52 protein-coding genes, 4 tRNA genes and 2 pseudogenes (1 of these 58 running past the window's edge) are annotated in these 56,013 nt (G+C 67.4%); 31 read left to right on the forward strand and 27 right to left on the reverse strand.

Annotated elements, in window-relative coordinates; genetic code table 11:
- Positions 1-100, reverse strand: partial view of an ABC transporter ATP-binding protein gene (locus BKK81_RS11380; RefSeq protein WP_071012911.1) — the 5' portion only. It extends 599 nt beyond the left edge of the window; 100 of the gene's 699 nt are visible here — the first part of the coding sequence; the start codon lies at positions 98-100; its stop codon lies beyond the left edge, outside the window.
- Between BKK81_RS11380 and BKK81_RS11385 the strand changes: the two genes are divergently transcribed.
- On the forward strand, positions 99-779 hold the full coding sequence (locus BKK81_RS11385) for an arylesterase (RefSeq protein ID WP_071012913.1): 681 nt from the start codon (positions 99-101) through the stop codon (positions 777-779). The genes BKK81_RS11380 and BKK81_RS11385 overlap by 2 nt on opposite strands.
- Before the next feature lie 188 nt (positions 780-967).
- Here BKK81_RS11385 and BKK81_RS11390 read toward each other — a convergent pair whose 3' ends face one another.
- From BKK81_RS11390 to mnmC, 10 genes and pseudogenes are all read right to left on the reverse strand, one after another.
- Positions 968-2,905, reverse strand: a complete 1,938-nt coding sequence (locus tag BKK81_RS11390) for a SurA N-terminal domain-containing protein (RefSeq protein ID WP_071012915.1) — start codon at positions 2,903-2,905, stop codon at positions 968-970.
- A 183-nt stretch (positions 2,906-3,088) separates the two neighbouring features.
- Positions 3,089-3,354, reverse strand: a pseudogene (locus BKK81_RS34235) (DMT family transporter).
- A 9-nt stretch (positions 3,355-3,363) separates the two neighbouring features.
- Positions 3,364-3,440, reverse strand: a tRNA-Asp gene (locus BKK81_RS11395).
- Positions 3,441-3,577: 137 nt separating this feature from the next.
- Positions 3,578-3,653, reverse strand: a tRNA-Ala gene (locus BKK81_RS11400).
- A 44-nt stretch (positions 3,654-3,697) separates the two neighbouring features.
- A tRNA-Val gene (locus BKK81_RS11405) sits at positions 3,698-3,773 on the reverse strand.
- 201 nt (positions 3,774-3,974) lie between these two features.
- Positions 3,975-6,386, reverse strand: a complete 2,412-nt coding sequence (lon, locus tag BKK81_RS11410) for an endopeptidase La (RefSeq protein ID WP_071016380.1) — start codon at positions 6,384-6,386, stop codon at positions 3,975-3,977.
- Between the two features lie 254 nt (positions 6,387-6,640).
- Positions 6,641-7,915: an ATP-dependent Clp protease ATP-binding subunit ClpX gene (gene clpX, locus BKK81_RS11415; RefSeq protein WP_071012917.1), complete on the reverse strand. Its 1,275-nt coding sequence runs from the start codon at positions 7,913-7,915 to the stop codon at positions 6,641-6,643.
- 229 nt (positions 7,916-8,144) lie between these two features.
- The gene (gene clpP, locus BKK81_RS11420) at positions 8,145-8,795 is read right to left on the reverse strand and encodes an ATP-dependent Clp endopeptidase proteolytic subunit ClpP (RefSeq protein ID WP_071012918.1); all 651 of its coding nucleotides are present in this window, start codon (positions 8,793-8,795) and stop codon (positions 8,145-8,147) included.
- A gap of 100 nt (positions 8,796-8,895) precedes the next feature.
- Positions 8,896-10,248, reverse strand: coding sequence for a trigger factor (tig, locus tag BKK81_RS11425; protein ID WP_071012920.1), 1,353 nt, complete (start codon positions 10,246-10,248; stop codon positions 8,896-8,898).
- 207 nt (positions 10,249-10,455) lie between these two features.
- Positions 10,456-12,453 carry a bifunctional tRNA (5-methylaminomethyl-2-thiouridine)(34)-methyltransferase MnmD/FAD-dependent 5-carboxymethylaminomethyl-2-thiouridine(34) oxidoreductase MnmC gene (gene mnmC, locus BKK81_RS11430; protein ID WP_071012921.1) on the reverse strand — a complete coding sequence of 666 codons (1,998 nt, stop codon included), beginning with the start codon at positions 12,451-12,453 and terminating at the stop codon, positions 10,456-10,458.
- Positions 12,454-12,646: 193 nt separating this feature from the next.
- On the opposite strand from mnmC, the gene BKK81_RS11435 reads away from it, so the two are divergent.
- Complete coding sequence (locus BKK81_RS11435) at positions 12,647-13,504, forward strand: 23S rRNA (adenine(2030)-N(6))-methyltransferase RlmJ (protein WP_071012923.1); 858 nt, start codon at positions 12,647-12,649, stop codon at positions 13,502-13,504.
- Positions 13,505-13,602: 98 nt separating this feature from the next.
- On the opposite strand, the gene BKK81_RS11440 is transcribed toward BKK81_RS11435, so the two are convergent.
- The gene (locus BKK81_RS11440) at positions 13,603-13,968 is read right to left on the reverse strand and encodes a VanZ family protein (RefSeq protein ID WP_071012924.1); all 366 of its coding nucleotides are present in this window, start codon (positions 13,966-13,968) and stop codon (positions 13,603-13,605) included.
- Positions 13,969-14,204: 236 nt separating this feature from the next.
- Here BKK81_RS11440 and BKK81_RS11445 point away from each other — a divergent pair, with 236 nt between their 5' ends.
- The 5 genes from BKK81_RS11445 to BKK81_RS11465 all read left to right on the forward strand — a co-directional run bounded on the left by BKK81_RS11445 (position 14,205) and on the right by BKK81_RS11465 (position 17,533).
- On the forward strand, positions 14,205-14,468 hold the full coding sequence (locus BKK81_RS11445) for a hypothetical protein (protein WP_071012926.1): 264 nt from the start codon (positions 14,205-14,207) through the stop codon (positions 14,466-14,468).
- Between the two features lie 2 nt (positions 14,469-14,470).
- Entirely contained in the window at positions 14,471-14,731 is a 261-nt protein-coding gene (locus tag BKK81_RS11450; protein WP_071012928.1) for a hypothetical protein, read from the forward strand.
- A gap of 287 nt (positions 14,732-15,018) precedes the next feature.
- On the forward strand, positions 15,019-15,546 hold the full coding sequence (locus tag BKK81_RS11455) for a metal-dependent hydrolase (protein ID WP_071016382.1): 528 nt from the start codon (positions 15,019-15,021) through the stop codon (positions 15,544-15,546).
- Between the two features lie 787 nt (positions 15,547-16,333).
- Positions 16,334-17,173 carry a hypothetical protein gene (locus BKK81_RS11460; protein ID WP_156811233.1) on the forward strand — a complete coding sequence of 280 codons (840 nt, stop codon included), beginning with the start codon at positions 16,334-16,336 and terminating at the stop codon, positions 17,171-17,173.
- A gap of 168 nt (positions 17,174-17,341) precedes the next feature.
- Positions 17,342-17,533 carry a hypothetical protein gene (locus BKK81_RS11465; RefSeq protein WP_071012931.1) on the forward strand — a complete coding sequence of 64 codons (192 nt, stop codon included), beginning with the start codon at positions 17,342-17,344 and terminating at the stop codon, positions 17,531-17,533.
- 120 nt (positions 17,534-17,653) lie between these two features.
- Here the strand turns inward: BKK81_RS11465 and BKK81_RS11470 are convergent, their stop codons facing one another.
- Complete coding sequence (locus BKK81_RS11470; RefSeq protein WP_071012933.1) at positions 17,654-17,950, reverse strand: hypothetical protein; 297 nt, start codon at positions 17,948-17,950, stop codon at positions 17,654-17,656.
- Positions 17,951-18,290: 340 nt separating this feature from the next.
- On the opposite strand from BKK81_RS11470, the gene chrA reads away from it, so the two are divergent.
- From chrA to BKK81_RS11485, 5 genes are all read left to right on the forward strand, one after another.
- Entirely contained in the window at positions 18,291-19,532 is a 1,242-nt protein-coding gene (gene chrA, locus BKK81_RS11475) for a chromate efflux transporter (protein ID WP_071012934.1), read from the forward strand.
- A 111-nt stretch (positions 19,533-19,643) separates the two neighbouring features.
- Entirely contained in the window at positions 19,644-20,264 is a 621-nt protein-coding gene (locus BKK81_RS11480) for a class I SAM-dependent methyltransferase (RefSeq protein WP_071016384.1), read from the forward strand.
- A 188-nt stretch (positions 20,265-20,452) separates the two neighbouring features.
- On the forward strand, positions 20,453-20,620 hold the full coding sequence (locus BKK81_RS35360) for a hypothetical protein (protein WP_156811235.1): 168 nt from the start codon (positions 20,453-20,455) through the stop codon (positions 20,618-20,620).
- A 784-nt stretch (positions 20,621-21,404) separates the two neighbouring features.
- A complete protein-coding gene (locus BKK81_RS35365; protein ID WP_156811237.1) occupies positions 21,405-21,578 on the forward strand; it encodes a hypothetical protein in 174 nt (57 codons plus the stop codon).
- A gap of 487 nt (positions 21,579-22,065) precedes the next feature.
- A complete protein-coding gene (locus BKK81_RS11485) occupies positions 22,066-23,163 on the forward strand; it encodes a hypothetical protein (protein ID WP_071012936.1) in 1,098 nt (365 codons plus the stop codon).
- Positions 23,164-23,271: 108 nt separating this feature from the next.
- On the opposite strand, the gene BKK81_RS11490 is transcribed toward BKK81_RS11485, so the two are convergent.
- The 4 genes from BKK81_RS11490 to BKK81_RS37005 form a co-directional block, all read right to left on the reverse strand.
- Positions 23,272-23,544, reverse strand: a complete 273-nt coding sequence (locus BKK81_RS11490) for a hypothetical protein (protein WP_071012938.1) — start codon at positions 23,542-23,544, stop codon at positions 23,272-23,274.
- Between the two features lie 56 nt (positions 23,545-23,600).
- Positions 23,601-23,855, reverse strand: a complete 255-nt coding sequence (locus BKK81_RS11495) for a DUF1488 family protein (protein WP_071012940.1) — start codon at positions 23,853-23,855, stop codon at positions 23,601-23,603.
- A 429-nt stretch (positions 23,856-24,284) separates the two neighbouring features.
- Positions 24,285-24,503 carry a hypothetical protein gene (locus BKK81_RS37000; protein ID WP_156811240.1) on the reverse strand — a complete coding sequence of 73 codons (219 nt, stop codon included), beginning with the start codon at positions 24,501-24,503 and terminating at the stop codon, positions 24,285-24,287.
- Between the two features lie 159 nt (positions 24,504-24,662).
- Positions 24,663-24,866, reverse strand: a complete 204-nt coding sequence (locus BKK81_RS37005; RefSeq protein ID WP_071012944.1) for a hypothetical protein — start codon at positions 24,864-24,866, stop codon at positions 24,663-24,665.
- Positions 24,867-25,112: 246 nt separating this feature from the next.
- On the opposite strand from BKK81_RS37005, the gene BKK81_RS36005 reads away from it, so the two are divergent.
- The 5 genes from BKK81_RS36005 to BKK81_RS11520 all read left to right on the forward strand — a co-directional run bounded on the left by BKK81_RS36005 (position 25,113) and on the right by BKK81_RS11520 (position 30,459).
- Positions 25,113-25,265 (forward strand): hypothetical protein, encoded by a 153-nt coding sequence (locus BKK81_RS36005; protein ID WP_167366674.1) that lies wholly within the window; start codon positions 25,113-25,115, stop codon positions 25,263-25,265.
- Between the two features lie 12 nt (positions 25,266-25,277).
- On the forward strand, positions 25,278-25,490 hold the full coding sequence (locus BKK81_RS36390; protein ID WP_071012946.1) for a GDCCVxC domain-containing (seleno)protein: 213 nt from the start codon (positions 25,278-25,280) through the stop codon (positions 25,488-25,490).
- 217 nt (positions 25,491-25,707) lie between these two features.
- A complete protein-coding gene (locus tag BKK81_RS35375; protein ID WP_156811242.1) occupies positions 25,708-26,001 on the forward strand; it encodes a hypothetical protein in 294 nt (97 codons plus the stop codon).
- Positions 26,002-26,759: 758 nt separating this feature from the next.
- Positions 26,760-27,074, forward strand: coding sequence for a hypothetical protein (locus BKK81_RS11515; RefSeq protein WP_071012947.1), 315 nt, complete (start codon positions 26,760-26,762; stop codon positions 27,072-27,074).
- A gap of 427 nt (positions 27,075-27,501) precedes the next feature.
- Complete coding sequence (locus BKK81_RS11520; protein ID WP_071016385.1) at positions 27,502-30,459, forward strand: CheR family methyltransferase; 2,958 nt, start codon at positions 27,502-27,504, stop codon at positions 30,457-30,459.
- A 211-nt stretch (positions 30,460-30,670) separates the two neighbouring features.
- Here the strand turns inward: BKK81_RS11520 and BKK81_RS11525 are convergent.
- Positions 30,671-30,757: transfer RNA gene (locus BKK81_RS11525), tRNA-Leu, on the reverse strand.
- A gap of 254 nt (positions 30,758-31,011) precedes the next feature.
- Positions 31,012-31,167 (reverse strand): annotated as a pseudogene (locus BKK81_RS37010) (DUF2848 family protein); the annotation flags it as partial.
- Positions 31,168-31,472: 305 nt separating this feature from the next.
- Between BKK81_RS37010 and BKK81_RS11535 the strand changes: the two are divergent.
- Positions 31,473-32,300, forward strand: a complete 828-nt coding sequence (locus tag BKK81_RS11535) for an IclR family transcriptional regulator (RefSeq protein WP_071012951.1) — start codon at positions 31,473-31,475, stop codon at positions 32,298-32,300.
- 96 nt (positions 32,301-32,396) lie between these two features.
- Here BKK81_RS11535 and BKK81_RS11540 read toward each other — a convergent pair whose 3' ends face one another.
- A complete protein-coding gene (locus BKK81_RS11540; protein ID WP_071012953.1) occupies positions 32,397-33,644 on the reverse strand; it encodes a Zn-dependent hydrolase in 1,248 nt (415 codons plus the stop codon).
- Between the two features lie 162 nt (positions 33,645-33,806).
- Here BKK81_RS11540 and BKK81_RS11545 point away from each other — a divergent pair, with 162 nt between their 5' ends.
- The 6 genes from BKK81_RS11545 (at position 33,807) to BKK81_RS11570 (ending at position 40,975) form a co-directional block, all read left to right on the forward strand.
- A complete protein-coding gene (locus BKK81_RS11545) occupies positions 33,807-35,483 on the forward strand; it encodes an ABC transporter substrate-binding protein (RefSeq protein ID WP_071012955.1) in 1,677 nt (558 codons plus the stop codon).
- Positions 35,484-35,576: 93 nt separating this feature from the next.
- On the forward strand, positions 35,577-36,527 hold the full coding sequence (locus tag BKK81_RS11550; protein ID WP_071012957.1) for an ABC transporter permease: 951 nt from the start codon (positions 35,577-35,579) through the stop codon (positions 36,525-36,527).
- 127 nt (positions 36,528-36,654) lie between these two features.
- Positions 36,655-37,542 (forward strand): ABC transporter permease, encoded by an 888-nt coding sequence (locus tag BKK81_RS11555; RefSeq protein ID WP_071012959.1) that lies wholly within the window; start codon positions 36,655-36,657, stop codon positions 37,540-37,542.
- Positions 37,543-37,545: 3 nt separating this feature from the next.
- Positions 37,546-38,652, forward strand: a complete 1,107-nt coding sequence (locus BKK81_RS11560; RefSeq protein ID WP_071012961.1) for an ABC transporter ATP-binding protein — start codon at positions 37,546-37,548, stop codon at positions 38,650-38,652.
- A gap of 9 nt (positions 38,653-38,661) precedes the next feature.
- Positions 38,662-39,696: an ABC transporter ATP-binding protein gene (locus BKK81_RS11565; protein WP_071012963.1), complete on the forward strand. Its 1,035-nt coding sequence runs from the start codon at positions 38,662-38,664 to the stop codon at positions 39,694-39,696.
- 85 nt (positions 39,697-39,781) lie between these two features.
- On the forward strand, positions 39,782-40,975 hold the full coding sequence (locus BKK81_RS11570; RefSeq protein ID WP_071016387.1) for an amidase: 1,194 nt from the start codon (positions 39,782-39,784) through the stop codon (positions 40,973-40,975).
- Positions 40,976-41,020: 45 nt separating this feature from the next.
- Here BKK81_RS11570 and BKK81_RS36835 read toward each other — a convergent pair whose 3' ends face one another.
- Together BKK81_RS36835 and BKK81_RS11580 are read right to left on the reverse strand one after the other, a co-directional pair.
- On the reverse strand, positions 41,021-41,440 hold the full coding sequence (locus tag BKK81_RS36835) for a rubredoxin (RefSeq protein ID WP_083384073.1): 420 nt from the start codon (positions 41,438-41,440) through the stop codon (positions 41,021-41,023).
- A 107-nt stretch (positions 41,441-41,547) separates the two neighbouring features.
- Positions 41,548-41,847, reverse strand: coding sequence for a hypothetical protein (locus BKK81_RS11580; RefSeq protein ID WP_071012964.1), 300 nt, complete (start codon positions 41,845-41,847; stop codon positions 41,548-41,550).
- Positions 41,848-41,991: 144 nt separating this feature from the next.
- Between BKK81_RS11580 and BKK81_RS11585 the strand changes: the two genes are divergently transcribed.
- From BKK81_RS11585 to BKK81_RS11595, 3 genes are all read left to right on the forward strand, one after another.
- Entirely contained in the window at positions 41,992-42,885 is an 894-nt protein-coding gene (locus tag BKK81_RS11585; protein ID WP_071012966.1) for a LysR family transcriptional regulator, read from the forward strand.
- A 282-nt stretch (positions 42,886-43,167) separates the two neighbouring features.
- Positions 43,168-43,533, forward strand: coding sequence for a GIY-YIG nuclease family protein (locus BKK81_RS11590; RefSeq protein ID WP_071012968.1), 366 nt, complete (start codon positions 43,168-43,170; stop codon positions 43,531-43,533).
- A complete protein-coding gene (locus BKK81_RS11595; protein ID WP_156811244.1) occupies positions 43,530-43,985 on the forward strand; it encodes a MarR family transcriptional regulator in 456 nt (151 codons plus the stop codon). The genes BKK81_RS11590 and BKK81_RS11595 overlap by 4 nt, the downstream gene beginning before the upstream one ends.
- Positions 43,986-44,004: 19 nt before the next feature.
- Here the strand turns inward: BKK81_RS11595 and BKK81_RS11600 are convergent, their stop codons facing one another.
- The gene (locus BKK81_RS11600; RefSeq protein ID WP_071012970.1) at positions 44,005-45,303 is read right to left on the reverse strand and encodes an adenylosuccinate synthase; all 1,299 of its coding nucleotides are present in this window, start codon (positions 45,301-45,303) and stop codon (positions 44,005-44,007) included.
- A gap of 158 nt (positions 45,304-45,461) precedes the next feature.
- On the opposite strand from BKK81_RS11600, the gene gcvA reads away from it, so the two are divergent.
- Positions 45,462-46,373: a transcriptional regulator GcvA gene (gcvA, locus tag BKK81_RS11605; protein ID WP_071012971.1), complete on the forward strand. Its 912-nt coding sequence runs from the start codon at positions 45,462-45,464 to the stop codon at positions 46,371-46,373.
- A 33-nt stretch (positions 46,374-46,406) separates the two neighbouring features.
- Here the strand turns inward: gcvA and BKK81_RS11610 are convergent, their stop codons facing one another.
- Positions 46,407-47,093 carry a TetR/AcrR family transcriptional regulator gene (locus tag BKK81_RS11610; protein ID WP_083384075.1) on the reverse strand — a complete coding sequence of 229 codons (687 nt, stop codon included), beginning with the start codon at positions 47,091-47,093 and terminating at the stop codon, positions 46,407-46,409.
- Between the two features lie 157 nt (positions 47,094-47,250).
- Here BKK81_RS11610 and BKK81_RS11615 point away from each other — a divergent pair, with 157 nt between their 5' ends.
- Positions 47,251-48,186 (forward strand): TauD/TfdA dioxygenase family protein, encoded by a 936-nt coding sequence (locus BKK81_RS11615; protein ID WP_083384076.1) that lies wholly within the window; start codon positions 47,251-47,253, stop codon positions 48,184-48,186.
- Positions 48,187-48,286: 100 nt separating this feature from the next.
- On the opposite strand, the gene BKK81_RS11620 is transcribed toward BKK81_RS11615, so the two are convergent.
- Complete coding sequence (locus tag BKK81_RS11620; RefSeq protein ID WP_071012975.1) at positions 48,287-51,475, reverse strand: efflux RND transporter permease subunit; 3,189 nt, start codon at positions 51,473-51,475, stop codon at positions 48,287-48,289.
- 10 nt (positions 51,476-51,485) lie between these two features.
- Positions 51,486-52,763, reverse strand: a complete 1,278-nt coding sequence (locus BKK81_RS11625) for an efflux RND transporter periplasmic adaptor subunit (protein ID WP_071012976.1) — start codon at positions 52,761-52,763, stop codon at positions 51,486-51,488.
- A gap of 376 nt (positions 52,764-53,139) precedes the next feature.
- On the opposite strand from BKK81_RS11625, the gene hpnD reads away from it, so the two are divergent.
- Positions 53,140-53,976, forward strand: coding sequence for a presqualene diphosphate synthase HpnD (hpnD, locus tag BKK81_RS11630; RefSeq protein ID WP_071012977.1), 837 nt, complete (start codon positions 53,140-53,142; stop codon positions 53,974-53,976).
- A gap of 221 nt (positions 53,977-54,197) precedes the next feature.
- On the forward strand, positions 54,198-55,481 hold the full coding sequence (locus BKK81_RS11635; RefSeq protein WP_071012979.1) for a Zn-dependent hydrolase: 1,284 nt from the start codon (positions 54,198-54,200) through the stop codon (positions 55,479-55,481).
- A 36-nt stretch (positions 55,482-55,517) separates the two neighbouring features.
- Here BKK81_RS11635 and BKK81_RS11640 read toward each other — a convergent pair whose 3' ends face one another.
- Positions 55,518-55,790 (reverse strand): hypothetical protein, encoded by a 273-nt coding sequence (locus tag BKK81_RS11640; protein ID WP_231907911.1) that lies wholly within the window; start codon positions 55,788-55,790, stop codon positions 55,518-55,520.
- Between the last annotated feature and the right edge of the window lie 223 nt (positions 55,791-56,013).

The raw sequence follows: 56,013 nt of genomic DNA on the forward strand, positions 1-56,013 counted from the left end.
GCGTGACGGAAAACGACACGTCATGCAGAATCGTCAGAGAACCCGTGGCATCGGCCACGGTCTTTCCAAGCGAAGCCACGGCAAGGATAGGTGAGGACATGGGCAACTCGATCTGGAGACAACTGCGCAGGATCGCGCTGGTGGCCGGCCTGGGGCTGGTATCGCTGGCCGCCTCCGTCAGCACGGCGGTGGCCGCGCCATCCTTGCTGGTGCTGGGGGACAGCCTGTCGGCCGAATACGGTATCGCGCGCGGCACCGGCTGGGTCAAGCTGCTGGAAGACCGGCTGCGGGCGCAACGGCTCGATTATAGCGTCGTCAATGCGAGCGTCAGCGGCGAGACCACGGTAGGCGGCAAGACGCGCCTGCCCGCCCTGCTGGCCCGCGAGCGGCCGGCCGTGGTGGTGGTCGAACTCGGCGCCAACGATGCGCTGCGGGGACTGCCCCTGCAGAACACCGAGGCCAACCTGCGCAGCATCGTGGACAGCGCCCGCCAGGCCGGCGCCAGCGTGCTGCTGGTCGGCATGCGCGTCCCGCCCAACTACGGCCAGGACTACGCCGAGCGCTTCCACGCGGTCTATACGCGGCTGGCCGAGGAAACCCGCGTGCCGCTGGTGCCGTTCTTCCTGGAGAAAATCGTGGATCGCCCGGACTGGTTCCAGCGGGACCGCCTGCACCCGACCGCTGCCGCGCAGGCCGCCCTGCTGGACACCGTCTGGCCGCAGCTGGCACCGCTGCTGCAGCCTGGCGCCCGCCCGCAGAAGACCTCGGCGCGCCGGTAAAGGGTAAGCCGTCGGGGCCGCCGCCGGTCGCTAGCCGACGGACCGCGCATGGGAAGGCCGCACCACCGCCACCGCCGCCTCCCCGAAAAAGACAATCCCCCGCGGGCACCAGGCCGGCGGGGGATTGTCCTTTGGCGATCCGCTAGCGCGGACGCGAGACGCGGCAGCCTGCCGCCAGATGCACCGGATCAGTTGCCGGCGCCCTGCTCCTGCGTGCCGGCCGAATGCAGCACCTTGACCTTCGAACGTGCCTTCAGCGCTTCATAGTAGGCGCCCAGCTCGGCCTGGCCGGCCACTTGCGCGATCTGCTGCGCTGCCGCCTGCAATTGCGCGGGATCGGGCTTGGCAGGCTGGCTGACCTTGGCGACACGGTAGACGGCATAGCCTTGCGGACCCAGGTCCACGCCGGCGAAGGCGGGCAACTTGGACGTATCGACGCGCATCACGGCTTCGAGCGCCTTGGGCGACAGGCCTTCTGCCTTGGTACGCGAAACCGTGGCGAGCGCACCGAAGCCTTCAGCGCTGCCGCTCTTACGCAGTTCGGCCAGGCGGGCCTCGCCGTCCTTGCGGGCCAGCTCGGCGGCCTGCTGCGCGATGTAGTCCTCGCGCACCTTGGCCTGCACGTCGTCGAACTTGCGCACCGAGGCCGCCTGGTAGTCGACGATGCGTGCCGACACCAGCGTGTTCGGACCGACCTGCACCGCCTCGGTATTGCGCTTGTTCTTGATCGCGTCGTCGTTGAACAGCGCCTTGAGCAGCTTGTCGTTGTTCAGCGGGTTGCTCGCACCCAGCGCCGGGTTCGGCTGGCGCGTCACGTTGTCGGCGCTCTGCACGGTCAGGTGGAACTTGTCGGCGGCCGGCTTGAGGCTGTCGGACTGCTCATAGACCATGTTGCCGAACGCATCGGCCATCTCGGCGTACTTCTTCGCGGCCAGCTGCTTGCGCAGTTCCGCTTCCAGCTCCGGCTTGACGACATCCAGCGGCTTGGTCTCGGCCGGCTTGATGCCGGTCAGCTTGACGATGTGGTAGCCATAGTCGGTCTCGACCACGTCGCTGATGTCGCCGTCCTTGGCCAGCGCGTACATGGCGTCCTCGAACGGCTTGACCATGGTGCCGCGGCCGACGAAGCCCAGGTCGCCGCCCTTGGCCGCCGAACCCGGATCCTGCGATTCCTTGCGCGCCACGTCGGCGAAGGTATCCGGATGCTTACGCAGTTCGGCCAGCAGCTTCTCCGCCTTTTCCTTCGCTGCCTGGCGCTGGGCCGCCGGGGCATCTTTCGCCGCGGCGATCAGGATGTGGCTGGCACGGCGCTGCTCATCGGTGCGGAAGCGCGCGAGATTGCTCTGGTAGTACGAGTTGAGCTCGTCCGGCGACACCTGCTGCGCAGCGGCCAAGGCATCGGCGGACAGCGCCAGGTACTGCACCTTGGCATGCTCGGGAACCGAGTAGTCGCCCTGGTGGGCTTCGTAGTATGTCTTCAGCGCCGCATCGTCGACCTTGACCTTGGCGGTGTAGTCGGACGGCTTCAGCAACAGCGCCTGCACGTCACGCTGCTGGTCGCGGATGGCCAGCAGGCGTTCCAGCAGGGACTTCGGCATGAAGGCCGTACCACTGACCGCGCCGCTGAGTTGCTGCGTGGCAAGCTCGAAGCGCATGCGCGCGTCGAACTGGTCGGGCGTCATGCCCTGGGCAGCGAGCAGCTGCAGGTAGGCCTTGTCGTCGATCGAGCCATCGGCCTTCTTCGGCAACTGGGCGATGGCGGGAATGCTGCTGATCGTCTCGACCAGCCGGGCATTGGAAACCGTCAGGTTCTCGCGTGCCACCTCGTCGGAGACCACACGCTGCAGCACCAGCTGGTCCAGCACCTGCTTGCGCGCCTCGGGACCTTCGAACATACGCGCGTCGTAGCTGGCGCCCAGCGCTTCCCGCATGCGCTCGCTCTGATCGCGCACGGCGTTGTCGAGCTCCTGCACGCTGATGGTGCGGCCGTCCACCTTGGCCGCGTCGTGCGAGCTGTCCATGAAGCGCGAATAGCTCTCCACGCCGAAGAAGACGAACGACGGGAAGATGATCACCAGCAGCAGCAGCAGCATCAAGCGCCGGTTATTGCGTACGAAATCAAGCATGCTCACTCGGAAATGGGGTTGGCTCGAGAGTCAAGAGAGACAAACCTCGGGATTCTAGCAGGAGTGGCAATCCCTCAAGCCATTCGGACGTCACGGGTACATCACACACACGCGCGCACACACGAACACGCAGGCGGTGCTGCCGCCGGGACTGTAGCGGGCGCGCAGCCCCGGCGCCGCCACTCAGGCCGCCGCGGCCGCCACCTTCAGGCCGACGATGCCTGTCACGATCAGCACGACGCAGGCCAGCCTGGCAAGGCTGGCGGACTCGCCGAACCGAGGATGCCGAACGCCACCGTGCCGACCGTGCCGACCGTGCCGATGCCCGTCCAGATCGCATAGGCGCTGCCGAGCGGCAAGGACCGCGATGGCATCATTTCTAGACTGGTACGGGCCGCGTCCGGCCCGTACAAAAGAAAATCCCCCGAGGACTTGCGCCCTCGGGGGATTCCGGAATCTGGCGGAGCGGACGGGACTCGAACCCGCGACCCCCGGCGTGACAGGCCGGTATTCTAACCGACTGAACTACCGCTCCGCGTCGGTGCAGCTTTCATCCTCGCGGATCAAGCACTGCAAGACTTGATGCCCTCGGGCGTTTCCCTTTCCGGCCTGCCATCGCGAAACCGTCGGGCTTCTCGATTCACGCCAGGGTCACCCCTCGAACAGAAAACCTGGTGGAGATAAGCGGGATCGAACCGCTGACCTCTTGCATGCCATGCAAGCGCTCTCCCAGCTGAGCTATACCCCCATGTGGCCATTTAGGTCAAGTTGCCTTGCACAACGAGGAAACGGTGGTGGGTGCTGAGGGGCTCGAACCCCCGACCTACGCCTTGTAAGGGCGCCGCTCTACCAGCTGAGCTAAGCACCCGTTCGCCTCGTTGCAGGCATCTGGACCTGCTGGATTCGCCGCGCACGTTTCGGAGCACTTACCGCTGTTTGCGTTGCGAGGGCGCGATTGTAATACAGGTTTTTCGGCTTTGCCAAGCCCCCGAAGAAAAAACGCCGCGGGATGTCCCGCGGCGTCTTGCCGGCTGCCTGTGCGCCTGCGCAGCGGCGCAGGCGTCACGCCTCAATGATGGATCATCTCCACCTTGGCGGCGGCCTTGTCGGCCACCTCGGCAGGCTTGGCCTCTTCTTCCGGCAGCGGCTCCGGCTTGCGCTCCAGCGCCAGTTCCAGCACCTTGTCGATCCAGCGCACCGGAACGATCTCGATGCTGTTCTTAACGTTGTCCGGAATGTCCGCCAGATCCTTGACGTTCTCTTCCGGGATCAGCACCAGCTTGATGCCGCCGCGATGCGCCGCGAGCAGCTTCTCCTTCAGGCCGCCGATCGGCAGCACCTCGCCGCGCAGCGTGATCTCGCCGGTCATGGCCACATCCGCGCGCACCGGGATGCCGGTCAGCACCGACACCAGGGCCGTGGTCATGGCACCGCCCGCCGACGGACCGTCCTTGGGCGTGGCGCCTTCGGGCACGTGGATGTGGATGTCGCGCTTCTCGAACATCTCATCCGCGATGCCCAGCCGGCGTGCGCGCGAACGCACCACCGAACGGGCCGCCTCGACCGACTCCTTCATCACGTCGCCCAGCGAACCGGTGCGGGTGATGTTGCCCTTGCCCGGCATGATGGCGGCTTCGATGGTCAGCAGATCGCCACCCACCTCGGTCCACGCCAGGCCGGTCACCTGGCCTACCTGGTTTTCCTTGCCGGCCAGGCCGAAGTCGTACTTGCGCACGCCGAGGAACTTGTCGAGGTTGGCCGCTTCCACGGTCACCGTGCCCGACTCCTTCTTCAGCAGCAGCAGCTTGACCACCTTGCGCGCGATCTTGGAGATCTCGCGCTCCAGCGAGCGCACACCGGCCTCGCGCGTGTAATAGCGGATGATGTCGCGGATCGCATCTTCGGCGACAGCGATCTCGCCCACCTTCAGGCCGTTGTTCTTGATCTGCTTGGGCAGCAGGTAGCGCTGGGCGATATTGACCTTCTCGTCCTCGGTGTAGCCCGACAGGCGGATCACCTCCATGCGGTCCAGCAGCGGCGGCGGGATGTTCAGCGAGTTGGACGTCGCCACGAACATCACGTCGGACAGGTCGAAATCGACCTCCACGTAGTGGTCCTGGAAGGTGTGGTTCTGTTCGGGATCCAGCACCTCGAGCAGCGCCGACGACGGATCGCCGCGGAAATCCATGCCCATCTTGTCGATCTCGTCGAGCAGGAAGAGCGGATTGCGCACGCCGACCTTGGAAAGGCTCTGCAGGATCTTGCCCGGCATGGAACCGATATAGGTACGGCGGTGACCGCGAATCTCGGCCTCGTCACGCACGCCACCCAGCGCCATGCGCACGAACTTGCGGTTCGTGGCACGCGCCACCGACTGCCCGAGCGAGGTCTTGCCGACACCGGGGGGGCCGACCAGGCACAGGATGGGCGCCTTCACCTTGTCCACGCGCTGTTGCACCGCGAGGTACTCGAGAATGCGTTCCTTGACCTTCTCCAGGCCATAGTGGTCTTCGTCGAGCACGCGCTCGGCATTGGCGAGGTCGTTGTTGACCTTGCTCTTCTTGCGCCACGGCAGGTTGACCAGCGTGTCGATGTAGTTGCGCACGACGGTGGCCTCGGCCGACATCGGCGACATCAGCTTGAGCTTCTTGAACTCCGCGTCGGCCTTCTTCTTGGCTTCCTTCGGCATGCGCGCCGCCTTGATGCGCTTGTCGAGCTCTTCCAGGTCGGCGCCTTCCTCGCCCTCGCCCAGTTCCTTCTGGATAGCCTTGACCTGCTCGTTCAGGTAGTACTCGCGCTGGCTCTTCTCCATCTGGCGCTTGACGCGGCCACGGATGCGCTTCTCGACCTGAAGGATGTCGATCTCGCCCTCGAGCTGCGACAGCAGGCTTTCCAGGCGCTCGGTCACATTGACCATCTCCAGGATCTTCTGCTTCTGCTCGAGCTTGATCGGCAGGTGGGCCGCGATGGTGTCGGCCAGGCGGCCCGGCTCGTCGATGCCGGACAGCGAGGTCAGGATCTCGGGCGGGATCTTCTTGTTCAGCTTCACATACTGGTCGAACTGCGACACGATCGCGCGGCGCAGGGCCTCGGTCTCGGCGCTCTCGACGGGCGCGGGCGGCACGGGCACGGCCTCGCACATGAAGTGCGATTCGTCCTCGCTCACCTCGCGGATATTTGCGCGCTGCGTGCCTTCGACCAGCACTTTCACCGTGCCGTCGGGCAGCTTCAGCATCTGCAGGATGTTGGCGATGCAGCCGACCTCGTACAGGTCGTCCGCGGTCGGCTCGTCCTTCGCCGCCGTCTTCTGGGCCACGAGCATGATGCTCTTGCCCGACTCCATCGCAGTCTCAAGCGCCTTGATGGACTTCGGGCGTCCCACGAACAGCGGGATCACCATGTGCGGAAACACCACCACGTCGCGCAGCGGCAACAGTGGCAGGCGAATCGGCTCAGCCGGGAGGAGTTGTGTTCCGGACATCATTATCCCCAGTCAGTCATTTAAGGCGTAAATTGGGCCGCATGAATCGATTACAAGATGGCAGGCCATCGATTCCGCATCCATTCCGATACTGCACGCAAATGCTTCTCCACGCACTTGCAAGCCCCCCTTTGAAACAGCATACCCGCGTTTTCTCCCAGACGTGGACGGAAATGAAGAAAAAAAGCCGCTCGCTTCTCGCGAACGGCCTTTCGGGGCGCTAGCCGGCAAATCCGCTGCCGGCCGTCGCAACATCAGTTGGAACCGGCCACCTTGGGCTGCTCCTCGTACATCAGCAGCGGCGGTGCATCGCCGGTGATCGTGTTCTCGTCGATCACCACCTTCTGCACACCCTTGTAGTTGGGCAGGTCGTACATCACATCCATCAGCGATTGCTCGAGGATGGAGCGCAGACCGCGCGCGCCGGTCTTGCGGCGGATGGCCTTGCGCGCGATCGCCGTCAGCGCCGCCGGGCGGATTTCCAGCTCGACGCCTTCCATCGCCAGCAGCTTCTGGTATTGCTTGACCAGCGCGTTCTTCGGCTCGATCAGGATCTGCACCAGCGCCGCTTCATCCAGCTTGGCCAGCGTCGCCACCACCGGCAGACGGCCGATCAGTTCGGGGATCAGGCCGAACTTGATCAGGTCTTCCGGCTCGACCTGGGGCAGCACCTCGGAGGCCTCGCGCTCTTCCTTGCTCTGCACCTGGGCACCGAAGCCGATGCCGGTCTTGTCGGAGCGCTGCATGATGACCTTCTCGAGGCCGTCGAAGGCACCGCCGCAGATGAACAGGATGTTGGTCGTGTCGACCTGCAGGAAGTCCTGGTTCGGATGCTTGCGCCCGCCCTGCGGCGGCACCGAAGCCATGGTGCCCTCGACCAGCTTCAGCAGCGCCTGCTGCACGCCTTCGCCCGATACGTCACGGGTGATGGAGGGGTTGTCGGACTTGCGCGAGATCTTGTCGATCTCATCGATGTAGACGATGCCGCGCTGCGCCTTCTCGACCTCGTAGTTGCAGTTCTGCAGCAGCTTCTGGATGATGTTCTCGACATCCTCGCCCACGTAGCCGGCTTCCGTCAGCGTAGTGGCATCGGCGATCACGAAGGGCACGTTGAGCAGCCGCGCCAGCGTCTGCGCCAGCAGCGTCTTGCCCGAGCCGGTCGGCCCGATCAGCAGGATGTTGCTCTTGGAAAGTTCGACGTCGTCCTTCTTGCCGAGGTGCTTGAGACGCTTGTAGTGGTTGTACACCGCCACTGCCAGAATCTTCTTCGCCGGCTCCTGGCCGATCACGTACTGGTCCAGGCTTTCGCGGATCTCGTGCGGCGTGGGCAGATCGGAGCGCGTGGCCGCGGCGGCGTCCTTCTCGGATGCCGTCGCCTCGTCACGGATGATCTCGTTGCACAGGTCGATGCATTCGTCGCAGATGAACACCGACGGGCCCGCGATCAGCTTCTTGACCTCGTGCTGGCTCTTGCCGCAGAACGAGCAATACAGAAGCTTCTCGCTGGATGAACCTTTTTTATCCGCCATAGGAATCAGTCACATTAGCAGTGTGCGCGCCACGGCAGCGGGCCGCCGCGGAGAAAACGCTTCAAACGCATCATACGCCAAAAAGTCAGGCACTACCGGAGGATCCCCCACCGTGTGGGGCGAACACAAAAAACGAGGCACGAGGCCTCGTTCCGGTGCAGCCTTCGTCATTTCGGAGCCAAGCCTACCCGGCGGCGCCCATCGATGTGAGCGCGCCGAGCCTGCCCCGTCAGCCGCGGCGGGTGATGACCTTGTCGATCAGCCCGTAGTCCATGGCCTGTTCGCCGCTCATGAAGTTGTCGCGATCGGTATCGCGCGCAATCTTCTCGATCGGCTGGCCGGTCACTTCCGACAGGATGCTGTTCAGGCGCTCGCGCAGATACAGGATCTCGCGCGCCTGGATCTCGATGTCCGAAGCCTGGCCACGCGCGCCACCCAGCGGCTGGTGAATCATGATGCGCGAGTTCGGCAGCGCGGAACGCTTGCCCTTGGCGCCTGCCGCCAGCAGGAAGGCGCCCATGCTCGCGGCCATGCCCATGCACAGCGTCGCCACATCTGGCTTGACGAACTGCATGGTGTCGTAGATCGCCAGCCCGGCCGACACCGATCCGCCAGGCGAGTTGATGTACAGCGAGATGTCCTTGTCCGGATTCTCGCTCTCCAGGAACAGCAATTGCGCCACGACCAGGTTGGCGGTCTGGTCATTGACTTCGCCGACCATGAACACGAGCCGCTCCTTCAGCAGGCGCGAGTAGATGTCGTAGGCGCGCTCGCCGCGGCCGGACTGCTCCACCACCATCGGCACCAGCCCCAGCCCCTGGGTTTCCAGGGCAGAAGCCTGCGTGGTGGCGAGCCGGTCAAGCAAATCATTGCGGGTCATGCAAGTTCTCCTGGTATTCGGTGATGGCCAGGCAGCGCAGGCTGCCTGGCGGCACCGGCCGCGCGGCACACTCGGCGCCGCCGGCCGGCTTGCGCCGGACTCAGGCCTGTTGCGGGCCGCCCTGGGCGGTCAGCTCTTCGAAGCTCACCTGCTTGTCGGTGACCTTGGCCTTGTCGCACACAAAATTTACCACGTTGTTTTCGAGCACGTAGGCTTCCATCTCGGCCAGGCGCTGCTGGTCACCGTAGTACCAGCGCATCACTTCCTTCGGATCCTCGTAGCTCTTGGCGAAGTCTTCGATTTCTGCCTTGACCTGCTCGGGCTTGGCTTCCAGGCCATTGGCCTTGACGATCTCGGCCAGGATCAGGCCCAGCTTCACGCGGCGCTCGGCCTGCTGCGCGAACATCTCGGCCGGGATCGGCATGGCCTTGGCGTTGGGCATGCCACGCTGCTCCAGGTCGCGGCGGGCCATCTCGACCAGGCGCTCCTGGTCCTGCTCGATCAGGGCCTTGGGCACGTCCAGCTCGCTGACCTTGATCAGTGCTTCCATGACCTGGTCCTTCAGCATCGAGTGGGTACGACGCTTGACTTCACGCTCGAGGTTCTCGCGGATGTCCGAACGCATCTTGTCCAGGCTGCCGTCGGCGATACCCAGCGACTTGGCGAAGGCTTCGTCGACTTCCGGCAGGTGCGCCCACTCGATCTTCTTCATCGAGATGGTGAACTCGGCGGTCTTGCCCGCCACTTCCTTGCCGTGGTAGTCGGCCGGGAAGGCCAGCGGGAAGACCTTGCTCTCGCCGACCTTCAGGCCCAGGGCGGCCTGCTCGAACTCGGGCAGCATGCGGCCTTCGCCCAGCACGAACACGAAGTCTTCGGCCTTGCCGCCGGCGAACTCTTCGCCTTCGATCTTGCCGACGAAGTCGACCGTCACGCGGTCGCCGCTCTTGGCTTCCACGCTGCCGCCGTCACCGTGCTCGCCGGCCTCGCCGCGCACGTGGTAGTGCACGCGCTGCTTGCGCAGGATGTCGACGGTCTTGTCGATCTCGGCTTCGCTCACTTCGGTGGTGGTGCGGGTGACTTCGGCGCTCGACAGGTCGCCCAGCGTGACTTCGGGGTACACCTCGAAGGTCGCGTCGAACGCCACCTGGTCATCAGCCACGCCCTCGGTCTTGACCTCGAACTTCGGTTGGCCCGCGACCTTGACGTCCTGTTCCTTGGTGATGTCGAAGAACTTGCGCGCAGCCTTGTCGAAGCGCACTTCGAATTCGACTTGCTGGCCGTACTGCTTCTCGACCATCTTCATCGGCACCTTGCCCGGGCGGAAGCCGGACATCTTCACCGTCTTCGACAGGCGAACCAGACGCTCCTGCTTTTCCTTCTCGACTTCGGCCTTGGGAATGGCCAGGGTCACCTTGCGGTCCAGTTTGCCGAGGTTTTCAATGACATTCGACATGGTCGTCAATCCAATCCAGTGATGTGTTTGTTCGTCAGCCAATCCGATTGCGCGCCAGTCCGTGCGGCGCACCGGCAGGAAGCGTCAGCCACGGCGCACCGGCACGCCAGATCACTCTGGTACCGGCAGGCACTCGCGAACTGCAAACTCTCCGCGCAAACGGAAAACGACCATTATCGCACGGTTTTGATTCGCTTCCGGCAGTTTTTACCCTGATTGCCGCCCACCGGCTTCCAGGTGTCCGTGACGCAGTGCCCGGAGCAGCAGCCGCGCCGGATCCAGCGCGTCCGCCAGGTCGCTTTCCAGCGGCAAGGGCTCGCCCTCGATCTGGCTGGCCAGCAATTCGGCCCCCAGGGCGGCCCAGGTCAGCCCGCGCGAAGCGTAGGCCAGCGCCGCGTACAGCCCCGGCAGGCGGGGCAGATCACGCAGGTGCGCGCCGCGCAGGGCCTGCGCGTGCCGCGCCGCCTCAGCCTCGTCGGCCACTGCGCCGACAAAAGGCAGGCGATTGTGCGACACCGTGCGCACGCCGACGTAGCCGCGCAAGCTGGCCGGATCCAGCGCGCGCGCGGCATCGGCCGTGGCCGGCAACAGCGCCGCCAGCCGCGCCAGGTTGGCCGCGTGGATTTCCGGCCGTTCGAAGCGCGGCCCGGCATCGTCTTCATAGCTCGAACCGACGCGCGCGCAAGCGTCCGCCCCCTGCGGCAGCAGGTAGCCGGCGCCGGTGACCACGCAGTCCGGCCAGCGCCCCAGCGCGGCCACCGCCTCGGGTGGCAAGGTGGTCAACTGGCCACGCACCCGGCGCAAGGGCAGGAATTGCAGCGGCAGCAAGCGCTCCGCCTGGTGCGCATTGGCCATGACCAGCACCGGCGCCTCGGCCAGCACTTCGCCGGCGGTGCCGGTCGCCTGCCAGCCGTGCGCTGTGCGGGCCAGCGCGGCCACGGTGCAGCCGAAGCGGGCCTGCACCGCCGCGCCGGCCCGTGCCAGCTGGGCGCGGCAGATGTCCGGCGGCGCCACCCAGCCGCCCTGGCCGAACCACAGGCCGCCGCGCGCAACGGCCGCGCCGTGGCTGGCGGCCGCCTCCTCCGGCGCCATCCAGCGCACGTATTCGGGCGGGAAACCCAGCGCCTGCAGCGCGCCGTGCAGCATGGCCGCCTCGGCTTCGTCCGCCCCGGTCTGCAGCACACCGCAGGCGTGCCAGCCGACCGGGTAACCGGCCTCGGCCAGCGCCTGCCAGGCCCGCAGGGCATACAGGTTGCCCGCCCGCGACAGACGCGAAAGCAGGCTGTCATCGGCGGACAGGTGCGCATGCATAGCCGCGGCGTGATGCGCCGAGGTCTCCTGTGCCGGCCCGGGATGGGCATCGAACAAGGAGATGCGCCAGCCGCGCGACGCCAGGCGCTCGCTCACTGCGCAGCCGGCCAGCCCGGCGCCGATCACGATGGCATGGCGCTCCGGCCATTGCGCCGGCATGACCGGCGGCCGTCGGCGGTTGCGCCATTCGGTGCGCATGCTGGCAACCGTCATGTCGCGCTTGCCGGCGAAACCCGGCGCCTTGGCCACGTCGAACCCCGCCGCCTGCAGGCCGCGCCGGACGAAACCCGCCGCGGTGTAGGTGGCCAGCGTGGCGCCGGGCCGCGCCAGGCGGCCCAGTCCCTTCATCACTTCCGGGGCCCACATGTCGGCGTTGCGCGCCGGCGAGAAACCATCGAGATAGAAGGCGTCGGCGCCCAATGCGAGCTTCGGCAACAAGGTTTCCACGTCGCCCAGCGCCAGTGTCAGCACCACCGCGCCGTCCTCGAACGCGAGCCGGTGCAGGCCCGGCAGCGCCAGCGGCCAGGCAGCCTGCAGCTGCACCGCCAGCGGCTGCAGCGCCGCCTCCAGGCCGGCATGCAACTCGCGCAGGCCAGCCTGCGTGAACGGATGCTTCTCGATGGAGACGAAATGCAGGCGCGCACAGCGCGCCGGATCGTCCCGCCAGGCCTGCCAGGTAGCGAGGAAGTTGAGGCCCTGCCCGAAGCCGGTCTCGACGATCACGAACTGCTCGCGCGCGCCCCAGGCCTGCGGCAGCCGGTTGCCGCCGAGAAAGACATGGCGCGCCTGCGCCAGGCCGCCCTGGCTGCTGTGATAGACGTCCGCGTAGCGTGGGGAATATGGCGTGCCGTCAGGCGAAAGGATGGGTTCGGCAGGTTCGAGTGCTCGTGGCATGGAGCGCGGGGACAGGGTCCGGCCTGGGGCCGGTGGTGCACGGAAGGAGCGTAAGGACTGCGAAGCGGGACAGCGCAAGGTGGACCCGAGGTGGGCCCGAGGTGGACTTCGGGCATACCTGGGGCGGGCCGGATGGTAGCATAGCGCCCTTCCCAGGCATTTCACCGCGCCGGCCGTGCAGGCGCCCCACCCCATGCTCAGCTATCGACACGCCTTCCACGCCGGCAATCATGCCGACGTCCTCAAGCACGCCACCGTGGTGCAGTTGCTCGACCACCTGACGCAAAAGGACAAGGCGTTCTGGTACATCGACACCCATGCCGGCGCCGGGCTCTACGCACTCGACCACGCCTACGCCCAGAAGCGGGCCGAGTACGCCACCGGCATCGCCCCCATCTGGGAAGCCGCCGCCGGCGGTACCGCCTTGCCCGCCCTGCTGGACGACTACCTCGAACAGGTGCGCGCGCTGAACCCGGACGGCACGCTGCGCCACTACCCCGGTTCGCCGTGGCTGGCCTGGCAGATGCTGCGCGAGCAGGACCGCCTGCGCCTGTTCGAACTGCACAGCACCGAGATCCAGGTCCTGCGCGACAATTTCCGCGGCGCCGGGCGCCGGGTCATGCTCTACGACGGTGACGGCTTCGGCGGCATCAAGGCCATCCTGCCGCCGCCGCCGCGCCGCGCGCTGGTGCTGATCGACCCTTCCTACGAGGACAAGCAGGATTACGCCCGCACCGTCCAGACCCTCAAGGACGGCATCGAGCGCTTCGCCACCGGGGTCTATGCCATCTGGTACCCGCAGGTGCAGCGCCGCGAATCGCTGCAACTGCCCGTCCAGCTCAAGCAGTTGCCGCTCAAGAGCTGGCTGCACGTCACGCTGACGGTCAAGCACCCGGTCGAGGGCGGCCTCGGGCTGCACGGCAGCGGTATGTTCATCGTCAATCCGCCATGGCGCCTCGAAGCCACGCTGCGCGAGGCGATGCCGATGCTGTCCGGCCTGCTCGCGCAGGACGACGGCGCCGGCTTCCTGATCGAATCGCACGAAGCCTGAGCCCGGCCGGCGGGGGCACAGCGCAGGCGCGGCCCTCGCTCAGCTCCCTCCGCGCGCCGCCAGGCGCCGACGGAGCAGCGCCGGCACGCGCCCGGCCCTCAGGCCCGCCTTTCGGCCGGCCACATGCGCGCCACGGCCAGTCCGGCGCCGAATCCCAGCGCCAGTCCCACGGCATCGGCCAGCAAGTCTAGCCACTCAGCCGAGCGGTAGCCGGTGAAGGATTGCAGGATCTCGATCAGCCCCCCGAACGCGAGCAGGCCAAGCCAGACCCGGCCCGGCCATGCCGGGTACGCGCGCCATCCTGTCAGCATCAGCACCGCGAAGCCCAGCATATGGTTGGATTTGTCCCAGCCGGTAGTGGGCACATACGGCTCGGGCGGGATCAGCGAAAGGACCAGCACGGCCAGCACGCAGGGCCAGAAGAGGCAGCGCCAGAGACGCGGCGCGCGCGGGGACAGCGGCATGGGTCGAACTCCGGAGGAAGGCGCGGACGGACGCCGATTGTAGCGACAACACCACCGCAGGGATGCCGCTGGCCGGCCCATCCCCTCCTCGGCGGGACACCGACATCCTTTCCGGCAGCAGGACTTCCCTGCCGCATGCGCGCCAGCTATACTGTATATTCATACAGTATTCATCGCCTTCGACGATCCGTCGCCTGACCTGCCCTGGCCCGCCGCCAGCCCCGCCGAGGAACGCCATGCGCCCAGAACCTGCCAACTGCCCGCTCTGCAAGTCCGCCGCCGAACGCATGCGCAAACGCGGGCCGGCCGGCTTTGTCTACACCTGCCCGGCTTGCGGCAGCTTCGAAATGGGTAATGCGGCGCTGCGCCAGGCGGCCAGCCTCGGCGGCGCACTCCAGGCCGACCTGCGCCGCTTGCGCCAGTACGGCTATCGGCCGCGGATCGACTTCAACAGCCGGGACGGCATGCGCATCAGCCCGGCCGACACCTCACGGAACTGAACATGGTGCAATTCGCGGTCGATGCCATCTCGCTGGAATCCGATCCGATCGGCGGCCACGCCGAGTCGCTCCGCCTGCCCTGCGCGGCGGTCTGCGTGACAGAGGGCGTGCTGCTGGTGAACGGGCTGCACACCAGCCTCCTTGCGCAACTGCCATGGCCCCCCGACTACCTGTCCTTCGAGGCCGGCGGCGAACGTCATCGCTTTCCGGTTGCGCGGCCCGCGATCACCGGCCCCAGGGCCGCGCGCTTTCCCATTCTTTGAGTCCGAAACCAACCCCCGGTCCTCGCCAGGCCCCCTCCTTCTGAGTCGGCCAAGGGGTGGCCGAACACATCGCATGCCTGGTCACCCTCGAACGCTTGCAGCCAGCCAACGCCGTCTGCCACGGCAACCCGCGCGGCGAGCCGGCATCCGCGGCGCAACCAGCCTGGCGGACGGGGGCGCTGCTTCCCCCGCTGCTTCCCCTGCTGCGCGCCCCCTGCTACTTCCCATTTCCGCGCGGGCCGGCGACCATCGCGCCCCCTCTTTCCATTGACCTGCACCGCAACAACATGGCCTCGAACAAAGCCCACCACGCGACCGGATGGGCTGCAGGCCTGATCGCCGCAGCGCTGGTCGCTCATGCTGGCACGGCCGGCCCCCAGGGACTCCGGGCCGGCCTGGCGCTGTTCGGCGCGATCGCCGGCGGCACGGCTCCGGATTGGCTCGAGGTGGCCTGGTGGTCGCGTTCGCGCCGGCTGTGGATCACGCATCGGACCCTGACTCACTGGGGCATCGGCTGGGCCGCTGCGTGCGCCTGGGCCTACCATTCGCTGGCCGCACATCCCGTCGCCGCACTGGGCTTCGGCTTCGCCTGCGGTGGACTGATGCACCTGCTGGCCGACTGGCCGAATCCCCGTGGCGTACCCTGGATCTACGGCAGGCACTCGCTCAAGCTCTGGAACAGCGGCCGCTGCGACCTGATCGTTATTGCAGCTGCATGGCTGGCCGCCGCCGCGGTCGCCGACCACGTCTGGTTCCACGGTATCCATAGCCGCTGGCTTGTCGACGTGGTACGCGCCGGGCGCCCGATTTCCTGAGCAGGCAACGCGCACCTTGCGGCGGCATGCGCAGGCGTCTGCCGGCATCCATGCCGCCCTTCCGCAGCCAGAGCACGACGACGCCCCCCCTCCCGAGGATACCGGGCGCATGACTCACGACACGATTCGGGTATCCGGGCCTCGCTAAGGGGCAGCTGAGGGGCAGCTGAGGGGCAGCTAAGGGGCAGCTGAGGGGGCAACCAAGGGGCCCCTGCTCCCGACCCGGATCTCCCGTCCGAGAACCAGGTTCCTGACCCTTCCCCGGGTTATGGCAGCCCTGGCAAAAATCCCTCTGCGCAAACCCCGGCACCGTATGTGCCGCCATATTGTCTGCCCACCCCGCACACATGCCGATCGAATATCGAAAGAGAAGCCATTTATTTCCCAGCCATCCTTTCAGGATAAAAACCCCACCAACGAAGGGCATTACCACGCCGCTCACGGGATTCCCACAGCCCCGCCCGTGACAAGGCAGCACAGCCGGACCAACAAGGACTAAAATCGCCGTTTTCCAGTTGCCATTGCCCTCGGTCCGATGCGTTGGCTTGTCGACGCCGGCGTTCCCGCCAGTCAGGTCATTTCGCGCACAGGATTGGTACGCCGCGGGGAAATGGATTATCCAGGCCGCACGTCGCGGAGACATGCACACGATCGGGCGCTCACGCTGTTCGGCAAAATATACTCCCGCCGGAAAGACGGCGCCGGCCCCAATGGGTAATGCGCAGCGGATGGCATCGAAATCAGAACAAGCAACGGAAGCTGAAACAGCGAGGGAAGCACAATGCATGTGAAGTACCTGATGATTACCATCGCCGCCGCGACTGTGACGGCCTGCGGGGGCGGGGGCGACTCCGGCTCCCTGTCATCCCTGGTCTCGCAACCGACGAACCCGACCCCGGCTCCCACGCCGACACCCACACCGACACCGACACCGAGCCAGGTACCACAGAGCGCGGCCGAGGGGATCTGGATCGGCACGACCAATACCAACCGTACGGTCAACGGCGTGGTACTCAACGATGGCAGCTACTATCTCTTCTATTCGCCAGCCGGGCAGCCGGGGCAGATCGGCGGCGTCATCCAGGGCAGCGGCACGGCCAAGGGCGGCAGCTATGCTTCCGGAGATGGCCGCGACTTCAACCTGGCGGCGAACACCTTGACCGCACTCAGCCTGTCGAGCAGTTACCAGGAGCAGAAGACGCTCGCCGGCATGGTCACCTACGTCGCGGCGGGCGGCCCCACGGAGACGCTGACAACGGTCTACAGTTCCATGTACGAGGCGAAGCCGGCACTCTCCGCTCTCGCCGGCCAGTATTCGGTCCAGATCGGCGTGCTCGGCACCGTCGGCACGGCGACGCTCGCCGTGGGCAGCGACGGCTCCCTGGTCGGCTCGAGCGCCAGTATCAGCACCAGCACCAGCAATAGCTGCGGCATCTCCGGTACGTTGGCACCACGCGATCGGGGCAACGCCTACGATGCAACCATCGTGTTCGACGCCAATTGCGCCTACCCCACGCAGACCACGAAGGGAGCCGCCTATTTCGATGCTTCCAGCAAGCGCCTCTATGTGGTTACGGTGAACAACGAACGCACCCGCGCCGCAGCGATCGTCGGTACCAGACCCTGATGCCCCGCCTCACCATGCATTGACATGGGCTCAAGGCACGGGTCTCTTACGCCCGGCACGCCCGACGCCCTTCGCCATAGACGATGGCAAGAGGCAATGCGCCCGCCCTAACGTAGAATTCGCGCCGGAGAATCGCCGGCGCGAATGTGTCACGCTACGGAGGCCTCTATGAGCGTCACCTTGAAATTCTGGTCAGAGGACGGCGAAGTCGCGGCCGTCGATGTGCCGCCTGCGGAACTGGCCACGCAACTGAATCCAAGCCCGACGGGAACCACCGTCGCGCAACCGCCGGCCCACCGGTCGCAGCCGGAACGCTGGACCATGCCGGACGAACCGGACCACCTGGGCGATTTCGCGTAGCACGAAACCTCATCGGATACGCTGCCTTGGGGACAGCGCGGCACAGGCGCCGCAGGAGAAGGGGCCTCCATCACGGGCCCATAGCGCGCCCTGCAGCGCGGGCCGCCCCTTCAGGGCTGCTCAGGCATCCGCCAGCCGCGAGGCGAACTGCCGCGTGATCATTTCCACGCCGAGATCGAGCAGCATCGACGCATCGGAATCATCACCGATCGACGCCACGCTGACCAGCCGGAAGGACAAGACTGTCATCGTGTACTTCTGCCGGTACACATCCGCATAGGACTTCAACTGATGCAGGGCGTCGTTGAGGGGCAGCAAGGTGGCATATGCCGCCAGCCGTGCGCGCGAACTGACGAAGCTGTTCGCATTGGGTTCTGTCCGGGTCGACAGTGTTTCCTCAAGTGTCAACAGCAGCATCGCAACCTCTCTCACCCTCATACCCGGCGGACAGACACGGCAACCGATCGGCCTGCAGGCCGCCTGTAGGCATATCGGAGCGCGGATTGCCCGGCCGCGGCAGGAAACCGTCATCTGCGGCAGCCGCGCGGACGACCATGTCGGGATCATACGCCGCCGATAACTGCCCGCCACCCTGCCCGAGCAGGCCACCCGATCCGAGCGGCGGCAGACCCGCCCGGGGCTTGCGCCTCGCGCGGGGATCATGCGCTCCATGCGCCACGGCATGGAAACCGGATAGAATCGGCGCCGGGCCGTTCGCCGAACAGCCCGCCCCCACCAGCCGGACTCGCACCCTGATATGTTGCCGCCAGCCAGCGCAGCGCCCACCACCCGACCGCATGGCACCGCCGGCGAAATCCTGGCCGTGTTTCTCAAACTGGGCCTGACTTCCTTCGGCGGGCCGGTCGCCCACCTCGGCTACTTCCGCCGCGAATTCGTCGAGCGACGCCAGTGGCTGAGCGACGAGGCGTTCACCGACCTGGTCGGACTGTGCCAATTCCTGCCCGGGCCAGCCAGCAGCCAGGTCGGCTTCTCGATCGGCATGCTGCGCGCCGGCTGGCTCGGAGGGCTGGCCGCCTGGTGCGGCTTCACGGTGCCTTCCATCCTGCTCCTGCTTGCTTTCGCCGCCATCGCGCCGGGACTCGGCGGAGCGCTCGGCCAAGGCCTGATCCACGGCCTCAAGCTGGCCGCGGTGGCCGTCGTTGCGCAAGCCGTCTGGGACATGGCGCGCAAACTGTGCCCCGATCACCGTCGGGCGGCCATCGCGCTCAGCGCCATCCTGCTCCTCAGCGTGCTGACAACGGTCTACGCGCAGGTCATCGCCATCGGTGCCGGGGCCGTGCTGGGACTGCTGCTGTGCCGGCGTACCGATGGCGCCGGCATGGGTGCGCCTGCATCACCCGCGCCAGGCGGCCCGCTCTCGCGCCGGACCGGAATCCTGGCGCTGGCACTGTTCTGCGCACTACTGATGCTGGGCACCGCGCCGCTGCTCGGCCAGCAGTTCGGCCGCGCGGCCGAAGTCTTCGACGCGTTCTACCGCTCGGGCGCATTGGTATTCGGCGGTGGCCACGTCGTACTGCCGCTGCTGCAGAACGAAACCGTGGCCACGGGCTGGGTGTCGTCAAGCGATTTCCTGGCCGGCTACGGCGCGGCGCAGGCGGTGCCCGGTCCCCTGTTCACCTTTGCCGCCTACCTGGGCTGGATGATGGCCGAACCGCCCCACCACCTGGCCGGTGCCGCGCTCGCAACGGCCGGCATCTTCCTGCCCGGCCTGCTGCTCGTGCTGGCGGCCTTGCCCTTCTGGCACACGCTGCGTGCCCGACCGGTGGCCGCGGCCATGATGCGTGGCGTCAATGCCGCCGTGGTCGGTCTGCTGGCCAGCGCACTCTATTCCCCGGTGTGGACCAGTGCGGTGCATACTCAACCGGATTTTGCCGCCGCCGCGATAGCCTTTGTGCTGCTCACCCGCTGGAAGGCACCGCCCCTGGTGGTGGTCCTGCTGTGCGCGCTGGCCGGCATCGCCCCGGCGGCGGTGGGCTGAGGCGAAAATCCGCCGGCTGCCGCCGGCACCGTACGCAGGCCAGGCCACGCTGCCAGTCCACGGATGGCCGCGATGAACTCACAAGCAACCGGCATGGGCGGCATGGACGACATGAACAGCAAGAAGCACTGGGAAGCGGTCTATGGCAGCAAGAGCGCCGACGCGGTCAGTTGGTATGCGCCGCATCTGCAGACCTCCCTGCGCTACATCCAGCGCGCCGCGCCCGACCGCCACAGCCGCATCATCGATATTGGCGGCGGCGAGGCCACGCTGGTCGACGACCTGCTCGCCGCGGGATATGAGAATCTCGCCGTGCTCGACCTGTCGGAAACGGCACTCGCGGCAACCCGGCTACGCCTCGGCACGGCGGCCGCAGCGGTGCAATGGCTCGCTGCGGATGTGCTCGAATCCGACTTCGCCCCGGATTCGCTCGATGTCTGGCATGACCGCGCCGTCTTCCACTTCCTGACCACCGACTTGCAGCGCCGGCGCTACGTCCAGCAGGTGCTCAAGGCCCTGCGCGTCGGCGGCCATGCGATCGTCGCCACGTTCGGGCCGGACGGTCCGCTCCAGTGCAGCGGCCTGGACGTTGCGAGGTATGCGCCGGAGCAGTTGCATGGAACCTTCGGTGCGCCATTCCAGTTGATGGACAGCACCACCGAGATCCATACCACCCCCTGGGGCGCCCCCCAGCAGTTCACCTACTGCTTCTGCCGCATGCAGGAGCGCTGACCGGCATCGGGCCCGAGCCATGGCAACAGCGGGCGGTGCGCCAGCGGTGCCATACCCCCGGCCGACCGCGTGCGGACCAGATCCGCCACCTTTGTTTGCAGAAGCAGACGCCGAAAACAGCCATACTTTTCCAATATGCCGACGCCGCACGGCATGTACGATTCACTAAAACGAATTCGGGAAAGTCCATGCCCTACATCAAAGCGGCAGCCTGCCTGCTCGCCTGCGTAGTGGTCAGCCTGGTCCTGGCCGACCGCTATCCCCAGTATGACGATGCCCTCGCCCTGGCGGGCCTTGCGTCCGGTCTCGCGCTCGCGGGCCGCGCGGTCTTCCGCGGCATCCGCAAAGCCAGCTGATTTCCCCTTCCCTGGCCGGGCTCCCGGCCTATCCGGGCGCTGAGCGCCGGCTCCTGCGCTGAGCCGGCCCACCTGCCCGGCGCGCCTCGCGACCCGTTTCCGCGACCTCCCTGCCCGTCCTTTCCGCACGTTTCGCGGCTCGCCGAGAATCAGCTCGACGTTCATTGCCCTCACTCGCAAACGCTAAGCCGGGCAGCCGGCCTGCCTGCCACCCCGGCGCGCCACGACGCCACATTCCCCTGCGTATTGCCTGCCGCCTTGGGCGCCAGCGCGAATTCACCTCCCGAGCCCATGGCGAAGACGATGCGTCAACCACGAAAGAATTGCGAAAGTAAAGTGTCAAAAATATTTCATTAAGTTTTACTTATATCTGTGTTCAAATTATCTAAAGCAGCGTTGCTGCACTCCCAAGCGCGCCTATTGCGCAAGGCTGGCCGGCAACCATGCCAGCCAGCCCCCTTTTCCTCCCAACCCCACATTCGAGGTAATACGGAAAAGGCGTTGGAGAATCGATACACAGCTCGCCGCGCCTCCACGATCCGACATGACTGTGCTCTACTTGGCATGCGCAGGCCGCTATGCGCAATCCTTGTACGCCGGGCAACCGAGCCATTCCGTTGTCCGGCGTCTTCCTCCCTCGCGCTGGCGCCGCCCACCGGCCGCATTGGTATCACCGCCCTCCAGTCAGAGAAACAGAGGCCGATTTCCCCTTCATTTCCCCGGCTCGGCGACCGCACCTCGGGCGTAGGATCCGTATCATGATCGTGCTCCTCGAGGAAACTGCATGCCGCACCTCAAGGCTCTTGCCACCCTGTCTGGCTGCCTGACGCTCGCCATGCTGATGGCGCAGCGGTTCCCCCAATATGCCGACGGCATGGGCCTGGCCGGCATCACCCTTGGCCTCGGACTCGCCGGACGCCTCATTTTCCAAAGCCCGGACAGGACCATCGATCCTTGATGGCGGGCCTGCCCCGACCGGGCGATCCTTCGCCTGTCGGGGCCTCCCCGTTTTTCGGCACCGCCCGCGCACGCCCAGCCTGACGCAGCCCAGGCCTGCCCGCGCCTGGCGCCGCCTCTCTGCGCCGCGCCATCCCGCCAAAACCTCTCCCCGGCGAAAAGCCACCATTTCAGCACAATGCCGGACCATGCATCCCACGGCCGGTAGCGTCCGCATGCGTCCAGACCCCGCCCAGGGCGCAACGCCTCGGCAGCCGCGATAACGCCTCGCCAATCGACACGCACGTAGTCGTGCAATGGCTCAATGGCGCAATGGCGCAATCGCAAGCACACCCGCCAGCCCGACGTGCCGACAGCGAATTACGGCATTAATGTCTCACTCATAAGACGTATATTCATATTATCGGAATAATCATGCATTTTGACATTTTTAGCATATTAAACAGGACACCACCAATACGGACGTCGCCACCGCCACCTACCGCACCGTGGCCCAGCTCGACTTCTCCACCGGCAAGCTCGCCTTCACCCATACCAACGCCTATAGCGGCAACAACGGGCGTGCGGCGGTCCTCGCCGGTGGCATGTACTACATGGTGGGCAACGCCGGCAACTCGGGCAAGAATCCCAAGCCGACCACCGCACAGCTCGACATGCTGAGCATGAGTACCGGTGTACAGAGCATTGCGGCCGGCAGCACGTGCGCCTTCACGCAAGTGATCGGCACCTTCCAGTCCGGATCGGGCACCGGCACCTACACGGCCGCGCCGGCCGGTACCGCTTGCTCGCTGGCAAGCCTCGGCACCATCGCCAGCCTGCCGACCACGCCGGCCACCGCAGCCGACAAGACCGGCAAGGATGTCAATCTGCGCGGCCTCTATGTCGGCCCGGACGGCACCATGTACGTGTCCAAGGGCAGCGGCGGTAATGGCGTGAACACGGTCTACCAGGTCGGCGCGGCAGGCGTGCTCGCCAACGGCGGCAAGCTGCCGCAGAACGCGGCCATCAGCATCCTGCCAGGCTTCCCCACCACCCTGGCGACGAACCTGCCGGCCGGCATCACCTCGGCGAGCCAGGTCACCGGCACGATGTATCCGTTCGGTATGTGGATGCCGTCGAGCAACACGTCACTGATGTTCGTTGCGGATGAGGGTGATGCCGTCGTCGGCGACCAGCAGATCGGCAGCGGCGGCCTCTGGGTCTACCAGAAGCAGAGCGGCATCTGTACGCCGATCGCCCACCTGACGGCGGGCCTGAATCTCGGCACCGCCTACACCGTCACCGATGCCAAGGGCACGTATGGCACCGCCGGCGCCAGCTACACCACCACGCCGGACGGGCTGCGCAACCTGACCGGCCAGGTCAACAGCGACGGCTCCTTCACCCTGTACGCGACGACCTCCACGATCGGCAACAGCCTGGGCTCAAAGTTCGACGCGGGCGCCGACTCGAACCAACTCGTCAAGATCACGGTATCCGTCAACGGTTCGACCGTGACGGCAAGCGGAAGCGGCTTCAGCGTGATGCAAACCGCGCCGTACGGCCAGGTCCTGCGCGGCGTGGCACTGGTGCCGAGCGCCTCCTAGGCGACAAAGCGCACCTGATACGGTGGCGGGCCATTGCCGGACGGCCCGCCATCCTGTGGCGCGCAGCCAGCAGCTTTGGCTTGGCCTGGCGACCCTGCGTCGCCCACCTCAATCCTCAGTCGCTGCCGCCGGCGGGTCCGTCACGACGTGATAGGCATCCGCAGCCGTCTCGACGATCCCCGTCATCACGCACAGCAGGTCTTCATCGACCGCACCGTCAGCGCGGACACCGGTCGCGGTCGCGGCCCCGGCACCGGGCGGGTCGAAGGCAAAGACCACCACCGAGGCCAGGTCGGGACACTCCCGCAGGCGGGCGTTCAGCTCGTCCAGGTACTGCTGCCTGGTCAGCGGCGTGCGCAGGTCCATCGGGGGGAAGCTCATGAGGAAGCTCAGGCGAGCTTATGGGGAAGCTTGTGCGGAACCGCCAGAAGGAAAACTCAGAAGTCCCAGCTATTGAGCGCCACATCGCCGGACGCATCCGCCGCCCACTTCTGCCTGGCGGCCTCCAGGATGCGGTCGCGATGGGCGTGGAAAACGTCGATCGGCCGGCCGATCTGTCCCTGCGTCAGGGCGTCCAGGGCCGAACGCGAGACGAAGCCTCGTCCGGCAGCAGCGCCTGCGCGGATAGCAAAAATGACCTGCTCGCCGTCTTCGGACAAGCTGGCGGTGTGGATGTCGAATACGGCCGACATAGGCGTCTCCGGTTGGGTGAGCGATGCATGCTAGCACGAAGCCGGATTCCACCCTGCCCCACGTCGGCATGGAATCAGGTGCCTTGCGATCCACGCCTTGTCGCCACGCCAGCGCATACGCCCCCGAAGCTCAGGGCAGTTCCAGTCCTCCTCCGGCCTGCGGCCTCGCTCAGCTTCGGCGGCCGAAGAACTGAAGCACAAGGGAAGCACAAGGGAAGCACACCTGCAAGACGGGCTTCCGTCCGCCCGCTGCGATGGGGTATCGAATGAGAGCCACTGTACTGCCGTGACCGCCGGGCGGCTTTTCGCCGCTCGGGAGCCACGGAAGCATGAAGACACACCTCGAACCGACCTTTCAAGGGCGCGCCTGCCTTGCCCGACGCGCCCATCGAGGTGGCACGCGCCAAGTGGATCATGCGCAAGGTCAGCTCAGTAGCGATCGCGCTGATGCTGGTCGTCGCGATCACGATCGTGATCGTCGCCGTACCCGCGATGCTCACCTCGATCACCTCGATCACCTCGATCACCTCGATCGCGATCCCGCTCGCGGTAGGCGGGATCGCCACGATGTTCGTCACCATATGGCGCAACGACGCAGCCGCTCATCAGCACCGTGGAGGCAGCCAGCAACACAAGAATGAACCGCATGGATCCCTCCCTCTTCGCCATGATCTTTTTCTAGCCTATGCACGGAGTTGCCGGCTAGCTGTAAGCAATCGTTTCCGACCGCTTCCGACCAAGCGGGTTGTCCGTCAACGCCCCACCGCGCGTCAATGGCGGCGGACGAGCGCGACCGATGCCGGCCGGTCAGCAGTTCCCCTTCTTGGCCTGGCCGGGCGGGCAGAACGACTCATTGCCGTACGGGTCGACCCGGCAATTGCCCTTCTTCGCCTGGCCGGGCGGGCACCCCGGGCCAGGGCCGCCACCGCGATAGCCGTCGTCGTAGGGTGCAACAACGCAGCCGCCAAGCAGCGCGCTGCAGGTGATCAGCAAAGCCAGTCCCTTGCGCATCGATCTCTCCTGTCGTGAGGATTTTGTGCGGCCAAGCATATCCGGACCGGTTCCGAGAATCTGTAATGAATGGTGAACGCGACGCCAGCGGTGCTCCGCATCGATCTGAAGCATCGATCCTGACGCATCGCACAGACAGTGCTCTTGCATACCGAAAGGCACCCGCCCTATTCAGCATCGTTCAAGCGCGGCATCGTTCAAGCGCCGGCATACAGTACGATACCGCGAAACAACTCAGGGAAAATCATGCGTTACGTCAAGGCAATTGCCATCCTGCTCGTCTGCATCCTGCTGGCCGGACTGCTCTCCCGGCAGTGGCCCCACCTGAGCCCGATCCTGGTGATGGTCGGCGTGGCAGCCGGATTCGCCCTGGCGGCCCGCGAAGTCAGGCGCGAGTGAAGTGAGACAGCCATGAGCAACGTCATTCTCGAGTCGCTACTGACCTGCCCGCACTGCGGCTTTTCCCGGCGCGAGACCATGCCGACGGACGCCTGCCAGTTCTTCTACCAGTGCCAGGGCTGTGGCGTCGTGCTACAGCCAGAGCGAGGGGACTGCTGCGTCTTCTGCTCATTCGGGACGGTGAAATGCCCGCCCGTCCAGCAGCAGCGCGAATGCTGCAGATAACGAAGTTGGCGCAGCAATAACCCACGCCAACGGTCAGCGAGTTGGAGGGACGCCCCGTTTATAGGCTTAGCGAAGAAATCTCGCCACGCTATGCCGAGATCACCTCCGCTCCAGGTCCCGGTATGGGTTTCCAACCGGACAAGCCCGCAAGAAAGGAGACAGTTTTCTCGCGTACCGAATCGGTCCCAGGTGCAGGAATCCAGGAAAGGAGACTCGCATGAACCATAGATTGACAATCGGCATAGTGGCCGCAGCCTTGATGACCTGTCTCGCCCTGACCGCGCATGCACGCGGCGGAGGCATGGGCGGCGGCATGGGCAGTGGCGAAAGAATGGGCGGGGAGCCAGGTGGACAATCCAGTAGCCACATGAGCAACACGGGCCAGCGCAATACGAACGGCCAGGAATCCCTGGATCGTGACAAAGGCAAAGCACGCGCGGAAGACCGATCGGGATCGCATCATGCGAACCAATCCGGCAATCGTCATCCCCAGCGCAACAAGAAGCACTAGGTGGCGTTCGCTCTCGCATGCAGAGGGGGAACAAAGAACAGCCATCCCGCCACGTACGGTCGTGCCTTCGCCCCGACTTGCCGATCGCGCACCTTGCGCAGGGCCATCCGCCAATCATGCGATCGCCCCCTTTCCACAACACGACGTTACACAACGCCGAAACAGCTTGAGCACAATCCGGCGAGGAATGAGGACACGGCCGGCCCTATCCTGCAAGGGCAGCGTTCCGCCGCGTGCTTCGAATACGGAATTCCCCGCCAGCCAGCCTCCCTCCATGGCCGGCGTCCTTTTGCCTTCATTCTGTCTGCCGTCACTCGCCACGGCTGCCCCAGGACCGGCTCGATCGACAGGGGGGGGCACCACGACACACTTTCGCCACAACTTTCCGCGCAGGCGCCGCTAGACTGCACTCGTCAACGCTTGCGCTCTTGCGCGGGGCTGGTCGCCAGACAGCCGGCCAGCCCTCTTTTTTCCCATACCCGAGACGTCACCACGCAGGGGGGATCCTCCAGAATACCTGCAGCGCGGCCAACTCGACGTCCATCAGTTGTCACACCGGACAGGGGTTGACGTGCCAGCCGGGCACAGCCATAAGCGCGGTGATCCCCTCGATCCTTGGGCTTCCCAGCGCACTCTTCCGCCTCGACCGGCAGCCTCGCAATCGGCAGCACCCCGCGCAGCACCTATGTGGTACCTCCCCTCTCCTGTGAAACAATCGAGAACTCTCAACTTCACAAGAGCCGATCACCGGGGAATTCATGGACAACTCACAGCTTCAAGTCCTGCGGGAAACCCTCGAGCACCTGCTCGACAGGGTCAACGAACTGGAGCAGCAGAACAAAGCCTGGCGCACGGCGTTCAATCTGCTTCTGGCACGGTCCGATCTGGCCGAGCTATCGATTCACGACCTGTTCGAAACTCATGAGCACCGCGATCAACTCGCTGCCAGGGCCAGGCAGAACGCCACGGACCTGCTCGACACGCGCGCCGAGCAGCCGAATCCGGAATACGAGCAATACCTGACGCTATCGCTGGCAGGGCTGCTCGAAGCCGCGGGAGAGCCGCCGCGCTGAGCGGAAATCCACGCACCTCACTCATATAGACGATCCCGGACGAGATCGGGCAGGCCACGACGATCTCGCCTGATCTCACCGCCTCGGCACAATCCATCTCCGTGGCATCCCCATAGCCAATCCCCCCCTCCCCTTGAAGAGAAGCGTATCGAATTGGTACGCTGATTTTTTGTGGAGCCTACGCTTCCCGGAGATTTCGCTGCACGACGGGAAGCGACCTTCCGCCCCCCAATCGCCATTCCATCTTCGCCCCAGAACCTGAGGGCGGCAGATATGGAACTAAACAGCGAAGCGGCTCGCCAAACTCATGCAGGCCGTCTTGGCAATCCTCTGCCTAGACGATCGAGAAGGATATAGCCGCCCGAGTCGTGCAGACTTCCGCACATATTCTGCCGGCGCCCGATCCGCACCCATGTTGGGGGCCATCATGACTGACTTGCCGACGAGCCGTCCGACGGCCGCTATCGCGCCGAGAATTGTAGCAATAGGGGCATCTGCCGGAGGTATCACGGCTCTGCAGAAATTGTGCGAAACGCTACCGCTCGATATCCCCTTTGCAATCGTCGTGCTGCAGCATCTACCCCCGGCGAATTCCAGCATGCTGCCCACGCTGATCTCCCGCTGGACAGCAATACCGGTCCGTATCGCTACCGAAGGATCCCGGCCAGACACCAATTGCATCTACATTCCGTCGCCAGAACACATTCTGACGTTGGAGCACGGAGTCTTTCGAACAAGAGCTGCCGATGGGGGCGGCCGCCGACCAGGCATCGATTCCATCGACGCCTTTCTCGAAAGCGTGGCGCGATGCCCCGGGCCATTCCCGATCGCCGTGATTCTTTCTGGCACCGGCATGGACGGAACGGCGGGAGCCGTGCGCATTCGGCAAGCTGATGGGGTCGTGATTGTCCAAGACCCGCTTACAGCCCTGCACGATAGCATGCCAAACGCCGTCATACAGCGGGGTATCCACGACCACATTCTCCCGGTCAGCGCCATCGCACAGCAGATATTGATGTGCATCGAGCCGGAATACAAGCGACCGTCCACATCGATCGACTGGCCGAACGACGTCAGTAAAACCCTGGACCGAATCATCTGCTCAATCCGGAGACAATCTGGTTTCGACCTCAGCGGCTACAAACCTTCACCTTTGTTCTGGCGCATCCAACAGCGCATGGATGCCCGGCGGGTATGGACTTTCGCAGATTATTCGTCTCTCATCGAAGATGATCCGATCGAGCTTGAAACGCTCAGCCGATCGCTTCCGATTCATGTGACCGAATTTTTCCGCGATCATGATGCATGGATAGTACTAAAAAGAGATGTCCTTCCGGATCTCTTCCATGCCGCTAAGAAATTCCAGCCGATACGCGCATGGAGCGCTGCGTGCTCCACAGGTGAAGAGGCCTACTCCATTGCGATGCTTCTCGATGAGGTGTCGCAGGAGAGCAATGGCCAGGCAGACTATACGGTGTTTGCCACGGACGTCGCACCGGAGATTCTGGCACGCGCCGGTCGCGGGCTGTTTCACGAGAGTTCCCTTGCCGGCGTGTCCCTTGCGCGTCGCGCCGCCTATTTCTACGCGGTGGACCAACAGTTCCGCATCAAGCGACCATTACGTGAGCGAATGGTTTTTGCTCCGCACAACCTCATCCTGGATCCGCCTTTTGGTGGCATCGATTTCGTGACATGCCGGAACCTATTGATCTATTTGGAGCGGGAAAAGGTTGACCATGTGCTTGCCGCCCTGTTTTCTTCCCTCAGGATCGGCGGCTATCTCTTTCTTGGAAAAGGTGAATCATATCACCTGAATAATCTAGGATTCGAGGTCATCTCCCCCAAATGGAATATCTTCCGCAAAACCTCATTGCATTTCGGAACGAGTATAGCAAGACTTCCTACCAGACCGACCACGACCACTGCAAACCTTGCCGCAGGAGAACAACGGATTGCACTAGAGCAAGCTGGCCTCCCGTCAGCACTAATCGATGAAGCAGGATCCATTCTGAGGCTTTACGGGAATACAGCTGGCATCCTGAGCCTTCCTGCCGGTGAGCCCACGCACAATATCTTCCAACTTGTCTCCAGGAACTCAAGCCTGAGATTAAAAATCGCGGTGCAGCAGGCTTTCTCTGATCATGAGCCCATGAACCTGATCGACCTTGACCGCCGACCACAAGATCCAGCCTCAGTTGGTGTGCGCTTGACGCCACTGCAAAATCCAGCTGGAGCGTGGAATAGGATGTTCATTACATTCCTTCCCGAGGAAGGAATTCTCGACAAGCCGCAAGCACCTGACGCGCCCTCCGGCGAGGCCGATGGGCAATACTACCCTGAGGCTTCCGAGCGGTGGCGCGACGATGACGCACGGATAACCCGCGAGGAATTGGAGGCATCCCGGGAGGAATTGCAAGCGTTAAACGAAGAGTTGAGAGCATCCAATTCACAACTCAACGCCAGCAACGAGGAGCTCAACGAGTCGAACTACCAGTTGCGCGAAAAAATCGACCAGTTAAACATGCAGAACCGCGTGCTTTTTTCCGGGGAAGTCATGACTCTTTTCCTGGACCGTGACCTGAGGATACGCTGGTTCACACCCGCCATGCAATCCGTTTTTAAATTGGCACACTCAGATATCGGTCGAAAAATCTCCGATCTCGTGTCAATATTTGACGATCCGGCCTTCTACCCCGACATCCAAGACGTGCTCCATGCCACGGAGTCGCGAGAAATCGTTGTTGCAAGCCGCGACCCGAAAAAATATTTCTCCAGACGAATTCACCCCTACCAATCCGTCCCAGGAAGAATTACTGGTGTCGCCGTGACATTCTCCGACGTCACAGATCGAACGATCATCGAACTCAAGTTGCGACAACGCGAGATATGGCTCAATGCACAGATGTCAGCTTTCGAGCTCGCGATGACCAATGCGCCAATCGAGCATTCCCTTGGACTGCTAATCAGCGCGCTGGCAGATGGAACCGAAGATGATCGGCGATGCGCCTTTTACATCGCACAGGGAGATGGCTTGAGACATGTGGTTGGCATGCCCGACGAATACGCGAAGTGCGTGAATGGATTCCTGATTGCCGAGGAATCGCTCGCATGCGGGCTGGCAGTTGCGACGGGGAAGCCGGTGATTACACGAGACATCATGATCGAGCCACGCTGGAAACCATGGATCTGGCTGGCAAAGAGATTCGGGTATCGAGGCTGCTGGTCTTTCCCCGTTATGGAAACCCGTGGGACCCCACTCGGCTCGCTCGCCATGTACTTTGCGGAGCCCCGCGAGCCGACGCCGATCGACCTCGAACTCGCGTCGTTATTCACGAAGACTGCGGCAATCATCATTGCCAGACATCAGCAAACAAGACTTCAATGACGTAGTGCCTTGGTGTCGACAGGTGCGCGGCCATCACAGCATCGGCTGCGGGGGGCGTTCGCAGGAAAATCCCCGGGACAAGCACTGATTATTGCGCGTAAAAGTACCCAATTGCTGGGTGCTGGAAGGGTATGCCCGCCCCGGTGGTCTCGCTGCGCAGGAGATTGCGGAAATTTATTGGGGGGAGACGAGAAGAGCCTTATAAGGCAGTTGGTGCGAGGGAGGGGACTCGAACCCCTACACCATTGCTGGCGTCAGGACCTAAACCTGGTGCGTCTACCAATTTCGCCACCCTCGCGGTCCATGGGCGCGGCCCGGGCGGGCCTGCGCTTGCTCGTCACTGGCTGTGCAGCCCCGGCAAACAAAAAAGGCGGCTGGTACTGCCCGCCCTTTCCTGTCTGCCTGGCCCGGAGTGTGGTCCGGGCGGCCGACGTGCCGTGCGCCGGTAGCGCAACGAGGCAGCGGATTGTAGCGCAAGCGCGCGCCTGAATCCAGTCCCCGGGGCGCCGGTGCCAGCGCTCGGTTCTGCCGGCGGATGCAGGCCAGTACCAGCACGGTGGCGGGCGGCTTGACGCCGATGGCGGCGAGTTCGTCGATGTGGTGCTGGACGGCGGCGGCATCGCGGCCGGTCCAGCCGGCGACGATGAATTGCCGGACGTCGAGGGCGAGCGCGCCCTCGCCGGCTGCCTGGAACTGCAGTGTCGGCATAGCTGCTACCTGTTACGGGGGAGGAAGGTCGGTCACATCGTCCGGATAATGTTCTTCCGGAATTCGTCGATGTGTTCGCGGATGGCCTTCGGCACCGCGCGGCGAAAATGATGGCGATGCATGTTCCCAGCGACATTTCGGGCAGGTATGATTAATGCCGAGCCAAAGGTATCGATAAACGATATGTACATATCTTGGTGCAATACGGCCTGCCCATGGTGCAGCAGCTCCCGCGGATGGTGCGATGCCCCGGCCCCGGCCCCGCACCAGCGGCCGCGCAACGGCCCGAACCGACCCGTGACGAGATGACCTCCCTGCCGCCCGCCTCCCCTCGAACCGCGCGCGCCGACGCAGCGTCGGACGCCGAGCGTCCCGATCCGCTCTTCAACCAATCGCTGGAAAAAGGCCTGGAAGTGCTGCGCGCTTTCGGCGCCGCGCACCGCACGCTGACGCTGCCGGAACTGGCCGCGCTGACCGGCATGACCAAGAGTTCGGCACAGCGCACCGTGCATACGCTGGAATGCCTCGGCTACATGGCCAAGCATCCGCAGACGCGGCGCTTCCGGCTGACCCCCAAGGTGATGGAGATCGGCTTCAACTATCTCGCCGCGGATCCGCTGATCGCCGCGGCCAGCCCCTACCTGTCGCAGCTCGCGCGCGACAGCGGCGAAACGGCCAACCTGACCGAACCGGTGGGCCTGGAGATGGTCTATGTGGCGCAGCTGATGACATCGAAGTACATCCCGGTGCTGACCCCGGTGGGCATGCGCATCCCGATGTACTGCACGAGTTCCGGACGGGCCTACTTGAGCACGCTGCCAGACGCCGAGGCCATTACGCTGCTGGAGCGCTCCCAGCGCGTGGCGCGCACGCCCGCCACGCTGACCGAGGTACAGGCCATCCTGGCGCGCGTGCAGTCGTGCCGCCAGTTCGGCTTTGCCGTCAACGAAGAGGAGCTGTTCCTCGGCGACATGGGGCTGGCCGCGCCCATCGTCGATCGCCAGGGAATGGCGGTGGGCGCCGTGCACGTGTCACCGCCGGCCAGCCGCTGGACCATGGCCGAGGCGCAGCGCAAGCTGGCGCCGCTGGTCATCGAATGCGCGCGGGCGATCTCGCTGTCCCTGGCGCACTGAGGCGGGCCGGGTGCCCGCAAGACAAAGCAAAGCGGCCTGCAAACCAGGCCGCCCCACCAGTGTTGCGCATGGCCGGCTCCAACGCGCCGGCCAACTTCATCGCGCGTGTTCCAGCATCGCCTGCAACAGCACGTCGGCGCCGGCGGCGATGTGCTCGGGCATGGCGTCTTCCAGCTCGTTGTGGCTGATGCCGTCTTTGCAGGGCACGAAGATCATGCCGGTCGGCGCGCGCTGCGCCACATAGACCGCGTCGTGCCCGGCGCCGCTGACCACGTCCATATGCGGCAAGCCGAGCGAGGCGGCCGCGCGGCGCACACTGTCGACGCAGGCCGGCGCAAAGGCACAGGGTTCGAACTTCACCACCTGGCGGATCTCCACCTCCACCCGCGCGTGCTCGGCGATGCCGGCGAAGGCCGCGCGCATCGCCGCGTCCATGCGGTCCAGGCCGTCGTGGCTCAGGTTGCGCAGGTCCACCGAGAACTCGACGCGGCCGGGAATCACATTGCGCGAATTGGGCGAGACCTGCAGATAGCCGACCGTGCCGCGCCCATGCGGCGCCTCGGACACGGCGATGCGGTTGACCGCATCGACCATGCGCGCCGCCGCCAGCAGGGCGTCGTGGCGCAAGGCCAGCGGCGTGGGGCCCGCGTGCGCATCCATGCCGGTCACGGTCACGTCATACCATTGCTGGCCCAGCGCACCGGACACCACGCCGATCGGCAGGCCGGCCGCTTCCAGCACCGGGCCCTGCTCGATATGGGCCTCGAAGTAGGCCGCGAACATGCCGCCCGGCACCTCTCCCACCGGGTGGGTGCCGCGGTAGCCGATCGCCTCCAGCGCCGCGCCCACGCTGACGCCGTCGCGGTCGGTCTGGGCATGCACGAAGTCCGGCGCGAACAGGCCGGCAAAGGCGCCCGAGCCCATCATCACCGGCGTGAAGCGCGTGCCCTCCTCGTTGGTCCAGAACACCAGTTCCAGCGGAGCGCGCGTCTCGATACCCAGGTCGTCGAGCGTGCGCATCACCTCCAGCCCTGCCAGCACGCCGAAGTTGCCGTCGAACTTGCCGCCGGAAGGCTGGGTGTCGATATGGCTGCCGGTCGCCACCGCGGGCGCGCCGGGGTCGGTGCCGGCACGGCGCGCGAAGACGTTGCCGACCGCATCCACGCGCACCGCCAGGCCGGCGTCGCGGCACCACTGCACGACCTGGTCGCGCCCGCGCTTGTCTTCCTCGGTCAGCGCGATGCGGCAGACGCCGCCCTTGGGCGTGGCGCCGATCCGGCCGAGGTCCATCAGCGATTGCCAAAGGCGTCCGGCGTTGATGCGGGGAAGGTATTGCTGGTCCATGGTCACATGTCGGTTGGTTGAAACACGCTCGGCAACCTGCAAGAAGCAGACCAAGGCGGGGGCATCGCCGGGGGCTGCCCACCTTCGCCATGTGCTTCCGCCGACTGGCACGCCGCTTGCTTGAACGAAGGCGACCTCCCTTCCCACACAGGAGCTTCGCCAGTGAACCCCATCACGTCCCCTCTCGCAACTGGCCTGAAGGCCGCCGCCTCGGCCACCGCCCTCGCCGCCCTCACTGTCTTCACGCTGCCGGGCGCCGCGCATGCCGAGAAGGTACTGCGCATCGGCATGACCGCCGCCGACGTCCCGCGCACCCTGGGCCAGCCCGACCAGGGCTTCGAAGGCAACCGCTTCACGGGCATCCCGCTCTACGACAGCCTGACCGAATGGGACCTGTCGAAGAACAACGGCCCGAGCCTGCTGATTCCCGGCCTGGCCACGGAGTGGAAGGTCGACGCCAAGGACAAGACCAAGTGGATCTTCAAGCTGCGCCCCGGCGTGACCTTCCACGACGGCTCGCCCTTCAACGCCGACGCGGTGGTCTGGAACGTCAACAAGGTGCTCGACAAGAGCGCCCGGCAGTTCGATCCGAGCCAGGTCGGCGTCACCGTTTCGCGCATGCCGACGCTGCGCGCGGCCAGGAAGATCGACGACCTGACCGTCGAGCTGACCACCTCCGAGCCCGACTCCTTCCTGCCCTACAACCTGACCAACCTGTTCATGGCCTCGCCGGCGCAATGGGAGAAGAAGTTCGCGGCGGTGCCGGCCTCGGTCACCGAGCCGGTCGAGCGCGCCAAGCAGGCCTGGGTCGCCCTCGCCGCCGACGCGTCGGGCACCGGCCCCTTCCGCATGACGCGCTTCGTGCCGCGCGAGCGGCTCGAACTGGCGCGCAATGCCCACTACTGGGATGGCAAGCGCTTGCCGAAGATCGACAAGGTCGTGATGCTGCCGATGCCGGAAGCCAACGCGCGCACGGCCGCCCTGCTGTCCGGCCAGGTCGACTGGATCGAGGCGCCGGCCCCTGATGCCATCGCCCAGATCAAGAGCCGCGGCTTCGAGGTCTACGCCAACCAGCAGCCGCATGTATGGCCGTGGCAGTTGTCCTTCGCGCCGGGCTCGCCCTGGCTCGACAAGCGCGTGCGCCAGGCCGCCAACCTGTGCGTGAACCGTTCCGGCCTGAAGACGCTGCTGGGCGGCTACATGGCCGACGCCACCGGCATCGTCGAGCCGGGCAATCCGTGGTGGGGCAATCCGTCCTTCCACATCAAGTACGACCCGGCCGCCGCGCGCAAGCTGATGCAGGAGGCCGGCTACACGGCCGCCAAGCCGGTCAAGGTCAAGGTCCAGGTGTCGGCGTCGGGTTCCGGCCAGATGCAACCGTTGCCGATGAACGAGTACATCCAGCAGAACCTGAAGGAGTGCTTCTTCGACGTCGACTTCGACGTGGTGGAGTGGAACACGCTCTTCACCAACTGGCGCATCGGCGCCAAGGACGCCAGCGCGCACGGCGCCAACGCCATCAACGTCAGCTTCGCCGCGATGGACCCCTTCTTCGCCATGGTCCGCTTCGTCAGCACCAAGACGCAGCCGCCCGTCTCGAACAACTGGGGCTTCTTCGGCAACGCCGAATTCGACAAGCTGATCGAGACCGCCCGCACTTCCTTCGACGCCAAGGGACGCGATACCGCGCTGGCCAGGCTGCACGCGCGCATCGTCGAGGAAGCGCCCTTCGTGCTGATCGCGCATGACGTCGGCCCGCGCGCCATCTCGAAGAAGGTCAAGGGCGTGGTGCAGCCGCAAAGCTGGTTCATCGACCTGGCCACCATGTCGATGGATTGACGAGGCTCCCCGCGGCGCCGCTGGCCGCGGCCCCGCGCAACCCGTGCAACCCGCGCCGGCTCCACCGTGCGCCGGCGCCCGCCGGCATTCATCATGATCTACCTGTTCCGCCGCCTGCTCTACACGCTGCCCATCCTGCTCGGGGTGGCCTTGCTGTGCTTCTCGCTGGTCCACTTCGCGCCCGGCGATCCGCTGGTGTCGGTGCTGCCGCCCGACGCCTCCGAAGAACTGCGCCGCCAGATCACCGCGCTGTACGGCTTCGACAAACCCTTCCTCGACCAATTCCTGCACTGGCTGCTGCGCGCGCTGCACGGCGACCTGGGCACCTCCATCGCCACCAGCCGCCCGGTGCTGGACGAAGTGTCGAAGGCGGTGGTCAATTCGATCCGGCTGGCCGCCGTGGCGACGCTGATCGGCTTCAGCCTCGGCTGCCTGTTCGGCTTCGTCGCCGGCTACCTGCGCGACACCGTGGCCGACCGCACCGCCTCGCTGCTGTCGGTGGTCGGCGTCAGCATGCCGCACTACTGGCTGGGCATGGTGCTGGTGATCGTGTTCTCCGTGCTGCTCGGCTGGCTGCCCGCCACCGGCGCCGGGCCCGACGGCTCGGGCGACTGGCACTGGGACTGGGACCATCTGCAGTACATGCTGCTGCCGGCGCTGACCATGTCGGTGATCCCGATGGGCATCGTGGCGCGCACCATCCGCGCGCTGGTGGCCGAGATCCTCGCCAACGAATTCATCGTCGGCCTGCGCGCGCGCGGCCTGTCCGACCTGGCGGTGTTCCGCCACGTGCTGAAGAACGTGGCGCCGACCGCGCTGTCCGTGATGGGCCTGCAGCTCGGCTACCTGCTCGGCGGCTCCATCCTGATCGAGACCGTGTTCTCCTGGCCCGGCACCGGCTTCCTGCTCAACTCCGCCATCTTCCAGCGCGACTTTCCCCTGCTGCAGGGGACCATCCTGGTGCTGGCGGTGTTCTTCGTGCTGCTGAACCTGGTGGTCGACGCCCTGCAGACGCTGTTCGACCCGCGCATCCAGCGCAATTGAGAAAACCGAAAGGGCCAGGAGGGCCGACAGGGCCGACAGGGCCGACAGGACCAAGGACAAAAGCGACCGAGGAAACCGAACCGGCCCGGCGCGCGCCGACGCAACGCGCCCGAGCCAAGGACATGCCATGGAAATCACGCTGAACAAGGCCGCGCCGCCGGCCGCCATCGAACACTCGCCGGGCTACTGGGCCGGCGTGAGCCGCCGCCTGCTGCGCAACAAGCTGGCCATGGCGGCCGCGCTGGTGCTGCTGGCCCTGGTGCTGCTGGCCCTCTTCGCCCCGGCCCTGATGCCGGCCGATCCCTATGCTTCTTCCATCCTCAAGCGGCTCAAGCCGATCGGCACCGAGCATTTCCCGCTCGGCACCGACGAGCTCGGCCGCGACATGCTGTCGCGCCTGATGCTGGGCGCCCGCCTGTCGCTCTTCATGGGCATCACGCCGGTGCTGCTGGCCTTCGTCATCGGCAGCACGCTGGGCATCCTGGCCGGCTATGCGGGCGGCTGGGCCAATACCGCCATCATGCGCGTGGTCGACATCCTCTACGCCTTCCCCTCGGTGCTGCTGGCCATCGCGCTGTCGGGCACGCTGGGCGCCGGCATCGGCAATGCGCTGCTGTCGCTGACCATCGTCTTCGTGCCACAGATCGTGCGCGTGGCGGAGAGCGTCACCACCCAGGTACGCAACCGCGAGTTCGTCGACGCCGCGCGCGCCTCCGGCGCGCCTGCCCTGACCATCGTGCGCGCCCACGTGCTCAACAATGTGCTGGGGCCGATCTTCGTCTATGCCACCGGGCTGATCTCGGTCTCGATGATCCTCGCCTCCGGCCTGTCCTTCCTCGGCCTGGGCGTGAAGCCGCCGGAGCCGGAGTGGGGCCTGATGCTGAACACGCTGCGCACCGCCATCTACACCCAGCCCTGGGTGGCGGCGCTGCCCGGCGCGATGATCTTCCTGACCTCGATCTCCTTCAACCTGCTCGCCGACGGCATCCGCTCGGCGATGGAAATCAAGGACTGAGCCATGCTGACCCCGTTCCATCCTCTCGAGCCCGCCGCCGCGCGCGACCTGGGCGGCCCCGCCCAGCCGCTGGTGATCGCGCACGCCCTGGTCAAGCACTTCCCGCTCAAGTCCTCGCTGCCCGGACGCCGCGCCGGCGTGGTACGCGCCGTCGACGGCGTCAGCTTCGACGTGCTCAAGGGCGAGACCCTCGGCGTGGTCGGCGAGTCCGGCTGCGGCAAGTCGACCACCGCGCGCCTGCTGATGCAGCTCGCCACCCAGGACAGCGGCGAGCTGATCTTCGACGCCCAGGGCGTGGGCTCGGCCCGGCTGCCGCTCAAGCAATACCGCAGCCAGGTGCAGATGGTGTTCCAGGACAGCTACGCCTCGCTCAACCCGCGCCTGACGCTGGAGGAATCGATCGCCTTCACCCCGCGCGTGCATGGCGTGGCGGCGGCCGAGGCGCGCGAGCGCGCGCGCTACCTGCTGCAGCGCGTGGGACTGGAGCCGGCCCGCTTCGCCGGGCGCTACCCGCATGAGTTGTCCGGAGGACAGCGCCAGCGCGTCAATATCGCGCGCGCGCTGGCGCCGCGCCCGCGCCTGGTGATCCTCGACGAGGCAGTCTCGGCGCTGGACAAGTCGGTCGAGGCCCAGGTGCTGAACCTGCTGCTCGAACTGAAGGCCGAGTTCGACCTGACCTACGTCTTCATCAGCCACGACCTGAACGTGGTGCGCTACCTGTGCGACCGCGTCATGGTGATGTACCTGGGCAAGGTGGCGGAAGTGGGCCCCACCGAAGCCCTCTTCACCCGGCCGGCCCACCCCTACACGCGCGCGCTGCTGGCCTCGATGCCGTCGCTGGACCCGGACCGGCGCACGCTGCAGCCGCCGCTGGCGGGCGACCCGCCCAACCCCATCGACCCGCCTTCCGGTTGCAGCTTCCATCCCCGCTGCGCGATGGCCGAGCCTGCCTGCGCGCAACGCACGCCGGTGCTGAGCGAGGCGCTGGCCGGCCACCCGGTCGCCTGCCTGATGGCCATGCCCGACGGCGGCCACTCGCGTCCGCTGCAACCGCTGCAACCGCTGCAGCCACCGCAAGCCCCCGCCACGCTGGCCGCTGCCACGCATTGAGGAGTCTCCATGAGCGAACGATCCCCCCTCCCTGCCGCGGGCGCCCCGGCCATCCGCGTGCGCGACCTGCGCGTGGCCTTTGCCGCCGGCGGCAAGACCATCGAGGCCGTCAACGGTGTCTCGCTGGAGGTCGCGCCGGGCGAGGCGCTGGCGCTGATCGGCGAATCCGGCTCGGGCAAGAGCGTGACCCTGCGCGCGCTGATGCGCCTGCACCCGCCGCGCCGCACCCGCCTGCAAGGCGAGATCCGCGTCGGCGGCGACGACGTGCTGGCCATGGACAAGCGCGCGCTGGCACGGCTGCGCGGCGGCACGGTGGCGATGGTGTTCCAGGAACCGCTGCTGGCGCTCGATCCGGTCTATACCATCGGCCAGCAGATCGAGGAGTGCATCCGCGCCCACGGCAAGGTCAGCGCGGCCGAGGCACGCCGGCGCGCGCTGGCCGCCCTGGAGGCGGTGCGCATACCCAGCCCCGAGCGGCGCCTGGCCGCCTATCCGCATGAACTGTCCGGCGGCATGCGCCAGCGCGCGATGATCGCGCTGGCGCTGAGCGCGCAGCCGCGCATCCTGCTGGCCGACGAGCCGACCACCGCGCTGGATGCCACCGTGCAGATCCAGGTGCTGATCCTGCTGCGCGAACTGCAGCGCGAGCTGGGCCTGTCCATCGTCTTCGTCACGCACGACATCGGCGCCGCGGTGGAGATCGCCGACCGCGTGGCGGTGATGTACGGCGGACGCATCGTCGAGGAAGGCCCGATCCGCACGCTGCTGCACACGCCGCGCCACCCCTACACGGCCGCGCTGCTGCGCAGCCGCCAGCACGGCCTGGAACGCGGCAAGCCGCTCGAAGCCATTCCCGGCTCGCCGCCCGACCTGTCGGCGCTGCCGCCCGGCTGCAGCTTCGCGCCGCGCTGCGCGCAGGCGCGCCCGGACTGCCTGCGGCAGGTTCCACCCACCGTGGACCTGGGCGGCGGCCATCGCGTGAGCTGCGTGCTGGTGGGCGGTGCCGCGGCTGCGCAAGCGCCGGCCGCCGCCGCTGCCGCGTGATCCGGCGGCCGTGCCGCGCCATCCGACCCCGGCGGGCCTGCCCGCCGTCCCGCAACCCCTCGCCCGATCTGACCGACTGACTCCGATGACCCTGGCCACCCACCCCTCGCGCGCCTTCCTGCCCTACCCGCCCGCCGCCGTGCCGCACGCCTCCAGCGGCCCGCTGCGCGGCCTGCGCTTCGCCGTCAAGGATCTGTTCGACGTCGCCGGCTTCCCCACCGGCGGCGGCAATCCCCATGTGCTGGCCCTGTCCGGCATCAAGCAGGCCACCGCGCCCACCGTGCAGGCCCTGCTCGACGCGGGCGCGGCCTTCGTCGGCAAGACCCATACCGACGAGCTCGCCTTCTCGATGAACGGGCAGAACGCCCACTACGGTGCGCCGGTCAACGGGGCCGCCCCGGATCGCATCACGGGCGGCTCGTCCTCCGGTTCGGCCTCGGCGGTATCGCACGGACTGTGCGATTTCGCGCTCGGCACCGATACCGGCGGCTCGGTGCGCGCGCCCGCCAGCCACTGCGGCCTGCTCGGCATCCGCCCCACCCATGGCCGCATCTCGCTGGCGCGCTGCCTGCCGCTGAGCGAAAGCCTGGATACCTGCGGTTTCTTCGCGCGCGACATGGCCACGTTCGCGCGCGTGGCCGAGGTGCTGCTGGGCGACGATACGGCGCCGCTGGCCGGCGCGCCGCGCCTGCTGCTGGCGCAGGATCTGCTGGAGCTGGCCGAACCGGCCGCCCAGGCCGTCCTGCGCCCGCTGCTGGCCCGCCTCGACAGCGAGGTGGCACCGGTCACCGCCGTCAGCGTGGCCGACCGGCCGCTGTCCGAGCTGTACTGGGCCTTCCGCTACGTGCAGGGCTGGGAGGCCTGGCAAGCCGACGGCGCGCTGATCGAACAGTACGGGCTGAAGCTGGGGCCCGACGTAGCGGGGCGCTTCCGCTTCTCGAAAGCGGTGACGGCGGCGCAGTTCGAGGCGTCCAGCGCCGCGCGCCGGACCTTCACCACCCACCTCGGCCGCCTGCTGGGCAACGACGGCATCCTGCTGATGCCGGCCATGCCCGACATCGCCCCGCTGGCCGATACGCCGATCGAAGCGCTGGAGGACTACCGCACGCAGGCCGCCCACCTGCTGTGCCTGGCGCCGCTGACGGGCTTTCCCCAGCTCAGCCTGCCGTTGTCGGGCCGCGACGGCGCGCCGATGGGCCTGTCGCTGATGGGACCGGCAGGCAGCGACCGCAGCCTGATCGCCGCCGCCGCGCGCCTGATGACAGCGCTGGCCGGCTGACCGGCGCGGCGCACCCGCCGGCACTGACTGCCGGCGGGTGCGCGCTCAGAACGGCACCATGGCGAAGTCTTCCTTGCCGACGTCGCACAGCGGGCAGCGCCAGTCCTCCGGGACATCCGCCCAGCGTGTCCCCGGCGCGATGCCTTCCTCGGGCAGGCCGGCGGCTTCGTCGTACACCCAGCCGCAGATCAGGCAGATCCACTGCTGGAAGCCGTCCGCTGCGCCGGCGGAAACCGGCGCGTCCGTGCCATCCGACGCCTCCGCAGCGGCCGGCATCGTGCCATCCAGGGCGAACACGGCGGGCGGCTCGGTGTCGGGCCTGCCCGGCTGCAGCCTCGCCTGCAGCAAGTCGAGCAGGCGTGCGGCCTCCTCGGCCGACAGATCGATCCAGAAGGGATCGCCGGCGCCGTCGTTGAGACGGCCCGGCGAAAACTGCAGTTCTAGGACGGTACCTTTCCTGTACATGGTTCAAGCCATTCAGTGAGCGGGCCGGTGCGCCACCGGCATCGAAGCCTCCCCCGTGCCGGCGCGCGCCGGCAGGCCGGGAGCGGGCCGCCAGGTCAATTGTCCGATCAGCCGCTGAATCCGCGCACACAGCTCGCGACCATGGCGAGCGCGGCGATCAGCGGGCAGCCGGCCGTCAGCAGGACCAGCGCCGAGCGGGCCGAGGCGGCCGCCGCCAATCCGGCCAGCGCAAGCAGTGCCCCGACGAAGACAGGGCTCGCGGTCCGCAGCCAGGGCGTGTCGAGCGCCAGCAGCGCCAGGATGGCCGCGACGCCGACGCCGAACAGCACACGGAAGGTGTCGATGCGCGGCGACTGGTTGGAAAGGGCCGGCTGCTGCGCGGCAGGTGCGCTCGATCTCGTGGGCATGGGACGGCTGGGACGGCAGAAAGGACGGGGAAGGTGGAGAAGCGAGACAGATCAGCGAGATCCGAAGGATGGTCATGATACCCATCCACCCGCAGTAGATCGAGAGCCCGCTGGTAGACTGAATGTTTCCTCACAGGAAACGATATGGACACCCTGCTCAGCCTGCGGGTCTTCCGCGAGATCGTCGAGCGCGGCAGCTTTGCCGCCGCTGCCGACAAGCTCGCCATGTCCACCGCCATGGCCAGCAAGCACGTCGCCGCCCTGGAGCGCCGCCTCGGCGCCCGCCTGCTGAACCGCACCAGCCGCCACCAGAGCCTGACCGAAGCCGGCGAGCTCTACTACGCCCAGTGCTGCGAAGCGCTGGAGATCATGGACGCGGCCGATGCCGCCGTCAGCCAGAGCGCCGCCGCGCCGCGCGGCACCTTGAAGGTGACAGCTCCGGTGTGGTGCGCCAGCGCCCGCTTCGTCGACGCGCTGGCCGACTACCGGCGGCGCTACCCCAGCGTGCTGGTGGACCTGCGCCTGGAGAACCAGAAGGTCGACCTGGTCCACGAGGGCTATGACGTGGCGCTGCGCGCCACCGACGCCCCCTCGCCCGCGCTGATCGCCCGGCCGATCTGTCCCATCGACTTCCACCTCGTCGCCAGCCGCGCCTTCCTCGACCGGCATGGCTGGCCGGCCAAGGCCGCCGACATCGCGCGCTACGATGCCGTGCTGCCGACCTACACCAGCCGCGAGAACGCGACCCTGCGCGGCCCCCAGGGCCAGGTGGCGGTGCGCCTGCGGCCCAGCCTGAAGACCGACGACACCAGCCTGGCCCACCGCGCGGTGCAGGCCGGCATGGGGATCGCCTTCCTGCCGGCCTGGCTGGTGGAGGCGGACCTGGCCGCGGGAAGCCTGGTGCGCGTGCTGCCCGACCACGAACTGGCGCCGATCACCCTGTATGCCGTGTACACCAGCCGCAAGTACCTGGCGCCGAAGGTCCGCTCCTTCATCGACCACTTTTCGCAGGCCCTGGCGGTGGCCTGCGAGGCCTGAACGCGCCCGCGCCGGCCCTGCCAGACCTTGCGAGGGCATTGCGCGGGCATTGCGCGGGCATTGCGCGGGCGAACGGCGCCTCACCGCCAGGATGCCGGTGGCCACACGCAACCCCAAATTTACCCGGGTGTTATTGACCATTTATTATTACCCGGGTAATAATTGGCGCTCCCAACCTGGAGCACCTGCTATGACACCCGCCCTGACGCGCCTGCGTCCACCCCCACCCGCCAGCCCCGGCCCTGCCGCGCAGCCGGCCCCCGGCACCGGCCAGGAGAGGCCATGAACCAGCACCGGCGCGAACTCAAGCGGCAGTACCTGGAGACCCCGACCCGCGCCGGCGTCTACGCCATCCGCAACCTGGTGAACGGCCGCCTGCTGGTCGCCGGCTGCAACGACGCGCAGGCCGCGCTCAACCGGCATCGCTTCGAACTCAAGCTCGGCGCCCATGCGGATGCGCTGCTGCGCCAGGACTGGGCGGAGCACGGCGAACCCGGCTTCGTCTTCGAGGTGGTGGACCGGGTCAAGCCGCGCGACGACCCTGCCTTCGATGCGGCGCAGGAACTGGCGGCCCTGGTCGAACTGTGGCGCCAGGAACTGTCGTGCGCGCAGGCGCCGGGCTACGGCGCGCCGGGAGGGCAGCCATGAACGCAGCCATGGACACGGCCATGCATGCCGCCGCGCTGGCGCTGGGCCTCGCCATCCAGCGCGCCCATGCCGGCCTGCGCCTCAAGCTCGACGATGAACTGGGACGGCGACACGGCATCGGCTTGACCGACTTCGCCTTGCTGGACCACCTGGACAGTTCCGGCGGCCAGTCCGCCCTGGCGGAACTGATGACGCCGCTAGGCTTGCAGCGCTCGGCGGTGCTGAAGCGCGTGTTGACGCTGGAGAAGATCGGCCTCGTCGCAAGGTGCGGCCTGGGCACCAGCCGCAGCGTTGCGCTGCGGCCGGCGGCGCGGGCCGTGGTGAGCATGGCGCGCGAGACGGTGGCATCCATCTGCGCGGGCGCGGCGGCCACGCTCGGCCCGTCCGACATGGACGCGCTGCCCGCCGCCTTGCGCACCTTCGCCGCGGCACCCGGGCTCCGGCTCGCCTAGGCGCGCCGGAGCGCGGACCTCAGCCCGCGAACGGATCGCCGAACGGATCGCGGATCACGATCGTGTCGTCGCGTTCCGGTCCGGTGGTGACGATGTCCACGGGCACGCCGACGATCTCCTCGATCCCCCGCACCAGCGCCAGCGCCTGCGCCGGCAGGCGGTCGAGCGAGCGCACGCCCTGGGTCGGCTGCTCCCAGCCGGCGAAGCGGCGGTAGACGGGCACGGCGCGCCGCTGCGCGGCCAGGCTGGCCGGCGCATGATCCAGCCGCTGCCCGTCGAGTTCGTAGCCCACGCACACATCGATCGCTTCGAAGCCATCCAGCACGTCGATCTTGGTCAGCGCCAGGGCGTCGATGCCCGCCACCTTGACACCCTGCCGCAGCAGGGCCGCGTCCAGCCAGCCGCAGCGGCGCGGGCGCCCGGTGTTGACGCCGAACTCGCGCCCGCGCTCGCGCAGCAGTTCGCCCAGTCCGCCGGCCTGCTCGGTGGGGAACGGTCCCTCGCCGACCCGCGTGGCGTAGACCTTGCTGACCCCCAGCACCCGCCCGATCCGCGCCGGCGACACCCCGGTGCCGGTGGCGGCGCCCGCGGCAATGGTGGTCGACGAGGTGACGAAGGGATAGCTGCCCCAATCCACATCGAGCATCACGGCCTGCGACCCTTCGAACACGGTGCGCCGGCCGTCGGCATGGGCGCGGTCCAGCAGGTGCCAGACCGGGCCGGCGAAGGGCAGGATACGCGGCGCCAGGGCCAGCAGCCCTTGCAGCATCGGCTCCAGTGCGAAGGGCTCCAGGCCCAGGCCGCGGAACCACGCATTGTGATGGCGCAGCAACTGCTCCAGCTTGTCCGCCAGCAGTTCGGGCTCGCCCAGGTCGCAGACGCGCAGCCCGCGCCGCCCGACCTTGTCCTCGTAGGCCGGACCGATGCCGCGCAGCGTGGTGCCGATCGGCTTGGCGCGCAGCCCCTCCTGGGCGGCATCGATGGCGCGATGGATCGGCAGCACCAGCGTGGCGGTCTCGGCCACGCGCAGCGTCTGCGGCGTGACCTCCACGCCCAGCGCCTGCATGCGTCCGATCTCGGCCAGCAGCGCCTCGGGATCCACTGCCACGCCGTTGCCGATCAGCCCCAGCTTGCCGCGCACCACGCCGCTGGGCAGCAGGGCGAGCTTGTAGGTCTTGCCGTCCACCACCAGGGTGTGGCCGGCGTTATGCCCGCCGTTGTAGCGCGCCACGATATCGGCCCGCTCCGCCAGCCAGTCGACGATCCGGCCTTTTCCCTCATCGCCCCATTGAGCACCCACGACTACCACGTTCGACATGGCGGCACCTCCACTTGCTTGGTCAGGTTTTCAGACATAGTTGAGAAGGCCGGCCTTGCCTTCGGACGAACTATATCGGTGCCGGCTTGTTCGTCAAAACGATATAAACTGGGGCTCTTTGTCAGGAAAAATCACAAGCAAGGAAGCGCATCGACGCCATGGCCCGCCGCCTGCCGCCCCTCAATTCCCTGAAAGTGTTCGAAGCCGCCGCACGGCACGAGAGCTTCAGCGCCGCCGCCGCGGAGCTGTGCGTCACGCACGGCGCGGTGAGCCGGCACGTGGCCCAGCTCGAGGACTGGATCGGCCATGCACTGTTCCTGCGGCACGGCCGCCGGGTTGCGCTGACGGCACCGGGACGCGCCTACCTGGCCGAAATCACGGCCGCCTTCGACCGCATCGCGCTGGCCACCAGCGAGCAGGTCCAGGCGGCGCGCCGGCAGGTCATCCGCGTCAACGCGCCGACCACCTTCGCGCTGCGCTGGCTGTTGCCGCGGCTGTCGGAGTTCCAGCTCGCCCATCCCGCCGTCGAAGTGCGGCTGACCACCTCGAACGCCCCCGTCGGCAAGATCCGCGATGAAGTCGACATCGCCATCCGCGGCGGCGACCAGCAGGCCGACGGCTATGTCGCGCGCGAGTTCCTCGCCGAAGGGCGCCTGCCGGTCTGCTCGCCGCGCTTGCTGGAAACCCTGCCGCTGCGCCGCCCTGCCGATCTCGCCGGCCACACCCTGCTGCACTCGGCGACCTATCCCGGCATGTGGTCGGAATGGCTCGAGGCCAGCGGCAACGGCGGCCTGGTGCCGCGCCAGTCGCTGCAGCTGGAGCACTTCTACCTGACGCTGCAGGCCGCCCTCGACGGGCTCGGCGTGGCCATGGGCCCGACCGCGCTGGTGGCGCTGGATGTCAAGGAAGGCCGCCTGGTTTTTCCCTTCCGCGGCCCCGTGCTGCCGCCCTGGCGCTACTACGCCTACGTGTCCGCCCGCCGTGCCGGCGACGAAGCCATCGGCAGCTTCCTGGCCTGGCTGGAAGCGGCGGGCGCCGAGGCCGCGGCCGCCACGGGGGCGCTGGCTTAGCCGGGGGCCGGCCAAAGGCAGCGCCAGGTGGAGCTAGGCGGCGCGCAGGTAGGCGCAGACCGCCCGCGCCAGCTCCGTCTCCATCGCCGCATCCTCCAGCCCGAGCGGGCCGGGGTTGTTGATCACCGCATTGTTCAGCGCGCCGAACAGGAGCTGGAAGGCGAAGCGGATGCGCAGCCCGCCCGGCTCGTCCCGCACCGGCGCCGGCAGGCTGCGCAGGCGCATCACGCGGGGGACCAAGGCGTCGACGTAGTCGCGTCCGAGCTGGCGGATCGCATCCCAGCTCTGCGGATCGCGCCCGCGCTGCATCTGCGAGGCCCGTACCACGCCCTCATGGCGGCAGTACCAGCTGCGCATCGAGCGGACGATCAGCGCGATGCCCTCCTCCAGGTCCCACTCACCGGCATCGAGCTCCCCCGCCAGCGGGCCGCGCTCCGCTGCCGAGGCCTCGATGGTCAGCGCCTGCAGCGCCTTGAAGAAGGCGTCCTTGCTGTCGAAGCGGCGATAGAAGGCGCCCGTGGTGACGTGCGCCCCGGCGCACAACTCCTCCACCGTCATGCCGTCCAGAGTGCGCGTGCGCAGCAATTGCCGGCCCGATTCGAGCAGGGCATCGGCGGTGCGCTTGCCGCGCGAATAACGCGGCGGGGTGAAGCCGGCCTGGCCATCCAGCGGGGCGAAGCCGTCCGCCGCAGCCGGCGCTTTCGTCATCGCTTTCGTCATGGTTTTCCCTTCCCGATCCGGTCTTGACCGAACAAATGGTATTTCATACTATCAATTCAAAAGATAACACCGATTACCAATTCATCTCGCGAGTCCTGCCGTCCCGCACGGCGGCACGGCCTGGCGGCAAAACCCTACCTATGGAGACCCTGGGACCATGAGCAACGCTGCCACCCTGGAGCAACCGACCTCGACGCCGACCCCGGCCGCGGCCCCCGCCGTCGTGCGCGCCGGCACCCTCAAGGCATCGTTCACCGTCACGCCGATCACACCGGTGATCGGCGCCGAGATCGGCAACATCGACCTGAGCGTGACACCGGACGAGGCCACCAGCGCAGCGCTGCGCGAGGCGCTGGTACGCCACAAGGTGCTGGTCTTCCGCGACCAGGACATCAGCCCCGCGGCACACGTGGCGGTGGCGCGCCGCTTCGGCGAACTGGAGATCCACCCGGTCTTCCCCCGGCATCCGGAACATCCGGAACTGGTGCTGCTGGGCGGCAGCGAGCAGAACAAGGCGCGCGAGAACATCTATCACAGCGATGTTTCCTGGCGGGAGGTACCGTCGATGGCGTCGATGCTGCGCTGCGTGGAATGCCCCGTGGCCGGCGGCGACACGCTGTGGGTCAACATGGCGCATGCCTATGCGCAATTGCCGCAGGAGATGAAGAGCCGCATCGACGGCCTGTACGCGGCGCACGACATCATGCCGGCCTTCGGCACGCGCATGACGCCGCAGCAGCGCGAGGAGAACCGCCAGCGCTTTCCCGTCGCCGTCCATCCGGTGGTGCGCACCCACCCGGAGAGCGGCGAGAAGATCCTCTACGTCAACGAGGCCTTCACCACCCACCTGGTCAACTTCGGCGAGAAGGCCGAGGTGCGCGTCGGCTTCGATTTCCGCGTGGCCGAGCTGGAACTGCTGCAATACCTGTTCCGCCAGGCCGCCATCCCCGAGTACCAGATGCGGCTGCGCTGGCGCCCCAACACCATTGCCTTCTGGGACAACCGTGCCACCCAGCACTACGCCATCCAGGACTACTTCCCGGCCGTGCGGCGCATGATGCGCGCCACCATCATCGGCGACAAACCCATCTGAAACCCTTCTGAACGGCCGAACGGCCGAACAACCGAACGGCCGGCGCGGCGGCCGGCGCGGCAGCGGCAGGCCGATGCCCGCCTCCGTCTGCACTACCGCTTCAGCCCTGCGCCGGCTCCGGTGCGGCGGCGCCCCCCGCCGGGCGCTGCCCGCGGGCGGTGGCGGACGCGTGCGTGCCCTCGTCTTCCGGGCGCCGCACGCGGAACCAGGCCGCGTACAGCGCCGGCAGGAACAGCAGCGTCAGCACCGTGGCCACGATCAGGCCGCCCATGATGGCCACCGCCATCGGCCCCCAGAACACCGAGCGCGACAGCGGGATCATGGCCAGCACGGCCGCCGCCGCGGTCAGCACGATGGGCCGGCAGCGGCGCACCGCCGATTCGACGATGGCGTTCCAGGCCGGCACGCCGGCGCGCCGGTCCTGCTCGATCTGGTCGACCAGGATCACCGAGTTGCGGATGATCATGCCCAGCAGCGCAGTGATGCCGAGCTGCGCCACGAAGCCCATCGGCGCGCGCAGCAGCAGCAGCGTGCCGGCGGCGCCGATCAGGCCGAGCGGGCCGGTCAGGAAGACCATCAGCGCGCGCGAGAAGCTGTGCATCTGCAACATCAGCAGGGTGAAGATCAGGAACAGGCACAGCGGCATCTGCGCCGCGATCGAGCCCACCGCCTTGCCGCTTTCCTCCTCGGCGCCGGCCACTTCGATGCGGTAGCCGGCCGGCAGCCCGGCGCGCAGCTTGTCCAGCCCGGGCTTGAGCTGGGCGGCCACGGTCGGGCCCTGGATGCCGTCGGCCACGTCGGCCTGCACGGTCACGCCGAAGTCGCGGTTCTCGCGCCACACCACGCCCGGCTCCGAGCGCAGCGTGATGCGGGCCAGCTGCGTGAGCGGCACCACGCGGCCGCTGGTGGTCGGCACCAGCGCATTGTTCAGGTCCGACATGGCATCGCGCTCGTCGCGCGCGGCACGCATGACGATGTCGATCAGCTTGTCGCCATCGCGGTACTGGCCCACCGTCACGCCGCTCAGCACCGTCTGCGTGGCCCGCGCGATGGCACCGGTGGTCACGCCGAGCGCACGCGCCTTGTCCTGGTCCACTTCCAGGCGCAGCATCTTGACGCTCTCGTTCCAGTTGTCGTTGACGCCGACGGTGTTGGGGTTGGCTTCCATCTGCGCGCGCACCTGATCCGCCAGGCGCCGCACCCCGGCCGCCTCCGGCCCGATCACGCGGAACTGCACCGGATAGGCCACCGGCGGGCCGTTCGGCAGCAGCTTGACGCGCCCGCGCAGCTGGGCGAAGTCGGTGGCCAGCAGGCGCTGCAGGCGCGCCCGCAGCGCCGCGCGCTCGGCCAGGCTGGTCGGCATCACGATCAGCTGCGCCACATTGCTCTGCGGGAAGATCTGGTCCAGCGGCAGGTAGAAACGCGGCGTGCCGCTGCCGACGAAGGTCGTCACGCTTTCGATCTGCGCATCGCCGCGCAGCGCGCGCTCGAAGCGCTTGGCCTCGGCCTCGGTCTGGGCGAAGCTGGCGCCCTCGGGCAGCCACAGCTCCACCATCAGCTCGGGACGGCTGGAGTCGGGGAAGAACTGGCGCTCGACGAACTGGAAGGCGTACAGGCCCAGCGCGAACAGCGCCAGCGTGACCGCGATGACCGATTTGCGCCAGGTCACGCACCAGTCGACCACGCGCCGGAAACGCTCGTACAGCGGGGTGTCGAAGACTTCATGCTCGCCGCCCGGCGCGCCGCCGCCGGCCGCCGCGGCCGGGCGCGTCTTCAGCAGCAAGTAGCCCAGGTAGGGCGTGAAGTACACCGCCGCCAGCCAGGACAGCACCAGCGCCAGCGCCGTCACCGCGAAGATGGCGAAGGTGTACTCGCCCACCGTCGAGCGGGCCAGCCCCACCGGCAGGAAGCCGGCCGCGGTGATCAGCGTGCCGGTCAGCATCGGCATCGCCGTGGAGCTGTAGGCATAGGTGGCCGCGTCCATCTTGGACAGGCCCTGCTCCAGCTTGCGCACCATCATCTCGACCGCGATGATGGCATCGTCCACCAGCAGGCCCAGGGCCACGATCAGCGCGCCCAGCGAGATCTTGTGCAGGCCGATGCCGAACATCGCCATGAAGAGGAAGGTCACCGCCAGCACCAGCGGGATGGTCAGCGCCACCACCAGGCCCGGGCGCGGGTCCAGCCGCAGCGGGCGCCGGTGCAGGCCCAGCGAGAGGAAGCTGACGCCCAGCACCACCACCACGGCCTCGATCAGCACGTGCACGAACTCGCCCACCGAGTGCTGCACCGCCTCGGGCTGGTCCTGCACCTGGTTGATCTCCACGCCCACCGGCAGCTGCGCGCGCAGCGTGTCCATGGTCTGGCGCAGGTCCTTGCCCAGGGCGATGATGTCGCCGCCCTTGGCCATCGAGATGCCCAGGCCGATCACCTCCTTGCCGTTGAAGCGCATCTTGCCCTGCGGCGGATCAACGTAGCCGCGGTAGACGTGCGCGATGTCGCCCAGGCGGATATTGGCCACGCCGTCGGGACCGCGCAGCACCAGCTTCTCCAGGTCGGCCACGTTGCCGAACTGGCCGGACACGCGCACCTGCACGTTGTCGGTGGGCGTGACCAGCACGCCGCTGCCGTTCAGGTTGTTCTGCTGGCCGATCTGGTCGGCGATGGCATTGATGTCCAGGCCGAGCTGGGCCAGCCGCGTCTGGTTGAAGTCGATATAGACCTTCTCGTCCTGCAGCCCCAGCAGCGATACCTTGGCCACGGACGGCACGCGCAGCAGTTGCTGGCGCACCAGGTCGGCATACTCGCGCAGTTCCTTGTAGTTGAAGCCATCCGAGGACAGCGCGTAGATAGAGCCGTAGACGTCGCCGAACTCGTCGTTGAAGAAGGGGCCGCGCACCCCGGCCGGCAGCGTCGGGGCGATATCCCCCACCTTCTTGCGCACGGTGTACCAGATGCGCGCGGTATCGGCCGCCGGCGAGGTGTCCTTGAGCTGGAAGATGATGGTGGTTTCGCCGGGCTTGGAGAAGCTGCGGATCTTGTCCGCGTAGGGCACCTCCTGCAGCTGGCGCTCGATCTTGTCGGTCACCTGCACGGCGATCTGCTCGGCCGTGGCGCCCGGCCAGTAGGCCTGCACCACCATCACGCGGAAGGTGAAGGGCGGGTCCTCATCCTGGCCCAGGCGGAAGAAGGCCAGCATGCCGGCGATCATCAGCACCACCAGCAGGTAGCGCGTCAGCGGCTGGTGCTCCAGCGCCCAGCGCGACAGGTTGAAGCGTGAATGTTCCATCGCCGGGCCCTCAGCCGCGCGCGCCGGCGGCGGCCGATGCCGGCGCTGCGGCGGGAGATACGGCGGGAGATACGGCAGGCGCCATGCCCTGCAGCGGCTTGACCATCTGCCCCGGCTTGAGCAGGTGCACGCCGGCCGTCACCACGCGCTGGCCGGCCGCCAGCCCGCGGCTCACCACCACGTCGTTACCCTCCGGCGCCCCCAGCACCACCGGCACCGGCCGCACCGTGCCGGTACCGGAGCCGTCGCGGCCGGGCTCGTAGATCCACACCTGGTCGCGCCCGCCGCTCTGGTACAGCGCCGTGAGCGGCACGCGGATCACCGGTGCCGGCCCGTCGCGCTCGAAGGTGACGACGGCGGTCATGCCCAGTTTCAGGTCCGCCGGGGCCGCCGGAATGCTGACGCGTGTGGCATAGGTGCGGGTGACCGGATCGGCCGCGCCGGCGATCTCCCGCACCCGGCCGGCCATGACGCGGCCCGGTTCGGCCCAGGTATGGACGCTGACCTCGGTGATGCCGCGCAGCGCGTCCACCTGGTCTTCCGGCAGGCCGATCGCCACCTCCTTCTCGGCGGTCTGCGCCACGCGGATCACCGACTGTCCGGGGCTGACCACCTGCCCGACTTCGGCATCGATGGCGGTGACCACGCCGTCGGCATCGGCATGCAGCACGCCGTAGCCGGTCTGGTTGGCCTGGTTGCGCAGGCTGGCCTGGGCCTGGCGCAGCTTGGACTCGGCGGCGTCCAGGGTGGCGCGGCGGCGGTGCTGCTCGGCCGCGCTGATAAAGCCCTTGGCGAACAGCTCGTCGTAGCGCTTCATGTCGGACGCGGCCAGGTCGCGGTCGGTCTTGGCCGCATCGAACTGCGCGCGCGCGCCGGCCTCCGCCAGGCCGAGGTCGGTCACGTCCAGCCGTGCCAGCGGCTGGCCGCGATGCACGGTGGCGCCGGCGTCGACCAGGCGCGCCGCGATCTTGCCGGCCACGCGGAAGCCCAGGCGCGACTCCACCCGCGGCCGCACCTCGCCGGAAAACGACAGCGCGGTGCTGCCCGCATCCGCGCGCACCTGCAGCAGCCGCACCGGGCGTACCACCTCGGCCGGCGCCGGTTGCTTGCCGCAGCCGGAAGCCAGCAAGGCCAGGCCGGACACGGCCAAGGCGAGCAGCCGGCCGGCCACGCGCCGGCGCGGCCTGGCGCCGCCGGCAGGCGGACTTTCCTGCGACGCAACAGAAAAGGAAACGGGGCAAACCTCGACTTCGGCCGCGGCGTCCGGCCCGGGACAAGACACTGGCATGGGTGAGCTTCAGATCCGAGACGGGCCACGAGCGGGCCCGGTTGGCCGCGGCGCCGGCCGCGGTGGGCAGGACCGCCGGGGAGGCCGGTCCGCATAACTAACTTTGCGGTCAGTAATATAGCGAGCCGTGCCGGGTGCGTCAAACGACAGGCAGCGCCGGCAACGGGTGCCGGCAGCCACACCCGCCCCGAGCGCGGGCCGGCCGGGGGCCGCCTGCGCGCTCCGGGCAAGGTGGCGGCGGTGCTACAATCCGGCCCGTTTCCCTATCCCGGGCGGCGGACGCCACGGCCGCCATGTGCCGGCGCCGTCTCTCGACGCACGCGCTGACGCCCCCGCCGCCGCGCGCCCGCCCCCACACCACCCACACGAGCCTGGCGTGACGCCCGACCAGTATTGCCAAGACAAGGCCGCCCAGAGCGGCTCCAGTTTCTATTACAGCTTCCTGTTCCTGCCGGCCGAGCGCCGGCGCGCCATCACCGCGCTCTACGCCTGGTGCCGCGAGGTCGATGACGTGGTCGACGACCCCCAGGACGCCGGCGTGGCGCACCAGCGGCTGGACTGGTGGCGCGCCGAACTGGCGCGCCTGTTCGACGGCAAGCCCAGCCATCCCGTCACGCAGGCGTTGCAGCCCCACCTGACGGCCTGCGGCCTGCAGGCGGGCGAGCTGGGCGAGGTGCTGGACGGCATGGAGATGGACCTCACGCAGTCACGCTATCTCGACGAGATCGGCCTCACGCGCTATTGCCACTGCGTGGCCGGCGTGGTCGGCGTGATGAGCGCGCGCATCTTCGGCTACACCGATGCCCGCACGCTCGAGTTCGCCGAAAAACTCGGCCAGTCGCTGCAGCTGGTCAATATCCTGCGCGACGTGGGCGAGGATGCCCGGCGCGGCCGCATCTACCTGCCGGTCAACACGCTGCAGCGCTTCGAGGTGCCGGCCTCCGAGGTCCTCAAGGGCGTCTACTCGGAGCGCTTCACCGCGCTGATGCAGTACCACGCCGGCCGTGCCCGCGCGCTGTACCGCGAAGCGCTCGAGCTGCTGCCGCGCGCCGACCGCCGCGCCCAGCGCGCCGGCCTGGTGATGGGGGCGATCTACCACACGCTGCTCGATGAAATCGAGGCCAGCGGCTTCCAGGTGCTGCACCAGCGCATCGGCCTGACGCCGCTGCGCAAGCTCTGGATCGCCTGGAAGACCTGGCTGGCCAACCGCTGAGCCGGCGCCGGGCCCCGACACCGGGCCACCGCCGGCCGGCGCACGCGCCGGAATCTCCCCACGCTGGCACCAAGCACTGGCAAAATGGCCGTTTGCGCCACAGCGCCGCGGCACCACGATGGCCCCGGCGGCGCTGGCGGCCCGGGCAGCCTGCCCTGGCCGTCACCGTGCCGCCCCGGTCCTGCCCCGCAAAGTCCACCCCCGAAGTTCCCGACACCGCCATGCCAGCCTCCCCGACCGCATCCCTGCCCTCCCTGGGCCAGGCCATCCTCGACCGCGCCGACCAGCTCGCCCGCCATTCCGACATGGAGGGCGGCCTCACCTGCGCCTACCTGACGCCCGCCCACCGCGCCGCCCAGGCCCTGCTGGCCGAGTGGATGGCGGCCGCCGGCATGGACGTGCGCGTCGACGCCATCGGCAACGTGATCGGCCGCTATGCGGCGGCGGCCGAGGCCGGCCCCGGCGCGCGCGTGCTGATGACCGGCTCGCACTTCGACACGGTCCGCAACGGCGGCCGCTACGACGGCCGCCTGGGCATCCTGCTGCCGATCGCGGTGGTCGACGCGCTGCATCGCGCCGGCATCCGCCTGCCCTACCATTTCGAGGTGGTGGCCTTCGCCGAAGAGGAAGGCCTGCGTTTCAAGACGAGTTTCCTGGCCAGCAGCGTGCTGGCCGGCCGCTTCGACCCGGCCCTGCTGGAGCGCCACGACACTGCCGGCATCTCGCTGGGCGAAGCGCTGGCGGGCTCGGGCCTGCCCGGCGGCGGCGCTGCCGCCGCGCTGGCGGCCGCGGCCGTCGATCCGGCCAGCCTGCTGGGCTTCATCGAGGTGCACATCGAGCAAGGGCCGGTGCTGCTGCACCACGGCCTGCCGCTCGGCGTGGTGACCCAGATCGCCGGCAGCAGCCGCTTCCAGGTGCGCGTCGGCGGCACCGCCAGCCACGCCGGCACCACGCCGATGAACCTGCGCGCCGATGCGGCGGCGGCCGCCGCCGAGATGGTGCTGCTGGTGGAAGCGCGCTGCGGCGAGGTAGCGTCCCTGGTCGGCACGGTGGGGCAGCTGGAGGTGCCGAACGGTTCGAGCAATGTGATTCCCGGCGCCTGCCATTTCTCGATGGACATCCGCGCCGGCGAGGACGGCATCCGCGAGGCGGCCATCGCCGACATCCTGGCCGGCATCGAGCGCATCGCCGCGCGGCGCGGCGTCAGCGCCCAGGTGGAGCGCGTCACCCCCGTCAACAACGCCCCCTGCGCCCGCTGGCTGATGGACCAGTTCGCCACCGTGCTGGCCAAGCGCGGCCTGCAGGCCTTCGAGCTGCCGTCGGGCGCCGGGCACGACGCCATGATGATGCAGCGCATCACCGACATCGCCATGTTGTTCGTGCGCTGCGGCAACGGCGGCATCAGCCACAATCCGCTGGAGACCATCACGGCCGAGGACGCCCAGCTCGCGGCCGAAGTACTGGTGGACTTCCTGCGCCACTTCCAGCCGCGCCAGGACGCCTGAGGCGCGCGGGCGCGACCCGATGCCGCGGCGCGGCGCTCAGGCGCCGCCGTACATTTCCCGGCCGAGGTCGTAGAGGTTCTGCCGCAAGCGGCGGCGTTCGTCAGGAGAGAGCCGCTCACCACGGTCGCCGCGGGCGCCGCGTTCACTGCGCTCGCCGTTGTCGCGCTCGAAGCGCCGCCGCTCCCGCTCGGGCGGGCGCCGGCCCTCGTGCTTGCGCAGCCGTTCGGCACGAGCGTCGCCGCCATGCAGCAAGCGGCTGATGCCGGCGGACTGGGCCTGGGCGCCGGGGCAGGCGAACAGTGCCGTCATGGCCAGCGCGAAGCACAAGCGTGCGCCGACCGCGCGACGCAAGGCAAGCCAGGGCCGATTGCGGTTCACTTTCATCGATAATGGCGGTTTTGGCTTGGCATAATGGCGGCATCCATGCCGCCGCAAGCCGGGAATCCGGCCTCCCCTGGCGCACCGTGCGGGCTGGAATCCGCGTACCGGCGCGCCAACGCGCCATGGGCGCGGGAGCGGTATGCGCAGCAGT

It is taken from the genome of Cupriavidus sp. USMAHM13 (genome assembly GCF_001854285.1).
In the GTDB taxonomy this organism is placed as follows: Bacteria; Pseudomonadota; Gammaproteobacteria; order Burkholderiales; family Burkholderiaceae; genus Cupriavidus; species Cupriavidus malaysiensis.

Bases quoted from the DNA above. Each gene is read 5' to 3' on its own strand.
- BKK81_RS36005 (WP_167366674.1), top strand. From the start codon at position 25,113: ATGCGTTACGTCAAGGCAATTGCCATCCTGCTCGTCTGCATCCTGCTG.
- BKK81_RS35375 (WP_156811242.1), top strand. From the start codon at position 25,708: ATGAACCATAGATTGACAATCGGCATAGTGGCCGCAGCCTTGATGACC.
- BKK81_RS11620 (WP_071012975.1), bottom strand. From the start codon at position 51,475: ATGGAACATTCACGCTTCAACCTGTCGCGCTGGGCGCTGGAGCACCAG.
- BKK81_RS11570 (WP_071016387.1), top strand. From the start codon at position 39,782: ATGACCCTGGCCACCCACCCCTCGCGCGCCTTCCTGCCCTACCCGCCC.
- BKK81_RS11625 (WP_071012976.1), bottom strand. From the start codon at position 52,763: ATGCCAGTGTCTTGTCCCGGGCCGGACGCCGCGGCCGAAGTCGAGGTT.
- BKK81_RS11610 (WP_083384075.1), bottom strand. From the start codon at position 47,093: ATGACGAAAGCGATGACGAAAGCGCCGGCTGCGGCGGACGGCTTCGCC.
- BKK81_RS11565 (WP_071012963.1), top strand. From the start codon at position 38,662: ATGAGCGAACGATCCCCCCTCCCTGCCGCGGGCGCCCCGGCCATCCGC.
- clpP (WP_071012918.1), bottom strand. From the start codon at position 8,795: ATGACCCGCAATGATTTGCTTGACCGGCTCGCCACCACGCAGGCTTCT.
- BKK81_RS11535 (WP_071012951.1), top strand. From the start codon at position 31,473: ATGACCTCCCTGCCGCCCGCCTCCCCTCGAACCGCGCGCGCCGACGCA.
- BKK81_RS11435 (WP_071012923.1), top strand. From the start codon at position 12,647: ATGCTCAGCTATCGACACGCCTTCCACGCCGGCAATCATGCCGACGTC.
- BKK81_RS11385 (WP_071012913.1), top strand. From the start codon at position 99: ATGGGCAACTCGATCTGGAGACAACTGCGCAGGATCGCGCTGGTGGCC.
- BKK81_RS11595 (WP_156811244.1), top strand. From the start codon at position 43,530: ATGAACGCAGCCATGGACACGGCCATGCATGCCGCCGCGCTGGCGCTG.
- BKK81_RS11470 (WP_071012933.1), bottom strand. From the start codon at position 17,950: ATGCTGCTGTTGACACTTGAGGAAACACTGTCGACCCGGACAGAACCC.
- BKK81_RS11445 (WP_071012926.1), top strand. From the start codon at position 14,205: ATGCGCCCAGAACCTGCCAACTGCCCGCTCTGCAAGTCCGCCGCCGAA.
- BKK81_RS11555 (WP_071012959.1), top strand. From the start codon at position 36,655: ATGGAAATCACGCTGAACAAGGCCGCGCCGCCGGCCGCCATCGAACAC.
- BKK81_RS11550 (WP_071012957.1), top strand. From the start codon at position 35,577: ATGATCTACCTGTTCCGCCGCCTGCTCTACACGCTGCCCATCCTGCTC.
- BKK81_RS11450 (WP_071012928.1), top strand. From the start codon at position 14,471: ATGGTGCAATTCGCGGTCGATGCCATCTCGCTGGAATCCGATCCGATC.
- BKK81_RS11465 (WP_071012931.1), top strand. From the start codon at position 17,342: ATGAGCGTCACCTTGAAATTCTGGTCAGAGGACGGCGAAGTCGCGGCC.
- BKK81_RS11540 (WP_071012953.1), bottom strand. From the start codon at position 33,644: ATGGACCAGCAATACCTTCCCCGCATCAACGCCGGACGCCTTTGGCAA.
- BKK81_RS11480 (WP_071016384.1), top strand. From the start codon at position 19,644: ATGAACAGCAAGAAGCACTGGGAAGCGGTCTATGGCAGCAAGAGCGCC.
- lon (WP_071016380.1), bottom strand. From the start codon at position 6,386: ATGTCCGGAACACAACTCCTCCCGGCTGAGCCGATTCGCCTGCCACTG.
- clpX (WP_071012917.1), bottom strand. From the start codon at position 7,915: ATGGCGGATAAAAAAGGTTCATCCAGCGAGAAGCTTCTGTATTGCTCG.
- BKK81_RS11585 (WP_071012966.1), top strand. From the start codon at position 41,992: ATGGACACCCTGCTCAGCCTGCGGGTCTTCCGCGAGATCGTCGAGCGC.
- tig (WP_071012920.1), bottom strand. From the start codon at position 10,248: ATGTCGAATGTCATTGAAAACCTCGGCAAACTGGACCGCAAGGTGACC.
- BKK81_RS36835 (WP_083384073.1), bottom strand. From the start codon at position 41,440: ATGTACAGGAAAGGTACCGTCCTAGAACTGCAGTTTTCGCCGGGCCGT.
- BKK81_RS35360 (WP_156811235.1), top strand. From the start codon at position 20,453: ATGCCCTACATCAAAGCGGCAGCCTGCCTGCTCGCCTGCGTAGTGGTC.
- BKK81_RS11580 (WP_071012964.1), bottom strand. From the start codon at position 41,847: ATGCCCACGAGATCGAGCGCACCTGCCGCGCAGCAGCCGGCCCTTTCC.
- BKK81_RS11455 (WP_071016382.1), top strand. From the start codon at position 15,019: ATGGCCTCGAACAAAGCCCACCACGCGACCGGATGGGCTGCAGGCCTG.
- BKK81_RS11390 (WP_071012915.1), bottom strand. From the start codon at position 2,905: ATGCTTGATTTCGTACGCAATAACCGGCGCTTGATGCTGCTGCTGCTG.
- BKK81_RS37005 (WP_071012944.1), bottom strand. From the start codon at position 24,866: ATGCGCAAGGGACTGGCTTTGCTGATCACCTGCAGCGCGCTGCTTGGC.
- BKK81_RS11515 (WP_071012947.1), top strand. From the start codon at position 26,760: ATGGACAACTCACAGCTTCAAGTCCTGCGGGAAACCCTCGAGCACCTG.
- gcvA (WP_071012971.1), top strand. From the start codon at position 45,462: ATGGCCCGCCGCCTGCCGCCCCTCAATTCCCTGAAAGTGTTCGAAGCC.
- BKK81_RS11600 (WP_071012970.1), bottom strand. From the start codon at position 45,303: ATGTCGAACGTGGTAGTCGTGGGTGCTCAATGGGGCGATGAGGGAAAA.
- BKK81_RS37000 (WP_156811240.1), bottom strand. From the start codon at position 24,503: ATGCGGTTCATTCTTGTGTTGCTGGCTGCCTCCACGGTGCTGATGAGC.
- BKK81_RS11635 (WP_071012979.1), top strand. From the start codon at position 54,198: ATGCCAGCCTCCCCGACCGCATCCCTGCCCTCCCTGGGCCAGGCCATC.
- mnmC (WP_071012921.1), bottom strand. From the start codon at position 12,453: ATGCCACGAGCACTCGAACCTGCCGAACCCATCCTTTCGCCTGACGGC.
- BKK81_RS11490 (WP_071012938.1), bottom strand. From the start codon at position 23,544: ATGAGCTTCCCCCCGATGGACCTGCGCACGCCGCTGACCAGGCAGCAG.
- BKK81_RS11560 (WP_071012961.1), top strand. From the start codon at position 37,546: ATGCTGACCCCGTTCCATCCTCTCGAGCCCGCCGCCGCGCGCGACCTG.
- BKK81_RS36390 (WP_071012946.1), top strand. From the start codon at position 25,278: ATGAGCAACGTCATTCTCGAGTCGCTACTGACCTGCCCGCACTGCGGC.
- BKK81_RS11520 (WP_071016385.1), top strand. From the start codon at position 27,502: ATGACTGACTTGCCGACGAGCCGTCCGACGGCCGCTATCGCGCCGAGA.
- BKK81_RS35365 (WP_156811237.1), top strand. From the start codon at position 21,405: ATGCCGCACCTCAAGGCTCTTGCCACCCTGTCTGGCTGCCTGACGCTC.
- chrA (WP_071012934.1), top strand. From the start codon at position 18,291: ATGTTGCCGCCAGCCAGCGCAGCGCCCACCACCCGACCGCATGGCACC.
- BKK81_RS11440 (WP_071012924.1), bottom strand. From the start codon at position 13,968: ATGCCGCTGTCCCCGCGCGCGCCGCGTCTCTGGCGCTGCCTCTTCTGG.
- BKK81_RS11590 (WP_071012968.1), top strand. From the start codon at position 43,168: ATGAACCAGCACCGGCGCGAACTCAAGCGGCAGTACCTGGAGACCCCG.
- BKK81_RS11615 (WP_083384076.1), top strand. From the start codon at position 47,251: ATGAGCAACGCTGCCACCCTGGAGCAACCGACCTCGACGCCGACCCCG.
- BKK81_RS11495 (WP_071012940.1), bottom strand. From the start codon at position 23,855: ATGTCGGCCGTATTCGACATCCACACCGCCAGCTTGTCCGAAGACGGC.
- BKK81_RS11640 (WP_231907911.1), bottom strand. From the start codon at position 55,790: ATGACGGCACTGTTCGCCTGCCCCGGCGCCCAGGCCCAGTCCGCCGGC.